Here is a 57,671-nt window from a genome sequence, read left to right on the forward strand (position 1 = left end):
ACTGAAACGATCCGCAGCACCTTCAATTTGCGTATTTAAAGTCGTAACAAGATTGTTTCCTATGTCATTAAGAATTTGTCCAGATTTTTGTGTTTCTAGCGAAAAGCTTTCTGCCACACGTTTACCTGAAGATGTCAAAACAGTTTCAGCTTTTACAGCCACATCAGCCAAGGATGATACAAGCTCTTCACCTACAATTGACATCGCAGATTGTACCTTATCTGTTTCTTCTGAAACAGCTGTTACTAAATAATCGCCACTTGAAGAAATCATTTCTGAAGCTTTTTCAGTAATGGACATAAAATTACTTACCAGTTTACCACCAGTTTCATTCAATGTACTAGCTGCTCTTTCTGTATTCGTAGATAACACAGTCACTAACTGTTCACTTGTCTGCGTTAATAAACCTGCCGTCTTTTCAGCTTCAATGGAAAGACCAGAAATCAAAACATTACGCGCATTATCAATAATATTGCCTGCTTTTTGTGCTTCTTCATTAAAGACATCCGAAACCGCCACGATATTTTCACGCAAATCACCAGCAAGCTTTACGGCCGACTTCTCAAGAGTATCCTTGACTGTATTAACGCCAATATCCAATGCTTTTTTCATTGTTTGAGTACGTTCATCGAGTATTGCCGTCTGCTCGCTAAAGGATTGTCTAATTTGATCATTATTTGTCATAACAACAAATTTTAATTCATTCGATTTTTGACCTAAAACCGTTGTTTGCGCTTCCAAAGTTTGACTGACATGATTCAATGTATGCGATAGATGCTGCTCCAACTCAGTGGCTCTCTCAGCAATCTCTAAGCTTTTACTAGTAAGATTATCATTCAATGAACCAATACGTGAATCGATCGATTCCAGTAATGACCCATTAGATTGTGATAAAGCACTTTTGAGTAACTCTGTATGGCTTTCTAAAGTATCCAAATGACTTGTGAAGGTTACTCTTAATGTTTCACTGTTGGAATTGATAGCATTTTCAACCAATGAAACTTGTTTACCCAAAGCATCGCCAAAATGAAGATCACCTTGCTTAATGATTTCCCTAATGTGATCAATACGTTCTTCCAAAACACGAGCTTGATCAACCAAAACTTCATTTAAAGCAGAACTATTAAGGGTGAGAGATTCACGCAATGCATCCGCACGAACATCAATGTTATGCGCATGAGTATCTAAAACTTCATTTGCAGTTTCAAAACTTCTTGTAATTATATTGTGAATGCGTTCAGAACGTTCATCAAGTTCTTCCAAATGATTACGCGCATGGTCATCAAACGTCATCACATTTCTAACCAGAGATTCTTCCAAATTAGAAACATGCTGAGAAATAAGATTTATTTGTTGCTTTACAGTATCTCCAACCTTATCAGATTCACCATCAAGCATTTGTGCAATTAACGCACGCCCCTCAGCCATTTGTGACTTAAAATCATCAGCACGATTTTTAATCACCGTTGCTATTGACGTATTTATATCTTCAATTTCTTCTGCCAATATTTTCTTACTATCACCGAGTGTTGTAAGAAACTCATTGCGGCCTTGCGAAAAAGTATTGGCAATATCAATTGTACGCTCTTTGAGTGTTTCATTAATCTGATGCGCACGTGATTCTAAAATGCTACCAAGTTTTTCAGTGCTTTCTTCTAATGTTTGCGCGCGTGAAATGAATGAATGAATGATTGATGTACTGCGTTCACCCAAAGTCCTATCAACATCAGCAAGTCTTTTTTCAAAAGCCTCAACCGCGGCAATCGTTGCATCATCAAAACGATCACTTAACGTATCAGCTTTTTCACCTAAATAAGTCATTCTTTCGTCAAACTCATTCAAAGATTGATTGCTACGATCTACAATAGCGTTATCAAGTTTTTTAAATTTTTCATCAAACTTAGACAAAGCACTTTCTGCGGCAGCTTGCATACGCGTTGAAATTTCTTCAGCGCGTGCTTCCGCTTCACTTGCACCACTACTAAATGTATCCGCTAATATTTGTCCATTGGTTTCAAAACGTTGCGCAGCAATATTAAAACGTTCTTCTAAATTATCAAAAAGCTGGGTATTTTGATGTTGTATCTGCTGAGCAGTTTCACTAAACTTTTTAGCGAGATCTCCACTAACGCCTTCACCTGCTTCTGACAATCGAGAAACAAGTTCTTCACCTTGACGTTTTAAAGTTTGAGACAATGTCTGGGCAACATTTTCAACATTAGAGGCAATATTTGCAGCGATTGAGCCAAATTCGTTACTTAATTGATGTTCTGTTCCGTGAATAGTCGTACGAACGCGTTCAGCATGGCTTAAAATTGATTCTCTTTCATTGCCAAGTTCAGTAATTAGACTATGAATGCGTGATTCATTTTCTGAATAAGCCCGTTCTAAATTATGCACTTCTCCCTGAATTAAAGCTTCCAATTCAACTGCACGAGAAAGAGTTCTTTCTATACCCTCGCTCATTGCAGACACTTCTTGACGAATCGTTTGCCCTAATGTCGCAAACTGTTCCTCTGTAGTTTTTTGAGGATGATTAAGACGTAAAGCTGCATCCGACATAGCGACTGCTATATTTTGTAATTCATTCGATCTTTTCGATAATTGTGCAAACCCCCAAAACATTAAAATCGGAATGGCCGTTCCTGCGGCAACAGCAAGACCTGTAGGTGTGGCAATAAAGCTTCCAAGCGCACCTAATCCGCCAGTTGAAAGAGTGTTCGCAACAAATGCACCACCTGCAACCCATAACGCGCTAAGTGCTGTAGTACTCCAATAAATGCGCGATGATGACTTACGTGACATGAGGCGGCGAGGGGCTGCTTTAAAACCAACATCATTGGCAGGTTGTGGTGGAGTTGCAAGTAAAGGATCGCGTACAGTACCACCAGATATTTCACGTTGGGGTTTTTCCCCAAAAAGCTGTTCAGCAACTGATTCGTCGACAGCTGGTCCAACTTTTGCGTTTTTAGATGTATTTGATCCGTTTTCTGCTTCTAACTCTTCAGTTGCAAGCGCAATTTGTTGAGCCAGATCATCAAGATCAATCATAGTATCATCATCTAACGATATATCATCGTTAAGTGCGTCATCAAAATTGAAATCTAAAGCTTGCTCAAGAGCTTCTTCAACTTCAGCTTCAATTTTTTCTGCCTTGATCCTGCGTGCCATATTTGCCTCTTTACTCTATACACAACGAAAGGATAGTATTCCTTTCAAAAGGTTCCCCATCTTACTCTTTAACACTTCATAAAGAAATACGTTCTGTGTCAAAGTTTAAAAAGAATTTAAATAAAGTTAACGCGTAAAATGAAAATAAAATATTATATAAATAAAAATAATAAATATCAATATGTTAGGATGTTTTCTTTTGATTAAGGTGATATTCATAACAGACAGTGATGGTAAAGAATTTATTGTAAATTGTCCATCTGGAAAAACATTAATGGAAGTCGCTTATAAAAATAACATACCCGGTATCATTGCAGAATGTGGGGGAGCATGTGCTTGTGCAACGTGTCATGTTATCATAGACGATGATTGGATTGAACACGTAGAACTACCAAATTCAATGGAAGATGATATGTTAGATTTTGCCTATGATCGCCAGGAAAATTCTCGTTTATCTTGTCAAATAAAACTTGATGAGCGTTTAAATGGTCTCATCGTTCATATTCCACCAAAACAAAACTAAATTCAAAAAATATTGAATAAGAATATAATTTTTTTATAAAATAGTCGTCTGTTTTATTTTCTCTGATAGGGTATCTCTTCAAGACGTCTTATCAAAAGATTAAAAAATCGCTTATCAAAATTTTTAGCTTCGATGCGATCAAACCTTTTTTGTGCTTCATCATGTTGTGCTAAGGCATGACCGACAATAGTTTCTATATTTTGGAGCAATTTATCACAGTTTTTTTGATAAGAGAGTTCACGAATCTTTTTTTCAATTTCTGAGGCGTGCGCACGCGCAATCACCACATGACTTTCTTCATGTCTTTTAATATCTTGCGATAAAGAATCCCAGACGACGGCCAATTCCAATGATTTTGTCCGTGAACGTTGTTTCCATCGAGGTAACTGCATGTTTGCAAGAATATCAACATGTATACGATCGATTTTACAGTAATTTCCCTCGCTTTTAAGTTTCAAATAAGTAACGAAAGAAATAGTGGTTACGCCGAGATGATGTTGCCCCGTTGATTTAAGATAAGGAGCATTTTTTGCCATAGATTTGTCAATTTGGGCAGCTGTTGTACCTGAAACAATATAATATGAAATTGTTTTGTATATTTTTGCAGCTTGTGCATTTGGAATAAAAATGCAAAAGACCCAACATCCAATAAAGAAAGCGCTTATTTTTTTATAAAACATTAATGCGCCTAATTTTTAAGAAGAATTTTAAAACCTTTACACATTTATGCTAAAAAAACAGCTCTCATTCTAGAAGAATAATAAAACGGATTAATTTCATGCAAACGATTTGGAATGTCGGTCAAAATAGAAAAATTATTATACAAGAAAAATCCATTTTAATGGGAATATTGAATATAACGCCAGATTCATTTTCTGATGGGGGCAAATTTATTGACGTAAACGATGCCTTTTCACATGGAGCAATGATGATAGAGCAAGGCGCTTCCATCATAGATATTGGAGGAGAATCAACACGGCCAAATTTTGAACCGATTTCAAGTGAAATAGAACAAAAAAGAATTTTGCCAGTTATTGAAAAATTTCATAGTTTTCAAAACATAATTCTGTCGATAGATACTTATCACTCAGAAACAGCTTATCATGCATTAAAATCGGGCTCGCATATCATTAATGATATATGGGGGTTACAAAAAGAAGAAAAAATGGCAGAAGTTATTCGAGAATTTAATGCAGGAATAATTATCATGCATAATTCTCGCGACAGAAAAAAGTATGAAGATATTATTGATGATCAAAAATATTTTTTTGAAATATCACTCAATATAGCTAAAAAAAATGGAATCAGTGATTCACAGATCGTTCTTGATCCAGGTTTTGGATTTGGTAAAAATGCCGATGACAACCTCAAACTTCTTAGTCGAGCAGAAGAATTAAAAATATTAGGGTTTCCTCTTTTAGCAGCAACATCAAGAAAACGATTTTTAGGCTCACTTTCTGATAAAAGTAATGCGCAACATAGAGATATTGCGACTGCTGCTTCATCCATAATTTTACGACAAGCAGGATTTGATATTTTTAGAGTCCATAACATTGCTACGAATAAAGAAGCATTAGCAGTTGTTGATGCCCTAAAACAATGCAAGAAAGAAAACATAAAATGAAAGCGTGGCTGGGTTTGGGTGGAAATATTGGAGATGTATGTTCGACATTTAAAAATGCACTTACATTTCTTCAAGAAACAAACGAACTTATAGTCTTAACGTCTTCACATTTATATAAAACTTCGCCGTGGGGTAGGGTGGATCAAAATGATTTTCTTAATCTTTGTTTGCTTATTGAAACGACATTAGATCCTGAAAAATTGTTAGATAAATGTTTGTATGTTGAGAAAAAATCAGGACGGCAACGTATTGAAAAGTGGGGGCCAAGAACTTTAGATATTGATATTCTTGCTTACGAAAATATTTCATATTTAAAAACAGAAAAACTCACACTTCCTCACCCTTTTTTAACTGAGCGAGCATTTGTCCTACGCCCCTTAAATGATATTGCACCTGAACTTATAATATCTGGAAAAACCATTCGACAATGGAATGCAGAAGTCGTCGATGATAATATCGAAAAATTAAACTTTGAATTTATTGTGTAAAGATCATTTTGCAAAAAAGTGAAAGCCCTTTTGAAGCATCATTTTTAAATTTATGAAAATATTGTAAATAAATAATAATTAAGGATATTTTCTGGGTGTATAAGTCCATAAACGATCACCCATTTTAAAATTACGAGTTTGTGAAGAACCAATGATTATTAATGATCGACTGGTAATATTATCTGTATTAATTTCATCAATCGTTGTTGTGTTCATTTTTTGACCGTCACGCCCAATATCCGTGGCAATATTAATAATTCTATCTTTTTCGCAATGAGATTTAAGTAAAGATATAACTTCAAATAATTGATCGGGGCGTGCTTTTGAAACCGGATTATAAAATGCTATCGCCATATCAGAATGCAGTGCTGCCAATATTCTTTTTTCAATAACCTTCCATGGTTTAAGATTATTGGACAAAGAAATAACCGAAAAATCATGCCCCAAAGGCGCTCCAAAACAAGCAGCCGCAGATTGAGCGGCAGTAACACCAGGCTCTATATTGATAGAAACATTGTCCCAATCAGACGTTTTATTGTCTTCCATACATTCCATAACAGCCGCAGCCATAGCAAATACACCTGGATCACCTGAGGAAATAAGTGCAATTTTTTTACCTGATGCTGCCAAATTAAGTGCTTGTTTTGCACGTTCCATTTCTTGCCTATTAAAGCTCTTATGCAATGTCTGATGCGTCAAAAATGGACCAACAAGATCTATGTAATAATCATATCCTAGAATATCTGTCGCCTCATAAAGTGCTTTTCTCGCAGCAAAAGTCAGATGAGCATGATCTCCTGGACCAAAACCAATAATGTCCAGTCGACCTTGTGAGGAAGAATGACAACGATAAATTAAATTATTTTCATTATATTGGTCCACATTTGTATTATCATCAATCACGCTAATCGTTAATTGAGCTGTATCAGAAAAGGGTAGAGTTCCCTTAAAAAACCAATCATGATGTCCCTTTAATTTAACTTTTTTATCAACCAAAAGTGCTGATAAAAAAGAGGCATAATGTTCTGGATTTAACAGCTTCAAATCATCAGGAGGGCAAAGAAGATTAATACCAAAATGCCGCCCAATACTAGTTGTAATGGACGCTTGAGTACCTAAATGCGTGGCAATGTGAAGCGCAAGCTCATTAGCACCTTTTTCAACTCCAAGAAGAGGAACAATAACTTTACCATCATCTGATATGCATAAAACAGGCGGTTCTTCAGTTTTATTTTTTAAAAAGGAAGCCAAACTATGAATAACGATATCAGTCGAACAAAATGCGATAACTGTGTATCCTTTTGTATAAGCTTCAGACATATGCTTATGGATCGACGAGACACTCTCACAATCTGGATAATTAATTCTTTGTGTTGTTATGATTTTTGCCTTATGTAGCAAACAACTCAGTGCTATAGCATGTGGCAAAGAACTATCAGAAAAGATATATATAACAGTTACTTGTTCAAGTTTATTCAACAATATAATAATCCTGTGACCGATTTGCTGAACCTGGTATGAGAATGAGAGAAAAATAAGGTGATTGCGAACAATCAACTTCTGATAAAATCATTATTTTTTGCTCTTTCATCGTCGCTCTTTCAATATATAAAGCGCGATCAATAAGACCACACTCCTTAATAGCATCACGAACTTTTTCTAAATTACGGCCTAATTTAATAATCGCAAAAGCATCAGTTGTATTTAAACGGTCCGAAAGTTCCCTTTGATTCAAAACGCCTGACAATACTGTAAAAGATTGATTTTTATAAGCCAATGGTGTCTGGAATATAGATGCTGCACCAAATATAGAAGAAATTCCTGGAATAATTTCCGTTTTATATTTCGTGCCTAACATGTCATAAATATACATAAATGAACTATAAAATAATGGATCGCCTTCTGCCAACACAACAACAGTTTTATTATCTTTTAAAAATCCTTCCAAATAATGAGAAGTATTATTGTAAAATTGATTTAATAATTCTTTATAATCATTTGAATAGCTTGATTTTTCTGTGGTCACGGGATAGCGAATTGGGGCAAGCTGCGCGCGATCTGTTATCCAACTTTTTGCAATATTTAACGCATTGCTTTTTTGTGTTTTTGTCTCGTGATAAGCAATAATATCAGCAGATTGTATCGCTTTCACGCCTTTAACAGTGATTAGATCTGGATCTCCAGGTCCCACACCAACACCATATAATTGCACCATCTTATTATTCATTCTTTTTCACTTGCCAATGCATTGACTGCCGCCGCGGCCATTGCACTGCCACCACGACGACCATGAACGACGATATATGGAATATCAAAAACATTATTTTCAAGTGCGATTTTTGACTCTTTTGCTCCTACAAATCCTACAGGACAACCAATAATTAATGCGGGTTTATCGAAGCCTTGTTCGATAAGGTTAAGAAGATGAAATAGGGCTGTTGGTGCATTACCAATGGCAACTATACTATTTTTTATAAAAGGTTTCCAAAATTCTACGGCCGCAGCTGATCGTGTATTATTAATTATAAGAGCATGATCACTTACGCGCTCATCATGTAAGGTACAAATAACAGAATTATTTGCGGTCAAGCGGCTTTTGGTAATGCCTTTTGCAACCATTTCTGCATCACACAATATAGCTTTACCTTGGTTTATTGCATTGCGTCCAATCGTACCAGCTTTTGCTGAAAATGCCATATCATCGACGATATCAATCATGCCACAAGCATGAATAATACGTACAGCTATTTTTTCTAAATCCGTTGGTATGTTAGAAAGTTGCGCTTCTGAACGTATTGTTGCAAAAGACTTATCATAAATTTTTTGTCCATCTGTTATATAATCATACATTTATTTATGCCTTTTATGCCTGTTTTTAAGACATACTGCTAATTGATTGATCGAGAGCCTATCGGCAATTTTTTTTCCAAATTTATGTTTTATTGTAGGATCTTTACAAAAAAGATCATAAAAGCCATCTTCTTTCGCCAAAGCCGTGTAAGGGTAGGCTTTATTGGCTACACAGGCTTTTTCACAGGCTGTCAAATGTATTTTAGGTATTTTTGTATTTTCCAGCTCATTTATAAGAATTTGGCTATCACGATGAACATTAGATACGCCACTATGACAAGCAGGCGCACCAGCACAACATATAATTTGAGCACTTGGCTCACTGTTTGACACACAAAACCCTAAATCATTAAATTCAGATTGTATTTGCTTTGCTTCATTCAACGTTAGATTTGAAAAAATTAATCCTTTTCGTGGAGTTAACCTCAACCTTGTATGTTTGTTTTGATAATCAAGAATTCTTGATAGTGCGTATATTTGATCAACAGTTAAGACACCAAGATGTGTATTTGCACCTACATAATAGAGATCAGGATTATATTGTTGAAAAATACCAATGAGAGCTTCATCCAAAGAAAAAACTTTATCTAATGGAATCGGAGCGTGAATGTTACAAGGAAAAAATTTTTTTATCTCACCGAGATAAGTTTTAAAACCCATTGTTTGTTCTATATGTTTCATGCGTGTTATTTCAGGCATTAGCGCTTGTTGCGCAATAAACGTATTTAAGCAAGATTTTACAAATTTTACAAAATCTTCAAGAGCAATACTCCCTAAAGCATTTTCGTCTTTTTTTAAAAAATCTGAACATGAAGCGAATCCAAAATTTATTTTCGTGGATGATTTGTGAAATGAAAACCAAATATCAGCTTTATGATAGTCAATGGCTGTTTTTTCGCCAGCATTTATTAAAAAAGAAAATTTAGGTGAAAGATTTTGAAACTGTTCATTTGTTTGAAGAAGGTGTAATAGTGTATTACCAAGTGGAAGAGTATCAACATGCATATCAGGATCAATTCCAGCTGTTGGAGCCAACATAACATTGCGTATATCATCACTTTTGGGTGTCAATGGTCCAAGACCTAATAAATCCAACGCATGTATAATTTTTTTATAATTTTCTTTATCAAGACCTCTTAATTGAATATTTGCGCGGTTGGTAATTTCAATTTTTTTATTGCCAAATTCTTCCGCGACTTTTGCAATTCCTTTAATTTGCTTGCTCGTGATTTGTCCAAAGGAAAGCTTAATTCTGCATAAGCCTCCATCTTTTGACATAAGCATGCGATAAAATCCGGGACATGCCCATCGTCTTTCATCAAAATAATCCGTTGATTGTCTTATCTTGTCCACAAAAAATCTCTTATAAAAGAACTCTTCATACTTGCCCTCGCATAGAGCAGAATCTAAGGATAAATCTTAAAGATAAAAGAATGGCCGATCAACGTAAATGAATAAGAATTCTTGGCTTACAATTATTGGTATCGGTGATGATGGCTGGAATGGTTTATCTTCCAACCATAAGGATATCCTATTAAGAGCAAAAACTATTTTTGGAGGAAAACGGCATATTGAGTTTTTGCCTGAAACAGTTAAAAATAATGCGCGTGAATGGCCATCTCCACTAAAAAACGCTTTTCCAAAACTTCACAATCTTAAAGGCACAGCAACGGTTATACTGGCAAGTGGTGATCCAATGTTTTTTGGTATAGGAGCCACATTACTGCGCGAATTCACTATAGATGAAATAACTATTCTACCGCATCCGTCTTCATTTTCATTAGCAGCTTCGCGGTTAGGGTGGGCATTACAGGATGTTGAATGCTTTTCTGTACATGGACGTCCAATTAGTGTTTTGCAACGCCATTTTCAAAACAATTTAAAAATCTTTATTCTTTCAGAAAATAAAGAGACACCTTCAAAAATTGCGCAATTGTTAACTGAAAAGGGATTTGGCCAAACTAAAATGACCATTTTTGAACATTTGAATGGAAAAGACGAGCATCTTTTCCACTCAACGGCGAATTCGTTTAAGTTAGAGAAAGGTGCTGATTTAAATATTATTGCGCTTGAATGTATAGCCGATAAAAATGCCGTTATTTATCCACCCACAACGCCATTACCTGATGAGTTTTTTTATCATGATGGCCAACTAACCAAACAAGATATAAGAGCCGTCGTGATGGCGCATTTGGCACCCAAATATGGTGAAGTGCTATGGGATATTGGTGCTGGGTGTGGTTCCATATCGATAGAATGGTTGCGTAATGCACGTAATACACGTGCTTACGCTATTGAAAAAAATCAAGAAAGACAAAAACTTATTTTAAAAAACGCTCAAAATTTTGGTGTACCTTTTTTAAACCTTATCGCAGGGACTGCACCAGAATCCTTGGAAGAACTTGAAAAGCCTGACGCTATTTTCATTGGTGGGGGATTAACATCGTCTATAGTAGTTGAACATTTATGGTCAAAATTAAAATCAGGTGGCCGACTCATTGCAAATGGCGTTACTCTTGAAACAGTCGCTTTGTTACAATCATATGCGAAAACATATAATGGCAGACTTATCAACATTGCCGTGTCACACTCAGAAACCTTAGGACGCTTTCAAATTATGCGACCAACGCTTGCCGTAACTCTTCTTATTGCTATCAAACCTTAAGCTCTCATGCTTTATTAACTTATTAAAAAAAACAATAAGAGTTTCTGATTGACAAATTCATGAATTTCGTTCGATATTAGGGCAACGAGTTTCTATGCGGTTTGCAATAAAGGTATAAAAATAATGGCGGAACGATCGCAACATTTACAAGATCAATTTTTAAATGCAGTACGTAAACAAAAAATTTCTTTGACTATTTTTTTGGTCAATGGTGTAAAATTAACAGGAATTGTTTCTTCTTTTGATAATTTTTGTGTTTTATTACGCCGTGATGGGCATTCACAATTGGTTTATAAACATGCGATTTCAACCATTATGCCCAGCCAAGCTGTTCAAATGTTTGAAGGTGAAGAGTCTGAGTAAACTGCCTCATGTATTTTAACACATTGAGGCAGCTTTTTATCTCGACCTTAGTTGTGTTTAAATGACAAAAGAAATCGAACGTGCAGACAAGTTAATTTCACGCGAAACAGCTGCAACGCGTGCAATTGTTATTATACCACTATTACGTGAACGCGTGAGCGAAGACCGTCGCAATATTCGCTCAGTACAATCAAAGATTGATGAAGCAATCGGACTTGCACAAGCTATTCGACTGGATGTTGTTGAACACCATAAAGTAACGATGAACACTTTGCGACCAGCCACCCTGCTAGGACCAGGAAAGGTTGAAGAATTTTCACGTATAATAGAAGATAAAGAAATTGATCTGGCAATCATTGATCGTGGATTAACACCTGTTCAACAACGCAATCTTGAAAAATTTTGGAATTGCAAAGTTATTGATCGTACGGCGTTAATTTTAGAAATTTTTGGCGATCGCGCTGCCACAAAAGAAGGCGTTTTGCAGGTAGAACTTGCTCATCTTAATTATCAAAAAGGTCGCCTTGTTCGTAGTTGGACACACCTTGAAAGACAAAGAGGTGGTGGTGGCTTTCTAGGAGGGCCGGGGGAAACACAAATTGAGTCTGACCGTCGCCAACTTCAAGACAAAATCGTTCGCATTAAACGCGAGTTAGACACAGTGGTGAAAACACGTGCGCTTCATCGAGCAAAAAGAAAAAAAACATCTCATCCTGTTATTGCTTTAGTTGGCTATACCAATGCTGGCAAATCAACACTCTTTAATCAATTAACAGGTGCGAATGTGTTGGCCAAAGACATGCTTTTTGCAACACTTGATCCAACATTAAGACGTATCACCTTACCGCATGGACAATTGGTAATTTTATCAGATACGGTGGGTTTTATTTCTAATTTGCCAACACATCTCATTGCTGCTTTTCGTGCAACACTTGAAGAAGTCATCGAAGCTGATCTTATTTTACATGTACGCGATATGTCAGATCCTGATCATTATATTCATGCTCAAGATGTACGGGATATCTTGAAAAGTCTTGGCGTTGATATTGACGATCACAATCACATTTTTGAAATATGGAATAAAACTGATTTGCTGGATGACATCAGTCGAGAGACATTGAAAGAAACAGCGCGTAATGCTGCAAATTATGCTTTTCTCGTTTCCGCTTTAAAAGGTGAGGGGCTTTTAGAACTTGAAAAAGCAATAGAAAGACAAATTTCGGGTGAAATGATACAACATAATATTCGTCTAAAGGCTGAAGATTTTGCTCTTTTAGATTGGATATATAAGAATGTTGGAAATATCGAACGGCATAATGAAGATGATGGTTCAATAGTGTTAAAATTTGTAATTACACAAGAAATTGATAAACGTTTAAATAATTTATTAGAAACGCATGGCTATCAAACAAAGAATACAGATAAATTATAAAATAAGAAAAGTTCACAATATAGAATAAATATTATATGAATAAAGACATATATTTCCTATCGTGACAATTGTTTTTAAAATAGAAACGAAAAATAATGAAATATTTACCTGATAAATTTTTAAGCGCATTAATACTTGCTATCATCATTGCAAGTTTTGCTCCTATTGCAGGAACAGCCGCGGAATGGTTTTCATTATTAACAAAGATTTTTGTCGGTCTTTTGTTTTTTCTTCATGGGGCTAAACTCTCACCGAAAGCAGCTTTTGCCGGTATTGTTCATTGGCGATTGCATCTTACTGTTTTAGCTGCAACGTTCATTCTTTTCCCAATCCTTGGGCTTCTGGCAGGTTTTGTAATTCCGGGATTTAAACAATCAACGTTTTATCTTGGTGTGCTTTATTTATGTGTGCTTCCTTCAACAGTTCAATCTTCTATTGCTTTTACATCTATTGCCGGTGGCAATGTCCCTGCGGCAATTGTTTCAGCCTCAGCATCCAATATATTTGGAATGTTTTTAACACCCTTGTTGGTTGGAATTTTATTTACTACAAGCAACCATGTTTCTGGCATGTCAACATCCGCATTTGAAAGCATTATTGTGCAACTTCTTTTGCCATTTGTATTAGGTCAAATTTTCCAACATTGGATTGGCGATTTTATTCGTCGTCACAAAGGATTAACGGGTATTGTTGACCGTGGCTCAATCATTATGGTGGTATATTTGGCGTTTAGCCAAGCTATGACAGGGCATTTATGGCGTGATACAAGTTGGCATGACCTTGCTATAATGATTATAATAGACATTATACTTCTTGTTATCGTTCTTTTAATAACATGGTATGGCTCTAAACTACTTGGCTTCAAAAAAGAAGATAGGATTACAATAACATTTTGTGGTTCTAAAAAAAGTCTTGCAAGCGGCGCGCCAATGGCCAACGCTATTTTTGCTGGAGCAGGGGGCAAGATAGGTGCAATTGTTTTACCATTAATGTTATTTCATCAAATACAACTCATGGCCTGCACAATTATTGCGCGCCATCTTGCGGAATCCAAAATAAAAAGCAATGAAAATAGACGAAAAAAAACTTGAACATTTTTATAATCTTGGTTTGAAATATGAAAAAACAGGAAATTTTGATGGTGCAGTAGAAGCCTATCAGCAGGCACTAAAAATAGATCCAAACGATCATGGTGGAATAGCCATTCGTCTTGCTTCTATGAAGAGGGGAGAAATTCCTGAAACTGCGCCGCGCGCTTATATATCCACCCTTTTTGATCAAACAGCTGAATTATTTGATTATATTCTTGTTGATCAATTGGACTATGATGTCCCTTTTTTATTACGCAAAACATTTGAAAAAATTTTGCCTGAGCATCAATTTGAAAAATTACTTGATTTGGGCTGTGGTACTGGACTTTCTGGAGAAGCATTTAGCGATAATGTTAAAGAAAAAGTCGGAGTTGATCTTTCTCAAAAAATGATTGAAATCGCTCATGAAAAAGGTGACTATAATAAATTATACGTTGGTGATGTTGTTGAATTTGTTTCTAAAAACAAAGACATACATGATTTAATTGTGGCAACAGATGTGCTTCCTTATATAGGTAAGTTAGAGTTTTTTTTCAAAGATATTTCTTATTTACTCTCTGCTGGAGGTTATTTTGGATTTTCAACAGAAAAACTTACCTTTGACACAGAAAGCGTCAAAACCTACTCCATAGGTGCATACCAACGATACGCGCATAATGAAAATTATATATTTGAGCAGCTATCAATTAACAAACTAAAATGCGTTTATTTTGATACTATTATTGTACGAAAAGAACAAGGCAAACCAGTTGAAGGACAGTTATTCATTGCTCAAAAATGCGCGGAAAGATAGAAATATTTTTCAAAAAAATCATGAAATAACTTCATATATCGAAATATTTCATAAAGTTCCATAATATATCTTATGCGATATTATCTTGTGCAATGACTGATCCCCAATAATATTTAGCCAAGACGTTTTATCATTGATTTTTTAACCAAATTTAGGATTGGGCAAATTTTCTTTCGAATATCATATGCACGCAGAACGAAACTTTAAGCCTTGATAAGCCGGTTCTACATTTTCTGGGGTATAGTCCATAACGGCATCATAATCTAATGCAATGTGCATATGTGTTAAAATTGCACGTTTAGGTTTTAGTTTTTTAATCCATTCAAGAGCTTGATCAACTGAAAAATGACTTGCATGAGGTTTATATTGCAACGCATCAATGATAAGCACATCAAGATTGAGTAAGTAATCTGGTGTTTTATCAGGAAATTCATTAACGTCGGTACAATACGCTACATTCCCGACACGAAATCCTAAAGAATTTATATCACCATGTATTTGTAAAACAGGAAGTATGTTTACAACACCTCCCTGCCCTTTAATCGTAAATTTTTGATAAGATTCAATACGGTTATGTTGTAATATTGGCGGATAATTAGAGCCTAATGGCGTTTGAAAACAATATCCAAATGCATCATTCATACGTTTAAACGTGGCATCATCAGCATAGATATTCATTAATTGTTTTTGCGCTATAACATAACTTCTTAAATCATCAATACCGTGAATATGGTCGGCATGCGCATGCGTATAAATAACTGCATCAATGTTATGAACTTGCGCATCAATCATTTGTGAGCGAAAATCTGGACCAGTATCGACAACAATAGTCGTTTTTTCACCATTTTTGTTAAAACGTTCAATTAATAGAGCTGCACGATACCGTCGATTTTTAAGGTTTTTAGGATTGCAAGCCCCCCATTCACCATTCGAACGTGGAACACCAGGAGACGAACCACAGCCAAGAATGGTGAATTCATAATAATCTTCCATCTCCTCCACCTTAATGCATTTTTGAAAACAGTGACATAGCATTTTGTGTTGTTATATTTGCCACGTCTTCGAAACTTAAATTAAGAGTTTGTGCGAGTGTCTCGGCAGTATGTTTCACAAATGACGGTTCATTTGTTTGTCCTCTAAAGGGAACAGGAGCTAAAAATGGTGCATCTGTTTCGACCAAAAGACGATCATGTGGGACTATTTTTGCAATTTCACGAATTTCTGGCGCGCTTTTAAATGTTAAAATTCCAGAAAATGAAATATATCCACCAAGCTTAACACCCGTTTTTGCTAGTTCAATACCAGATGAATAACAATGCAAAATAAATGGAAATTGACCAATTTTTGTTTGCTCAATCAGTATAGCTTGCATATCATCATCCGCATTTCGTGCATGTATCACAAGTGGTAATTGAGTTTGTCTTGCTGCAGCAATATGTTCTAAAAAACTTCGCTTTTGCTCTTCCGGAAGTGCATAATCATAATGATAGTCAAGTCCAACTTCACCGATTGCGACTACTTTGGGATGTGCAGCAATCTTTATGAGATCGACCGCTGTGATGTTTGTTTCTTCGCCTGCACTATTTGGATGTGTTCCAATAGAACAAAAAACTGACTCATATTTTTCTACAATTTTTTTTAATCGTTCAAATTTATGAACATATGTAGAAATTGTCACCATACGTCTAACGCCAACCTCATGCGCACGCTGTATAATCGCATCCAAATCAGACTCAAAAACGTCAAAGTCCAAATGACAATGTGTATCAATAAGCATAAGTCACTTCTCTTTCTCGTCCATGTAACGAGGAAAAATAGGACGAGGAGACGGTAATTTTGTACCCGGCTCAATCTTAGTTTCTGTTACATTTTTCAGCAGACGATTTTCTTTTTCAACCCCTAAAATATCAAGTAAATCCATAGCGGATTGCGGTATAAATGCTGTCAACATCAGTCCCACTCTGCGCAATGTTTCCACTGTTGTATAAAGAACTGTTGCAAAACGTTTTGGATCATTTTTTCTTAAAGCCCATGGTTCTTCATTCGCAAAATAACGATTTGCTTCTGCAACAACTGAAAAAATAGCACTTAAGGCCAAATGTGGTGCTTGATTCAACATTGATTGACGTGCACTCTTAAGGGCTTCTTCAGATTGATCAAATAATTTCACGTCTTGATTTAACATCTGATCTGGCGTTGGAACATGTCCGTCACAATTTTTTGCAATCATAGAAAGCGATCTTTGCGCTAGATTGCCTAAATCATTAGCCAAATCTGCATTTGTACGGTTAACAATTGCTTCATGACTATAACTTCCATCCTGACCAAACGGCACTTCACGCAAGAAAAAATAACGAACCCTATCAAGTCCATATTCTTCTATCATAGAAAAAGGATCAACGACATTTCCGACAGATTTTGACATTTTTTCGCCGCGATTAAGCAAAAAACCATGGGCAAAAACACGTTTTGGCAATTCAATTTTTGCTGACATAAGAAATGCAGGCCAATAAATAGCGTGAAATCGAATAATATCCTTCCCAATAATATGAGCATTTGCAGGCCAAAAATCTCTTTTTTTAGCATTTTCATCAGGAAAACCTAGTGCCGTAAGATAATTGGTCAATGCATCCACCCAAACATACATCACATGTTTAGGATCATCAGGAACTGGCACACCCCAATCAAATGTTGTTCGAGAAATAGAAATATCTCTTAAACCTGACTTAACAAAACTAATGATTTCATTGCGTCTTTCATTGGGACCAATAAATTCTGGATGTTTTTCATAATAATCTAATAAGGGTTGTTGAAATTTTGAAAGACGAAAAAAGTAACTTTCCTCTTCATTCCATTCAACTGGTGATCCAACTTCTGTTTCCCGGCGAATACCATCATCCCCAACAATTGTGTCACTTTCTTCGTAGTAAGCTTCTTGACGAACAGAATACCAACCCGAATAACGATCGAGATAAATATCACCATTTTCTTGCATTAATTTCCAAATTGCTTGGCATGCTATAATATGGCGCTGTTGCGTGGTGCGAATAAATTCGTCATTTGAACAATTCAATACTTTAAGCATATTTTGAAAAATGGAACTGTTTCTATCAGCAAGAGATTGCGGAGATATACCTTCTTTCTCTGCTGTTTGCTGCATTTTCAAACCATGCTCATCGGTACCAGAAAGAAAAAACACATCACGCCCATCTGCGCGTTGGAACCGAGCCATTGCGTCTGTAGCAATCGCATTATATGCATGACCAATATGGGGTTGTCCATTAGGATAAAAAATAGGCGTTGTTATGTAATATTTATCACGCATAAGTGGCTCGTTTGAATCGTTTATCTTACTTTAACAAAGACATAACGCCCATTCGCTTCAATGTCACGGAAAAATCGGAGTTTTATGAATGGACTTTTTTCAACTCATGAAGCTTAAAAAGCAAGTTAATAATAAATTGCTTTTTATCAAGATTAAAAGAACGCGTGCGTTTGATTTCATCTTCTAATTGCGCCCAATGATGAGCATAAAGATTGGCTTTAGCCATTTCATTGATTTCAATTAAAGCATTTGCTTTTTTAAATATATAAGAAAGGACAGCATTACAAAATTGCTCGTATTGCAACGTGGCTTCACGCGCAGCAAGAACTTGTCCTAAATGTTGCGCTTTGATGGCATCAAACTTTTCTTTGTCAAGAATTTCTTGTAAGGCATGAATAATGTCACCACTACCCATACAAAGCATTAAAGCGGCTTTGCGAACACTCCCCTGTGAGTGATCTATAATATTATGAAGCAAATCTGGAATCGAAACATCAAATCCTAAATGTTCAAGTGAAGACAATAATGCCTCATCTTTAAGAGGATGAAAACGTATGGCATGACAACGTGAGCGTATTGTTGGTAATAAACGTCCGGGGTAATGGGATATAAGTATAAATAAAGTCTTTTTAGGTGGTTCTTCTAATATTTTTAAAATAGCATTGGCAGCATTCCTATTCATATCATCAGCACTGTCAACAATAACAATTCTCCACGCACCATCATGTGATGTACGATGAAGATGATGATGAATATCACGAATATCTTCTACTGAAATGCCATTTTTAAATTTTTCTGTTTTGCTATCAAAACGGCGCGATATATGAATGAGATTGGGATAACTCCCCTGAGCCATTTGACGAAAAACGGATGAGTGCACATCGGGTTTTTGAAAATTTGTTTGCCCATTGGCAATCATATTCCATGCCAATTGAAATGCTAAAGTTGCTTTACCGACACCTTGAGGTCCTTCAAAAAGCAAGGCATGATGCAACTGATTTTTTTGAAGCATATTCGATAAAAAATTTTTAACATCATCATGACCAAAAACATGACTATTTTGTTCTGGAGGAATGACTCCATCAATATCATCATAATGCTTGGGGCTATCTATCAGCATCACGATCTATCCAATGATAAACATTCACCGCATATTTCACTAATTTGCTTTTCTATAATTTTAACATCTTGATTGGCGTCGATTAAACGACATCTATCTTTTTCTTTTTCAGCTATTTTGATAAAAGCATGACGACGTTTTTTTTGTATCATTAATGTATCTTTTTCAAAACGATCTTGTTCATGTTTTTTACCGCGGCGTCGATTAGCTCTCTCCATTCCAATATTTTCAGGAACATCTAATATAAATGTTAAATCAGGTTTATAATCACCAATCACTATATATTCTAACAAGTCTAATTGACTAATTCTAACACCTCGCTCTAAACCTTGATAAACTCGTGTTGAATCCATAAAGCGATCACATAAAACAATTTTACCCATTTTAAGGGCTGGAATAATTGTTTCTTTCAAATGATCCAAACGCGCTGTTGCAAAAAGAATCGTTTCAAACGTTGCACCATAACTTTCACCGGCACCTGACAACAAAACATGCCGCACAGCTTCTGCACCCAAAGTTCCACCTGGCTCGCGTGTAATGACAACATCAAAGCCAAGAGACTCAAGGTTATTTGCTAGGGCTTTTATTTGTGTAGACTTTCCAGCCCCCTCGCCGCCTTCAAAAGTTATGAAAAAACCTTTCACATATATTTCCTTTATCAAATATATTTACTCAACCAACCTAAAGTGAATTCATATAAAGAATCTTTAGCATGACGGATAAGTCCTGTTTTTGCTATATTATTCATCGCAAACAAAGGATGTTCAGTAAAAAGATGCTCCTTAACATAAATTTTTAAACTTCCAATCTGAGTCCCTTTTAAAACTGGTGCCCTAACTGGACCATAATACTCAATTTTAGCCTTTATTGCAGTTAAATCGTTCATTGGCACAAAAATATTAATAGGATATATTGAGAAAAGAGGCACATAAGATTGATCACCCCCAAAAACCTTAGCATATCCAATTATTTCGTTTTTCTCATAAATAAGCTTGCTCTTAAAAGAATTAAAAACCCACGCAGTTAAATTCTTAAATTCAGAAATCACATTTTTATTATTAAACATCCCTTTTACAGCTATGTAATAATGGTAGTCATCTCTTTTGACTGAGGATATAATTGAAATATCACCTTCATTAACAAAACCAAGTCTTAATTCATCTTTTAAATCTGAAGAGTCCACTATAGGATTTTTATTTCGCTGATAAATTCCACTCCAATTGAATGCAGGCTCTTGATAAATACTATAAAACTCCGGATAATGATATTCTATATATCGTGTGAGCTTTACCATATCATAAAGATTGGTTTTTTGTCCTTCTTTTGGTAAACCCGTCGCATTAACAAAGTGCGTATTGTTTAAGTGAAGTTCTTTCGCTCTTTTATTCATTAGAGCAACGAAATTATCTTCGCTGCCACTTAATCCCTCAGCCAAAACGAGTGCGGCATCATTTCCATTGGCAATTGCCATACCTCTTAATAAATTCCAAACTGTAATTTGACTGCCAAGCTTTGCAAACATTGTCGGCTTACGTGAAGGTGCCCCTCCTTTACGCCAAGAATTTTCACTTACAGAAAAAAACTGATCCTTCGTTATATTTCCTAATTTTAGTTCCCTAAAAATAAGTTCAGCTGTCATTAATTTTGTCAATGAAGCCGGCACGAATTCCTTTTGCAAATTGTGTTCGTATAGTATTCCACCTGTATCTGCATCAAGTATGAGAATTTGATGCGGAGTTTTCGATGATATTTGAGTATATCCATAAAGTGGGCATACGATTAAAAAAAATAAATTTAATGGAATAAATCGAAAATGACGCATGGATTTTCCCTTATTTAAAAGAGACTTATCATAGCATTCCTAAAAATATATAAATGGTCGATTAAAATGCTTCATTTATATAAGTAAAAGATTTGACCCATGTAATATCAGCTAAACTTTATTATGATGTGCACAATCATAATATATACAAAAAATGAAACGTTTTTTCAATTTTTATTATATTTCAATATTCATCATCTATCTAATTTTTAAAAATTTATCTTTCAATTATTATGCTTTTTTCATCAAGACCAACAGAATAACTAACTGTTTGTGGTTTGATCAATGACGTCATATTTTGTTCTTCACTCTTATTATAGTGCGAACCAATAAAAACTGTTTGTTGTGTTTCTTGAGGTTTTTGCAACAATATTGGACCGACATCTGGTAATAGTGGCATATCAGACGAAGCATCCGTCAAGAGCGCCGTTGTAGCTTTTTCTGCTTCTGTAAGTGCATTGATCTTATTTTCATCAGCCATTGCTAGCACAAAATCTGGAGAATCCTCCGCTCTTTCATAAGAGGCTAAAAGATAGGCATCATCATGACCATCTATAGGCGCTGGTCCTACATATTCAACTTTAACCTGTGCAACACCACTATCTTTATAATCAAGCATTTTTGCAGCTTTTTGGGATAAATCAATAATTCTATTCTTTACAAAAGGCCCACGATCATTGACGCGAACAATTAAAGATGAATTATTAGTTAAATTTGTTACTTTTGCGTAGCTTGGTAAAGGCATTGTTGGATGTGCAGCGGTGAGATGATTCATATCATAAATTTCACCATTTGCTGTCAATTTACCATGAAATTTTGATCCGTACCAAGAAGCTCTACCAACTTTTGCGTAAGATTCATCTTCCTTTGGATGATACCACGTTCCTTTAATTTTATATGGCTTTCCAACAAGAGCGCGCCCCCCACCCCTTTTCATAGCATTTTTTTGCTGTGTAAATGGTTTTGAAACAGGAATCGCACCGTATTCTTTAGCGGAAATATCTGATGATGAAATCGTCTCAGATTGAGTTTGATTATGTGTCGCACAAGCCGTCAATGCAAACAATGAAAATACTATAAATAAACTGAAAATTATATTTTTTATTTTCGATAATTGACATAATTTCGATTTATTCAACATGCAACCGCCTGTCTATTATTAAAGACCCTATATTTTAATGCTCTATTTTGCAAAACTATCGAGCACAGTCTATAAACCAATTTTTTAAAAATTTTTATCACATAGAGTAACATTAAGAAATATTTAATAATTTATAATGCGAAAAATCAATTTATAGCGTTAATAAATGCATTAATAATCTGATTATGTAATTTACTTTAACTGGCAAATATAAGGTTAGGAAAATCGAATAATTTAAGCTGAATGTATAAGTTTTTGAATAAATACACAAAAATCAACGTTATTAAAATTTTATAGGTTGAAAAGACAGTGCAAAAAAAACTTAAACATATAGGAATGGTGAGCGCGCAGGGATTCGAACCCTGGACCTACTGATTAAAAGTCAGTTGCTCTACCAGCTGAGCTACGCGCTCTCTTATTTGGAATGATTTTCCTACAGAAAGTGCGCGGAACATACGGGCGACTTGTCATTTGGTCAATAGATTTTTTTAAAAAATTTAAAAATAATATTTTCAGCCGACACTTAACGTATTTTTTAACATAATTATTTCATTCATGCATCGATTTTTAAAGTGAGGCGTTTTAAATAACTATAGTTATGAAAGGATTGCACTATGGATATACAGAGACAAATTGGAGAACATTTCGAAGTCATCGGTGCAGATGGCGTACATGTTGGCACTGTAGATCGTGTAGAAAGTGATAAAATAAAGCTTACCAAAAAAGATAATGGTCAGGTCGAGGGTGAGCATCGTTTCATTCCACTCAATCTCGTGGCTGATGTCGAAGATAAAAAAGTAAGACTTTCTGCTAAAGCCGATGTTGCTGTCACTATTGAATCAAAACAATAATGAAAAAAGCGCAATTTTGATTCGCTACCACAATATTTCTTTATCAATGGTAATCCCAGTGAGATCTACACTGGGGTTTTTTTCATGTTACGTTCATCATGCGCATTATTGTGAGGTTTTCATTTAAACAATGCCTGCATACAATATTTTGTATAATCTTATGACGAATTAATGATGTATTTGACCAAATATTATTGATGTTAATCCTAAACTCTGATGTTATATGCAAGCTAGGAACGGAGATCACAATGACCAATTCCTCAAATAACAAGGATGACATTACTGCGGCAATGATTGCTATTGGTGATGAACTTTTATCAGGAAGAACGAAAGATAAAAATATAGGTTTCTTAGCTGATGAATTAACCGTCATTGGAATTGATTTAAAAGAAGTACGAATCATTCCTGATGATGTCGATATTATCGTTGATACGGTAAACTCATTACGCTTAAAATACAATTATATATTTACATCTGGCGGAATAGGACCAACACACGACGACATGACAGCGCTTGCTGTGTCAAAAGCTTTTTCACGCCAATGTATTTATGATAAAAGAGCCGACGATATATTGCGCGCTTATTATAATGATCGCAATGTTGAATATACACAATCACGACGTCTGATGACACGCATGCCAGAAGGCTGCCAAATCATAGAAAATTCCATTTCTGGTGCGCCTGGTTTTAGCATTGAAAACGTCTACGTAATGGCTGGAGTGCCTAATATATTTAAAGAAATGGTTGTCAAGATTCTTCCTCAACTTAAAAAGGGAAAACCTTATCTTTTCGTTTCAATAGCTTGCCCATTTGGTGAAGGTGTCATTGCTGAGCCGCTAAGAAAGATTCAAGAAAACAACGAAAATACCATTATTGGCTCTTATCCTCATTTTGATGAAAATGGCTTTTCTTTAGATCTTATTGTTCGTTCACGTTCAAAAAAAGATTTAGAAAAAGCAGTTTATGAGGTTCGTTCAATGATTAATGAAAAATATGACAATGTATAAATCCCATATGAACTGATAATAATAAAGCGTAAAATTAAAGACTAAAAATTTAAAAATTTTAAATTTAAAAACAATTAGTCATAACAATTTTTTTTGTTTTATAAGCCAATTATAAACACTCAATTGATCTTGTTTTTTTATTAAGAGTCGGTTTAAAACACCTAGCAAATCTATTATTTTTTTAGGAGCTAAAAATGTCACTGCCAGATAAAGCTTTCCCTGTAAGTTGGGATCAGTTTCACCGAGATGCACGGGCATTAGCATGGAGAATTGCAGGGCATAAAAAAGAATGGCGTGCAATGGTTGCCATCACACGCGGTGGATTGGTTCCAGCAGCTATTATTTGTCGTGAACTCGGGATACGTATGATTGAGACTGTTTGCATTGCTTCCTATCATGATTATTTAACCCAATCAGATATGGTTGTATTAAAAGGAATCAGTGATGAATTAAAAGAAAATGGTGGTGACAATATTTTAGTCATTGATGACCTTACCGATACAGGAAAAACAGCAAAGGTTGTTCGCGAGATGATCCCTAAAGCGCATTTTGCAACGGTTTATGCAAAACCACAAGGCAGAGACTTGGTTGACACTTTTGTGACTGAAGTGAGCCAAGATACATGGATATATTTTCCGTGGGATATGGGATATAGTTTTCAAAAGCCTATAGCAGATTCAGATGCAGGCTGATGATGGCGTAAAGTACATATAGATAACTTATAAAAACAATGAAGAATTTAATAGATTTTTAAATATTTGATTATAACCTATTGGAAACCTTTTTATTTAACCAAATCGTTGAAAAAAATCTCAATAAATAACATTATGAGTGAATGTTGAAATAATGAGATATTTTAGCAACGTATATGTTGGACTTTATCCAGTCAAAGATTCAATAAAATTGTAATTTTTAGGATTTAAAAATAAAAAAATATTCAGTCTTTATATGATTGAAAACAATCAATCACTTTTTTTTAATATAAATTTCAGATAATTAACGTGCTCTATCCAATACACGTTTGCATTCTATGAGTTCAAAAAGTGTTTCTTGTAAAAGCGCTTTATCATCTTTCCCGTTTTTATTTTTAGCCTTTCCAATAGGTGCCTCTGCGTCAATTTTCATAAAACTGAAAAGACTTTTTGCAACAGGTTTTTCAGAGTCCTGCTTACTTTCATTTGTTTCTTCTTGAAGTTTTTTTTGTGCAATCGTCTCAATTGCACTAATATCCCCTTTGCCAATAGCGACAATAAAGGCAACACCATTTTCTTTTAACAAACGTTGCACACCTTTAATCGTGTAACCTTGTCCATATAATAATTGACGTATTCCTTTTAATAGATCAATATCGTTTGGTCTATAATATCTACGCCCGCCGCCCCTTTTTAAAGGTTTAATTTGGCTAAAACGTGTTTCCCAAAAACGAAGAACATGTTGTGGAAGATCTAAAATTTCGCCCACTTCGCTAATAGTACGAAATGCGTCAGGGCTTTTATCCATTCCACAACCTCTTTTATATATTATTTTAACAAAAAAATTAAACTATAAATGATGTTCACATTTATCAATGAAGATGATTATACCACAATGACACGAATATTTTATAGTCAAACTATTCTGATCTACCCTTTTTTTGCGCGATGAGAATCAAGAATCCTTTGCTTAAGAACATTAGATGCCTTAAATGTCATAACACGACGTGGAGAAATGGGAACCTCTTCTCCCGTCTTGGGATTTCTTCCAATACGCTCACCTTTATCACGAACATGAAATGTAGCAAAAGACGATAGTTTAACGGTGTCACCTTTTACAATAGACTCACACACTTCATCGATAATCATTTCAACAAGAGCCGCCGATTCCGTTCGCGATAAACCAACATTTTTGCAAATAGCATCAGCTAAATCTGCACGTGTTACCGTTTTAACCATACTAACTTCCACCTCTTAATCTATAAAAAAACTTATAAAGTTTATTTTATATTGGTCAAGCGTGTTCGTGTTACCAACGAATAAGAATTGCACCCCATGTAAATCCACCTCCCATTGCTTCTAACATAACAAGATCATTTTTTTTGATTTTGCCTGCATTGACTGCATGAGCAAGTGCTAATGGTACTGAAGCGGCTGAGGTGTTGCCATGTAAACCTACTGTAACGACAACTTTTTCATCCGCAATGCCAAGTTTTTTTGCTGAAGCATCAATGATACGTTTATTAGCTTGATGAGGGACAAACCAATCCAATTCTTGCGCAGTTAATCCAGTTGCGACAAAACAATCATCAACAACATCGGTAATCATTCCAACGGCGTATTTAAAAACTTCGCGTCCCTCCATACGCAATTTTCCAGTTGTTTGCGTTGTTGAAGGCCCACCATCAACATAAAGCTTATTGACATGTTCACCATCAGAGCGAATCTTTGAAACTAAAATACCGCGATCCTCATTTGTTCCCGTTTGATCGTCCAAAGCTTCTAAAATAACTGCACCTGCCCCATCGCCGAATAAAACACATGTTGACCGATCAGACCAATCTAAAATACGAGAAAATGTTTCAGCACCAATTACTAAAGCGCGTCGTGCCATTTTACCTTGTAAATAAAGATCTGCAGTTGTAAGAGCATAGATAAATCCTGAACAAACTGCTTGAATGTCAAATGCAAATCCATGCTTCATTCCAAGTGCTTGCTGAATTTCTACAGCAGAAGCAGGAAATGTATGATTAGGTGTTGATGTCGCTAATATGATACAATCAATATCATCAATCGTTAAATTTGCATTTTTCAATGCATTTTTAGATGCCTCAACACCTAAGGATACAGTTGTTTCCTTTTCATTTGCTATATATCTTTGTTTAATCCCTGTTCTTTGAACAATCCATTCATCCGATGTCGCCACAATATTTTCAAGGTCGCCATTTAAGACTTTTTTCTCTGGCAGAGCAGTGCCAATGCCGCATATAGCAGATCTGATCATTTAATTTATTCCTTATGCAGCAAAGTACATTTTTATTTAAATATTAAGAGCAGTATTATTTTCCTGTTTCAATAAAACAGGCTTTTTTTGATGAAAATCTCTTAAATCATGAGCGATTGTTTCTAATAATCTATTATTGACCATTTCATAACCAACACGAATTGCCGATGCAAAACCATCAGCATCCGTTCCACCATGACTTTTTATAACAACACCATTTAAACCAAGCAATACACCACCATTCACACGGCCAGGATCCATTTTTTGTTTTAATTGTCGAAATGCACCACGAGAAAAAATATATCCAAGACGTGAAAAAATAGATTTTTTCATAGCATCACGCAATATTTTTGCCATTTGACGCGCAGTTCCTTCAGCCGCTTTTAGTGCAATATTTCCTGAAAACCCCTCCGTTACAACGACATCGACCGTTCCATTACCAATGTCATTACCTTCAACAAATCCTTTATATTCGAGGCCTTCCAAATGGACTTCACGCAACATTAATCCTGCTTGTTTCACTTCATCCAACCCTTTGACCTCTTCAACACCAACATTCAAAAGACCAATGGTTGGACATTGCGTATGATAAAGTGCGCGATACATACCAGCCCCCATAACAGCAAGATCAACCAAATGATCAGCTGACGCGCCAATGGACGCACCAATATCCAAAACAATACTTTCACCGCGCAATGTTGGCCAAACACCTGCAATACCTGGTCTTTCCGCTTCTGCCATCATTCTTAAACAAAAATATGACATAGCCATAAGAGCGCCTGTATTACCAGCAGATACACAAGCATCCGCTTCGCCATTTTTAACCGCTTCAACAGCATACCACATCGATGATTTACCGCGCCCATTTCTCAAAGCTTGACTCGGCTTTTCATCCATACGCGTATAAGTTTCGGTTGGTACAAATGTTGATACAGCTGCTAATTCAGGATATTTTTTCAAAACAGGCTCAACAACTTCAGCAATACCGTAGAAAATTTGATGAATATTAGGAATTTTTTTTTGCGCAATTGCAGCACCAGCAATCGTAATGTCAGGGCCGTAATCGCCCCCCATTGCATCCACAGAAATTCTGATCACACGTCTATGTCCTATAAATTTCAGATTAAACCATCTGTTAGACAAAAAGGCCCCCAGCCGATTTGTCTCAAAACTTTGTTTGAAAATACCGTATTTACGTCATCATACAACACTTAATTTATAAACAAAAATTTATTTCAGCTTTTTCAGTGCTGCAAAAGGTGAAATTTTATCCATTTCATCGATTATTTCAATTTTATTTTTCCAGTTGAAATGCTGTTTACGAGGATAAGGGTCAATGGAAAGTTCAAAAAACTCTTCCAAAACATGGCCCACATCAATTATATCACCCGTAAAGATTTCTGGCGCATCAGGACCATCAGAATCCAAAAAAAGCTCACCACTTTCATCTACGACATCAGGCTTTACCAACCGTGAATCTTGTGGAAGAAAAATAGTTTCAACTTTTTCGTGAAGTGTACTTTCAACGGGTTCAAGACTGACAACGCAATGCTGTGTAATTTTAGCTTTAAAAAAACCTTTAACACGAACACCCCGTTTTTTCCAAGGAAGAATTTTAAGCTCACTTTCAAAAAATTTGACATCAATTAAACCGTGGTTTTGTGCCAATTTATTGCATTCGTTTTCATGGGCAGACAAATGAACATTGTACCCCTTTAAGGGAAGAGAACGTACATGAATACTATAACTCAACCCGTCGTTTTTCGTATTAAATATTTTTTTTTCCATCTTACTCTTAAATAATTCACCCAATACACTCTATCCAATAAATATTTTTATCATCTCATTATTAAAAGATTCTACTGATTTTTTAACGATGAATTCATTTTTTCAATACTAAGAATTTATTCCAATTTTAAAATGGTCATTTTACAGTCATAATTTTGTTTATTCTTTCGTTCAGATCAATCGTGATTTTTTTATAATTAAATATTTTGGATTAAGATAATAACTCAACCTATTCAATACAATCTCTTGCAAACTTGTTAAAGGTAGTTTAGGCAAGAGACAGAACAGGAGAGTTTCCTCCACCATATTAAAATGGAGATGTCATTGTTTCATATGTTCCGCGTAAATAATCAAGCTAAGTGTGCATTGCTGATTAGTTTGATGACAGCCACTGCAATGGCGATAACTGCATGTTCATCAACAGACATTCTCAATACAAGTTCAACCTATACGGAAGGCTATGTATTGGATCAAGCAGCTTTGGACTCAGTACCTGTCGGATCAAGCCGTGATCAAGTTCTTCTTGCTTTAGGGTCTCCATCATTAACAGCAATTTACGATAATGAAGTCTTTTATTATATGTCGCAAACTCGTTATCGCGGCGCACAATTTATGAAGCCTAAAATTATAGACAGAAAAATTTTAGCGATTTATTTTAATAAGGACGGACAAATTGAAAAAATATCCAATTATGGACTGCAAGACGGTAAATTATTTGATACAATATCTCAAACCACACCAACAGGTGGAAGAGATCAGTCTTTCTTATCTCAATTAATTGAAGGATCTGCAGGCACTCCAAATCTACCAACGATTGGTAGATAATTTTAAATTTTTTAATACCCATAATTTTAGCGCCATTTGGCGCTAAATTTTTTTAAATACTAGAAAATAACCAAATGATATTATAGGCTGCATAAAATAGATTTTATGTTACGTTACTCATGCTGAGCGTAGATCTTTAGCCAAACGGTCTAAAACAGCATTGACAAGACGAGGCTCTTCACCATCAAAAAAAGCTTTTGCAATATCAACATATTCATTAACAATAACAGCAACAGGAACATCCTTCCGGCTTTTTATTTCCCATAAACCCGCTCGTAATATCGCACGAAGTGTTGAATCTATGCGTGATAAAGGCCAATCTTCAGGTAAACGCTTTCTTATAAGCGGATCTAATGTTTTTTGCTCTTTGACAACTCCAGAAATTATAATACGAAACCATTGAGGATCAGCATCAAGATATTGATTGCCATCAACCTCCTGTCCCAAACGAAACGCTTCATATTCAGCCGCTGTTTCCATAACACCAGTGCCTGCCACATCCATCTGGTAAAGTGCTTGAACAGCAGCCAATCGTGCAGCACCGCGTTTATTTGCTGTACGCACGAATTTTTGTTTTACACTGGATGTATCAATCAAAATTAACTCCAAACTCTTTTTTTAAAGCAATCATGCGTAACGCCGCATGACTGGCAAATCCGCCTTTGTTTTTTTCATCTTCTTTAGCGCGCGCCCATGCCTGTTCTTCATTTTCAACAGTTAGAATACCATTTCCGATGGCCAATCGTTTGTTTATACTTAACTCCATAAGAGCACGAGATGATTCATTTGCAACAATTTCAAAGTGATATGTTTCACCACGGATCACACATCCAAGTGCAACATACCCATCATAATGATTTTCACTTTTATGTGCATATGCAATGGCTGCTGGAATCTCAAGTGCACCAGGCACCGTTATGATGTCGAAACTTGCATGAGCTTTTTGTAAAACTTTGGTTGCACCAGTAATGAGAGAATCAGATAATGCATCATAAAAACGCGCCTCAACTATTAAAATATGAGGTTTTTTATGCTTTTCTTTAGCCATGTTTCACTTCCTCTTCTCAATCAAGAATAAAGAGGCGACAAAAGAGTCGCTTATCTTTTTAATACTTTTTTTAATGATCTAAATGAGTTTGTTCAAAAGCGAAAGATCGTTTTAAATTTAAATAGTAAAAATATAAAAGAAAAAAGCGCGACGTTATATATTCTATAATGATTTATTTTATTCTTTATAACCAGATAAACGGGCTGCATAACGGGCAAGTTGGTCAATTTCAATATTGACAAAGTCGCCTTCGCAAGACGTTCCCCATGTTGTCACTTTTAGAGTATGACGAATAATTAAAATATCAAAAATATCATCACAGACTTCATTAACCGTCAAAGATGTACCATTTAGGGACACTGATCCCTTACGAGCAATGAAAGGGGAGAGTTCTTTTGGCACTTGCAAACGAAACCGCTTTGCATCTCCCTCATGTTGAGTTTCAATAATCTTTGCCAATCCATCAACATGCCCAGAGACGAGATGTCCTCCCATCTCATCACCAAGCTTTAAAGAACGTTCAAGATTTATTTTTGTGCCTTGAGTCCAATGATCAATTGTCGTCAAGCGCATGGCTTCTTCCCAAGCTTCAACAATAAAAAAAGAAAGATTTTCATCATATTTATCCGTTTCCACAACGGTTAGACATATTCCTGCGCAAGCAATAGAGGCTCCAATTTCTATCGTATCTGCATCATAATGCGTTTTGACTTGAATACGTTTTCCTTCATTTAATGAAACAACAGATTCAACCGTACCTATATCCGTGATAATTCCCGTAAACATTTTGTGTCACATCTCCATTCACTATAACAATCCTCATCAAATCGCGCTTCATTGATTTTTTTAAAATCAATCAATATGTTATCAAAATCGGGGGCTTTTATAAGCTTCCCACCCAAATTTAAGTTACTTTGAAAAAGATTAATTTTATCAACCAAGTGATCATTAAGAAAACTATAAGCCGTATATGTGCCACCTTCAATAAGAAGACTACTTATATCTAGAGAAGACAGTATACTCAGCATATCTTCTGGCATTATTTTATTATCTTTTTTTGGAAAGAAAAATAACTTTACATCCTTTTTTTTAAGTATGTTTGCGACTTTTGATGAAGATGATTCTTCGTAAGAAAATACATATGTTGGAATTTCATGTGCTGTTTTTATGATATGACTGCCTAATGGGATGCGCAAATGAGGATCAACTATAATACGAGCGGGCGAACGATTTGACAAACCAGGCAAACGACACGTTAATTCAGGATTATCAGCAATAATCGTTTTAACACCAATCATAATGGCATCATTTCTGGCTCTTAAAAGGTGATTATATGCATGACTCATATGATTACTAATTTTGACATGCCCCTTCCCTATCAACCCAATACCACCATCGGCTGAAACAGCCATTTTTAGAGTAACTTCAGGACGATGATATATTTTGCGGATCAAATATGCACTGAGAGTTTCAAATGCTTGATGAGTTTGAATATGCTTGGTTATAGAAATGCCAGCATTTTCTAAAATAGCAACACCTTGCCCATTAACACGTTTATCAGGATCCAAAAATGCAATAACAACGCGTTTAATTCCAGCATTAACAAGTGCATATGCGCATGGAGGTGTTTTTCCATAGTGAGCGCATGGCTCAAGAGTAACATAAGCAGTTCCATCTTGAGCTTGAGATCCTGCCATTTCGAGTGCCTGCAGTTCGGCATGCGGACGACCTGATGGCGCTGTTACACCATGTCCAACAATTTTTTCATTATCCTTTGAGACGATAATAGCACCGACTGAGGGATTTTGCGCCGTTAATCCGACGTTCCAATTTGCCAACCGAATGGCAGCTGCCATATAGCGCTCATCTGCTACTTTATGTGTCATTTTTATAGTTATCTATAATATTTTCACCATCAGAAATTTCATCAATCACATTGTGAAAATCACTTGCAGTACTAAAATTACGATAGACTGAAGCAAAACGAATATAAGCAATATCGTCGATACCTTTTAAAGCTTCCATAACGAAATGTCCAATTGACTCCGAAGTGACTTCTGGCTCTCCTGAGCTTTCTAACTGTCGCACAATGCCAGAAATTGCTCTTTCAATACGTTCTTGGTCAAGATCACGCTTTCTAACTGCGATCTCAACAGAACGCATAAGTTTATCACGATCAAAAGCGACACGACGTCCACTTTTTTTTACAACCGTGATTTCACGCAACTGAACACGTTCAAATGTTGTAAAACGTCCTCCACAAACTGAACAATTACGGCGTCTTCTAATAACTGAACCATCTTCTGCTGGTCGAGAATCTTTCACTTGCGTGTCTTCAGACTGGCAATACGGGCAACGCATAAGAGGCTCCTAAAATTTATGAACCTAAATAAGAATAAAGTGGAAAACGTTCTATCATCTCTTCTACTTTTTTCTTGACGCCTGCTTCAACAGCACTATTTCCCTCGTCAGAATTTGCAGTTTTCAATCCATCAAGAACCTCAGAAATCAAAGCACCTATTTCATTAAACTCATCTGTTCCAAATCCACGTGTTGTCGCAGCGGGCGTTCCCAAGCGTACACCAGATGTTACAAATGGTTTTTCAGGATCATATGGAATACCATTTTTATTACATGTAATATTTGCTCTTCCCAAAGCACTTTCGGCACGTTTTCCTGTTGCATTTTTAGGTCTCAAATCTACCAACATCAAGTGATTGTCCGTACCTCCTGATACAATATCAAGTCCATGTTTCTTTAAACTTTCAGCCAGTGTTTTTGCATTGGCGACAACATTGCTTGCATAGGTTTTAAAAGACGGTTGCAATGCTTCCTTAAAAGCAACTGCTTTTGCGGCAATAACATGCATTAAAGGTCCACCTTGTATTCCTGGAAACACCGCAGAGTTTATTTTTTTAGCAATAATTTCATCATTGGTTAAAATCATTCCCCCACGAGGACCACGCAATGATTTATGGGTTGTCGTCGTCACAACATGGGCATAAGGTACTGGTGAGGGATGAACACCGCCAGCAACCAATCCAGAAATATGAGCCATATCGACCATCAAATAAGCGCCAATTTCATCCGCAATTTCACGAAAATGCTTCCAATCCCAAAAGCGAGAGTAAGCTGTACCACCGGCAAGGATAAGTTTAGGTTTTGTTTCTTTTGCAATACGCGCTACCTCATCCATATCTATTAATTGGTCTTCTTGACGCACACCGTAAGAGACAACATTAAACCACTTGCCTGACATGTTAACAGGTGAACCATGTGTTAGATGTCCACCTGAATTAAGATCAAGTCCCATAAATGTATCACCGGGTTGTAATAGAGCAAAAAACACAGCTTGATTCATTTGGCTGCCTGAATTGGGTTGCACATTAACAAATGAAGCACCAAACAATTTTTTTGCGCGTTCTATTGCAAGTGTTTCTACGATATCTGCAAATTCACACCCACCATAATAGCGTTTACCTGGATATCCTTCAGCATATTTATTGGTCATTACAGAACCTTGCGCTTCTAATACTGCGCGCGAAACAATGTTTTCTGAAGCGATCAGCTCTATCTCATGACGTTGGCGAACGAGTTCACCACGAATAGCATCAAAAATCTCAATATCAGCTGTTTGAAGGTCATCATTGAAAAAATGCTTTTGGTTTGAGTTTACTTGGTCGCTCATGAGATGGATCCTATAAATGTAAAAAATTATAATAATGCAAATAACACAGCAAAGCTCCACAACCAAATATTTTGTGCATTATTCCACACCGTCTAAAATTTTGGTCTGTACTTATTTGTCAGTTTCATATTGACTTCGAAATATCGTATGAAATAAATTTTTCTATAAATTTGTGACAGCTTGACATTGCGATAAAATCTGCATCAAATATATATAATATTTATTTAATTTATGAAATTAACACACCATATTTTTATTATATTCTTTTATCAACAAACGAAAAAAATGAATGCTTTTTGGTACTTTTGATAATCTCTCATCTCTAATATAATAACAAAATATTTTTCTCTTGTAATTTCATATCTTTTGTCCTTAATATTATTCTTTGATGAAGCTGTTCCTCTTGTCATTAAACAAAAGAAAAAATAACGTTGTTCTAAGTGAAGGTCATTTTATGAAAACACCATTAACAGTTTTTATCGACGGTGAACATGGAACAACTGGACTAAAAATAAGACGTCTTCTTTCTAATCGTTCAGACATTAATCTTTTGACCCTTCCGCATGATGAACGTCATGATTTATCATCTCGTTTAGATAGGCTCAATACAGCAGACATTGCTATTTTATGCTTACCAGATACTGCTGCAAAAGATACAATCAATCAGTTAAGTACCAATATAACAACACGCATTATTGATAGTTCAAGTGCATTTAGAACCAATCCTCATTGGGTCTATGGTTTTGGTGAAATGACAACTGGACAAATAAAGCGGATTGCAGATGCACAATTTATATCAAATCCCGGCTGTTATCCAACGGGGGCCATTAGTCTTATTCGCCCGCTTAGAGAAGCAGGAATAATAGATGAGGATTATCCAATTTCGATCAATGCTGTTTCTGGTTATTCAGGTGGTGGCAAGCAACTTATAGAGCAAATGGAAAATGCATCAAAAGATGATGCAATCGCTGCAAACTTTTTCACTTATAGTTTAAATTTGCAACATAAGCATACTGCTGAAATCAAAAAACATGCACTTCTAAAAAACACTCCTTTATTTCTTCCAAGTGTCGGACGTTTTGCCCAAGGTATGATTGTTCATTTACCATTACACAAAACACTCTTCAAAAAATCTGTAAAAATAGAAAATTTATATGAGATATTTTTAAATCATTATGCAAATCAGAAAATTATCTCGATTTCCACACAACAAGAAGCCTTAGAAATAAATCGTCTTGATCCAGAAATGATGTTAAATACGGATAAAATGAAAATTTATATCTTCGGAAATGAAAAAGAAGGAATATTCAATTTAACTGCTGTGCTTGATAATCTTGGTAAAGGTTCATCTGGCGCTGCAGTACAAAATCTTAATCTGTTGTTGGGTGCATGAGCATTTTAAAAATTTATGGTTAAATAAAAAAACTTGAATTCCAGAATTTATAAATTATGATTATTGACTTATTTATTCGTTGGTAAAGGATATGCACCTTTAGTTGCACGCCAATGGCCAACCGCAAAACATAATATAACAAGTGCAAATGCTTGATGAATAAGCCCCCAACTTATTGGAACTTCTGTCAACAATGTGATGATACCAAAAATTGCTTGAGCAATTATCATAAGCAAAAAGATCATAGCACGACGTGCATGCGTCGTATGTGATGCAAATTTTTCAACAAATACTGCGTGAAACAAGACAGCAATTAAAAGAAAATAGGCAAAGAAGCGATGAATAAATTGTACCGTTAAACGATTTTCAAAAAAATTGCGCCAAATAGGATCATCAAGCATTAAGCCATAAGGAATAAATTGTCCATCCATAAGCGGCCAAGTGTTATAGACTTTCCCAGCATGTAGCCCCGCAACTAAAGCTCCAAGATAGATTTGAATCAACACGAAAAATACCAGCCAACCAGCAAAACTTTGTATACTTTTACTCGCTGGTTTTTCTGAATACCACACTAAACCTCGCGCTACATATGTAACAAAAACAACCACAAAACAGGCTGTTACTAGGTGAATTGCCAAACGGTATTGGCTTACACTGGTTAGATCACTTGCTCCAAGCCCTGAAGCAACCATCCACCAACCAATAGCACCTTGAACACCAATGAGTAAGGGAACCGTAATTAACTGGGGTAAAATTAATTTTTCAATCTTTTTTGTTATCCAAAAATAAACCAGACCTAACAGAGCAACGAGACCAACCAACCGTGCTAATATGCGATGCGCCCATTCCCACCAAAAGATATTTTGAAATTGATGAAGTGTCATTCCTTGATTAATAAATTTATATTGAGCAATTTGTTGATATTTCGAAAATTCTTCTTGCCACTGATCGTGCCCTATTGGAGGTATAACACCGTGTATAGGCTTCCATTCCGTTATAGAAAGTCCTGATCCAGTCATACGCGTTGCACCACCAACCATAACAATTGCAAGGCATAAAATTAAGATTCCATAAAGCCAAATACGAATGGCTCTACGATTAGCTATGATTTCAGGTGCAATATTTACAGTTTGATTGGCAAAAAGCATAATTTTAAAGAGACTCAATTTATAAATTTTCGGTCACATTTTTTATAATTCATTTTACTTAAATTGTACGATTAAAATACTAAGAAAGATGCGGCAAGCCGTCACAAGCTCTTTCTTTAAAATAACAATTTAACCACAGGCTTTTCATTTTTTTGATCAAATTCATACATCCATTGATCCGTTTCTTTTTTTGCTTTTTGTGCAATTATAATACAATCGCTTAGATTGAAAAAAGCCTCCATAGCATAAGGAGGAGGAGTTTCGATAACAAATAATATCTGATCATAAGTTTCATTTATTTTTTGAATAAGATTTGGAATATCATTAATAAAACTACTTACAAGCTCTGATTGAGCAAGGCCTTGAGGTAAAATATCCACATCGGTATCATAGTCATGATAGATAACTTCAGAAAGTTGTGCTTCCTTCGTTAAAACGTCAACAAAACCACGATGAAGACCAATTAATTTTTCTATTTCTTTTGAACATATATCAACAATTAAAATAGAGTTTTGCTCATTTTTTAAACGAAAAGCAATCTGTGCGGCTCCTTGAGCTGCCCCCTCTCCTACAAAAAGAACTTTATGCGCTTTCAATTTTGCTAAAAGGGCGAGAGTTTCATCCACTGATACGACTTTTATAGAAAAACCAGGATCGTTTTGATGATCTGATTTTTGATCACTTAGTTGACGATGAGCACGTTGATAACGTCTTTTAACATACCATTTTTCGATAAACAGAGAACCAAACCATAAACCAACAAAAAGTGCTAAAGACGAACCAAAAAGTAAATATTTATAAGTTAAAAACACTGATTGATATTTAAAATTAATTGGATTTTTCTGAACAATACGAAATTTGTTCATCGCAATTGCTGCATCCAGTTTGTATGTTTTTTTAAAATTTGAAAATAATGTATCAAGTTTTTTCTCAATATTTTCAAAAATACACTCAATTTTACGTCTATCACCTCTGATTTCTATAAACTCTTTGCGAAAATCAATTTCTATATCACTTGCGATCTGTCGCTTAGAATAAAGCCTTTCCACAGCAAGTGTTATAGCTTTACGTTGCTCCTTTTCAAGTGTCTGCTTTTCAGCTTTCATGGCTTGTATTTGTGGATTATCATCTGCAAGTTGGGTCTGCATATGTGACAATTGTTGATTCAATTGATTAAGTTTAACAGTTAATTGAGAAACAATTTTATCATCGGATATGAGTTCAAGAAAAAGTGGCGAACGATTTTCAGATAAACCATTTTCGAGGGTTTTGACCGCTGCATCGTAAAATATTTTTTTGCTTAAAACTTCAAAATATAACGCATATTGCCTATTTATTTCTGACGAATTTGGATGTGTACCAACTGCATTATCCATATCTTTTTTAAATTCATTTATAAGATCTTTGATTGCTTTATAAAGAATGGAAAGCTCTTCTGATGAATCACTTTGATGTTGAATAATATTAAAATTTTGAACTTGTTTATCAATAGCCTTAAGCCATGCTGTCAAACCATTTTCAGCTTTATCTTTTTGAAAATCAAAAAAAGACAAAACAATTCCATAATCGCTTTTTGAAAGACTGATCGAGTTGTAAAAACGCTGTTTAGTAAAAGCACTTACCTGCTCATTAAAATAAGCTACGGTATCAAGAAAAACCGCATCCGAAAGAAACAAAGCGGTAATTTTTTCATAATCTTCCTTTTTTAAAGGCATTTTGGAAATGTTTTCAACATTTATAGTTGTTGTCGCTTCAACCTGTTTAGGCTGTGACACCATATAAATCCAAACCAATGAACACCAAAGACAAGTGAAGAGCAAAACTAACAGCAAATTTTGCGGTATAAAAGATCTTATAAAACGATCATATTTTACTGTTATTGTCATTGAATATCATCTAGCACTTGTAACATAGCCTACAGATAGATGAAATGATTAACTATATCGTTAATAAAAGAAAATTTCTTTTAATTTTGAATGGCTTCACTGCTCATTCAAATGGCAGTATCAAAGGCAAGCTCTTTTGAGCCATCCATATGATAAATATCATCCCGAAATTGAGTAGCCCCCTTGCCCGTGGCCCATGCCGAAATATAAACAAAATGCAAAGGGATAGGATCTGAAATATTGATTGGCGTGTTTTGTCGTGATGCAATAACAGTTTCCATCTTTTGTCGATCCCAATTCGGAGTATTTTTTAAAATCCATGCATTTAAGTCACGGATGTTTTGTATTCTCACACAGCCCGATGAATCAAAACGCATAAGATTATTAAACAAGGTTTGTTGCGGTGTATCATGCATATAAACGGCATAGGGATTTGAAAAATTAATTTTTGTCGACGACATCGCATTAATTTTACCAGGATCTTGGCGAAACATTAGACCAACAGCTTCATCGCTATTCCAATTAACATTTTCAGGCGAAACTTCTTGACCTTTATTATTATAAAGATGAATATTATTATCCGTTAAATACGATGGTTGTTTTTGCATTAATGGAATAATATCTTTACGTATGATGGATTTTGGAACCGTCCAAAATGGATTCAATATAATCTGATTAATTTTAGAATCTAATATAGGTGTTTGACGATCAATTTTTCCTACGATTGCCGTATGACGTTGAACGACAGCAGCATTTTCAATTGCTTCGATCTGCGCAGCTGGAATATTGACCATAACAAAGCGATTTTCTCTCGAAACTACTTTAACTTTATTCGATAAGCGTTTATAATTATTTTTTAATTGCATAAGTCTTATCGAAGCATCAACATTTAAAGCCTTATACGTTGTCGTTCCAACCAAACCATCTTCAGGCAAGCCGTGACGAGCCTGAAATCGTTTAATCGCAGTCTCAACGTAAGTATCGAATGACTGTGAAGAACTTACATTGTGATCCAAGTCACCCGATACGATTAATCTTTGACGTAAAAGTGAAACAGATGGGTGAATCATACCTAATCGCATCGTTCCTTGTTGCGATGGAACGATTGGCCAACCACCATGGCTCACAATATCTTGATATTGCAAAATAGAATTGTGCGTTTCAGTCAAACATGGTTGACTGAGAACAGGAATATTTGATGACACAGATAATGCAGTATTTGTTGCAACATCGAAATCTTCTTCCCAAAGCCCTCGCCTATTATCTACAAAGAGATTCAAATTTTGTGCCCGCGCTGTTGCAGGTACCAAAACTGAAGCCATACTTATTGAAAGCAAAGATTTTAAAATAAGACGACGATTATATCGATTATTTTTGTCTATTTTCAAAGGATTGTCAGTCATAGGCATGTTCCAATTTGTCATACTGTGCATTTATAAAATCATTCAATACAAAGATAATGATAAGATATTACTATTTCACGACATTATGTCTTTATGATGCTTAAAATTTTACTTTAAACAAGCATAACGCAGCGCTCTCAATATTCCGTATTTATAATATCTTTTTGACGTTTTTTATAAAAAATAGCGACTTGAAACGCAAGAAAGCCTAAAAATAATATGCCCTGCAAAAAAGCAATAGACGGCATATAGATAAAACTTGACTGATAGACTGTGAAAACTAAAGATTCACAAAAAGCTGCAAAAATCCATAAAATAACCCCCCAAGGTGACCTTAACCAAAGGCCAATTGCAGCAACGGGATAAATAACAGCCAATGCACCACACAAAGTTTGCCACTGCATGGGCATAGTATCAATGCGCCACAGCTCTCCTGGAAAAAGACCTATCAATCTTGTCCAATACATACACCCAAAAATTAAGCAAATTAACGCCAAAAAACGAAGATAAAGACCAAAAGACAGCGATAATAAATCAATTTTATCAATTTGGCGAAGTTGATTATCCATTATAAAACCAATTCATTATTAATGGGTTGAAAATAAGTATCAACCATTTCATCGTTAATAAATGATAAATCACTGGGTGACCATTGAGGATTTTTGTCTTTATCAATTAAAGCTGCGCGAACGCCTTCGTAAAAATCATGTCCATCCAACATATGATGTGCAATACGATTTTCAATTTTTAGGCAATCATTAAGCATAAGTGATTTACACTCTTGCAAATGACGCCAAATAACTTTCAAACTTGTTGGAGATCGCAATTTAATCATATTTAAGCTCGTTTTTGCGAACTCATTTTCCTCTTGTCGTTTTTTCTCTAAAATTTGCAAACATTCGTCAAATGTTTTAACACCAAAACACTCATGTATAAGAGCACGTGTTTCAGCACTGGTTTCAAAATTTATTTCAGTACTAAAAAGCTCAAGAGCAGGTCGAGGATTACCCTCTTTAATAATTTTCTTTTTTAAAGAATCAAGATTATCATGTGAAACAGCATGTGTTCCAAGCCCTATCTGAAGGCAATCACCCGCATGACATTCTCCTCCCGTTAACGCCAAATAAATACCGTAAGATCCTTGAAGACGTGGCAAAAAATGACCTGAACCCACATCAGTAAAAAAACCGATTGCACTTTCTGGCATAGCAAAAAGAGTATTTTGTGTGACAATTCTGTGTGACCCATGGAGAGAGATACCTGCTCCCCCCCCCATACAAAGCCCATCCAATAAAGCAATATATGGCTTAGGAAATTTTGCAATATAGGCATTTAAACGATATTCATCAGAAAAATATTCATATGCAGGTTGGCCTTTTTTACCCGCAATATAAGCGTCAACCACATCTCCGCCTGAACAAAATGCCCGTCCTTCACCCTCTATTAACACACAATCAACATCATTATCGTTTTCCCAGTGACGTAGTGCTTTCTCCATCGCTTGTATCATTTGATGACTCAAAGCATTAAGAGCCTGTGGTCGTGTAAGCTGAATAATCCCTGCACGACCTTCTTTAATAAATTTTATATCTTGACCACCACCAAAATCATTTATCATGACACACTCTCCTTTTCGAATATCTTGCGATATTGAAAGTCATTTTTCTTTCAAAAATGCTATGGTCTTTTAATTTATCGTGTTCACACTATTAAGGCAAATTGTCTTTGCGCCCCAAATGAGGAAAGCATTGCATAATGGCGCCGATAAAATAAATATAAATACCACTGATGGATATGCCCCATTTTATCCAAATTGGTGCATCTAAATTATAAAAAATGGCTATGAGACCAAAAGTACACCATGCCAAAAATATAGGAAGATTAATAAATCTCAAACGCACAACACGCACTGGATGTAAAAAATAAATTGGTAAAAAGGCTAAAATTGCAGACACGACCACAATGGGAAAAGCAATCCATTCACCAGGTTTTACAACAAATAAGGTAAAAACAACCATATTCCAAACAGCAGGAAATCCTTTAAAGAAATTCTCTTTTGTTTTCATCGCTGTATCCGCATAATAAATTGCCGATGAGATAACGATAATGGCTCCAGATAAAAAAGAAAGATATGGCCCCATAAAACCGCTTTGATAAAGTGCAAAAGCTGGAATTAACACATATGTTACATAATCAATAATGTTATCAAGAAGTTCTCCAGACCAACTTGGAAGCACATATTTCACTTGTAACTTTCGCGCAATAGGTCCATCAATCCCGTCAACAAAAAGTGCCAAACCAAGCCAACCGAACATAGCGGTCCATTGTTTTTCTGAAGCCGCAACGAGCGAAAGAAAAGCTAAAAATGAACCAGACGCTGTTAAAAGATGAACGGAAAAAGCGCGAGCTTGGGGCATCGTCACCTTTTTTTTTAGCAAACGATCCGCTCTTTCTTTTATTTTTCCTGTCAATTTCTTTTTCAAATCGTATAGATCCTTATTGATATATTCAAAAATACTGATTTATCACATTAGTATTTATTTTCTATAGTGATCAGATCAAAGAACACAAGAGAAAGGCAAGTGTAGCTAAAATTATAAAAACACTCTATTATGAATCGAACGAGCACCAATGATATTTCATGTGATTATAGGCAAATGCAAAAAAACATCTCTCAAATACCGATAGCAATTGTTGGTGCTGGTCCTGCGGGAATGGTCGCTGCACTCGCATTAGCAAAAAACAATCACGCATGTGTTCTTATAGGTCAAGAACCAAATAATAATGATGGCCGGACAACTGCGCTTATGATGCCAGCCATTGAAATTTTAAAAGATTTACAGATTTGGGATAATTTAGAAACAAAAGCAACGCCACTCTCTGTGATGCGAATCATTGATGGAACAAAAAGATTGGTTCGTAGCCCAGTGGTTAATTTTCGTGCACATGAAATTAATAAGCCAGCTTTTGGCTATAACATTCAAAACAATGATCTCAATGAAGCGCTTCTAAAAAGCATTAAAAAAAATCCTTTAATCACGCAAATCTTTTCATCTGTTGTCACTTATGATCATCATGATTTGAATGTTTATATCACTTTAGAAAATGGTACTCTTTTGAAAAGCGCACTTCTTGTTGCTGCTGATGGCCGTGCCTCTCTTGCCCGTAAAGCTGCTCACATACAAACACAAGAATGGACCTATCCACAAACGGCCATAACGTTAAGCTTTTCGCACGACATCCCGCATGCCAATATCTCAACAGAATTTCACACAGAAGATGGTCCCTTCACTCAGGTTCCTTTAAAAGGCAATCATTCCAGTCTCGTATGGGTCACAAATCCAGAATATGCAAAATATCTTCTAAGTTTAAGCATTAAAGAATTATCAATAATAGTCGAAGAAAAAATGCACTCTATGATTGGAAGGATTCAAATAACAACATCACCACAAACATGGCCATTATCAGGACTTATTCCTCAACAATTTGCTGCCAAGCGCACGATTCTCGTCGGAGAATCCGCTCATGTTTTTCCTCCTATTGGCGCGCAAGGTTTAAATCTTGGTATCCGTGATGCTTTATGTTTAACACAATCCATTCAACATAATATAAGTGATCCTGGACATAAGAATGTTTTATCAAATTATAATCGTCTCAGAAAACCTGATATTTGGGCAAGAACAGGATCAGTTCACGCACTCAATTACGCGTTGCTGTCTGATTTTCTTCCGGCACAATTACTGAGGAGCACTGGACTTGAAATGCTTAAGAAAATTTCGCCTTTAAGACGTTTTTTTATGTATGAAGGCATGCATCCTGGACATGGTTTTCAAGATGCAACCAAAACACTTATAGAATTATTTAAAAACCCATCTTTTAATAATTTTACAAAAACATAACTTTAATTCAAGCAAGAAAATCATTTCTAATAAAAATTATTTTGCAGCAAACGAACTAAATAAATAATTTTAGAAATAGGTTGTCTTAATTATCTTAAACACTACCCTAATGTGTTTAAGAGTAAAAATTTCAGAATTAATGGTTAAATATTATGATAACATCAGATATTGCAAACGATAAAAGAATTATCGTAGATGGTGATCGTTTTTTACAAGTTGGCGGACTTGTTTATCGAATTAATGAAAATAATGTCGAATATTTAACAATCACTAGCCGAGGAACAGGACGGTGGATTATTCCCAAAGGCTGGCCTATTCCTGGGATGACGTTGCCTCAAGCAGCATTACGTGAAGCCTATGAAGAAGCTGGAATACGAGGCATTGTTAAAAAATCTTCACTTGGATCTTATCATTATACAAAACTCGATTTACCTCCAGGAGAAAATGGTAATTTTAAAGTCTATGTTTATGCAATCTATTATTCGCATCAAGAAAAAAAATGGCCGGAACGCGGTCAACGTATTTTTGAATGGGTTTCTCCTCAAGTTGCAGCTAAGCGTGTTGCGGAACCGCAATTAAAAGATATTTTATTAAAATATAATCCATTGTAAGAATTCTCTTAAGGTATTTAAATCATTTAAGAAGTATTTTACTATTTTTAAAAAATGGATTTGTTTTCTTTTAGATGTAAGTTATGCAACCAATTTAATGAGATATAAAAGCCAATAAACTAGAGGAATACTCTTTTTTTACAAAATAATTTATCATGATGTGATTACAAGATTTTTATTGCGAAACATAATGTTCACATATTCGTGTATGAATCACACAAAAAAGAGCATCATTTTTTTTTAAAAAAAATAAAGCTTAAATTAAGATCATCCCCATTATTCACATGATTTTTTTTAAGTTACTCTCTATATATAGATATATGTATATTTTATACTAATCGTCGCTTGACGTTGGTTATTTTTTAATCTTTTATCTCGTGCAATATTTATATAAACGAAGCAAGACTCGTTCTATGAGTATTTTTTCACGCGTTGCGTATAAATCATTAGATATAAGAACTTTCTTTTATAGGAAACTTCTGATCCATGATTTTTGTAAGTTTTTTAAAATAATCTTCTGATTAAAAAAACTTGTTAATACTATATTTAGTGTCCTCCCTTTTAATAGAGACACAGAATATAGAAAAGCGTAAAATTATTGAATTTGATTTGCTTTTTGTGAATCTCAATCAAGTTTCTTCGTTTTTATGCGGCATATTTTGCTGCATGGCATGTGTATATGAATGTTATGAGAGGGATAATTCTTAAGACCGTAAGTACAGCGTAAAAATGTAAAAAAGTCTAAAATCATACGGCATGATAAAACTAAAATATGCGATCAAACGAACACAACATATAGATTAGGATAGGTTATGAAAATCGTACGCCATTTCACTGAAGAGGGGCAGTCTCCTTACGCAAAAATTCCATTTCGCCAAGCGACAAGTGAAATTAAAAATCCTGATGGATCAATTGTATTTCGTTTGGAAAATATCAATGTGCCAGATCAATATAGTCAAGTTGCTGCCGATATTTTGGCGCAAAAATATTTTCGTAAAGCTGGTGTACCCAAAGCTTTAAAAAAGGTTGAAGAAAATAGTGTTCCCTCATGGTTATGGCGTTCTGTTGCTGATGAAAGTCTTTTAGAAAATTATTCTTTTAATGAGCGTTACGGATCTGAAATGGATGCGCGACAAGTTTTTGATCGCCTCGCAGGAACTTGGACATATTGGGGATGGAAAGGTGGATATTTTGATAGCGAAACAGATGCATTGAGTTTTCGCGATGAACTTGCCTATATGTTGGCCACACAACGTGTTGCTCCTAACAGCCCGCAATGGTTTAATACTGGTCTTCATTGGGCATATGGCATTGATGGCCCAGGACAAGGTCATTTTTATGTTGATTGGCAAACTGGCAAATTAACAAAATCAAAATCTTCCTATGAACATCCACAACCTCATGCCTGCTTTATTCAATCCGTTGCAGATGACCTTGTTAATGAAGGCGGCATCATGGATTTATGGGTCCGAGAAGCACGTTTATTTAAATATGGTTCTGGAACAGGATCTAACTTCTCACATCTTCGCGGTGAAGGCGAAAATTTATCAGGCGGCGGCAAATCATCTGGTTTAATGAGTTTTTTAAAAATTGGTGATCGTGCTGCTGGAGCCATTAAGTCAGGTGGCACAACGCGACGCGCTGCCAAAATGGTCGTAGTTGATATTGATCATCCTGACATTGAAAGTTACATCGATTGGAAAGTGCACGAAGAACAAAAAGTTGCAGCGCTTGTTACGGGCTCGAAAATTGTTAAAAAACATTTAACTGAAATTATGAAAGCATGTGTTAATTGTGAAGCTGACAATGGTGATTGTTTTGATCCCAACAAAAATCCTGCACTAAAAAGAGAAATCAAAGCAGCCAAAAAGAATCAAGTTCCAGAAAATTATGTACAAAGAGTGATTCAATTTGCTCGTCAAGGCTATAGAGATTTATCATTTTCAACTTATGATACAGATTGGGATTCTGAAGCTTATTTGACCGTATCAGGACAAAATTCAAACAATTCTGTCTCGCTAAAAGATGAATTTCTTCGCGCCGTTGAAAACAATGCGTCTTGGGATTTAATCCGTCGCACGGATGGTAAAGTTCATAAAACGTTGAAAGCTCGAGATTTATGGGATCAAATTTCTTATGCTGCTTGGGCATCGGCTGATCCTGGTCTTCATTTTAATACAACGATGAATGATTGGCACACCTCACCAGCCGGTGGCTCTATCCGCGCATCAAACCCTTGTTCTGAATATATGTTTCTTGATGATACCGCCTGCAATTTGGCTTCCATTAATTTGTTAATGTATCGCAATAAAGATGGTTCTTTTGACCTTAACGCCTATGAACATACGGTTCGTCTTTGGACGATGGTTTTAGAAATTTCTGTTATGATGGCACAATTTCCTTCAAAAGAAATTGCGCGTTTATCCTATGATTATCGCACACTTGGTCTTGGATATGCCAATATTGGTGGCTTGTTAATGACATCTGGTATTCCTTACGATTCAAACACTGGACGCGCAATATGCGGTGCGCTGACGGCTATTATGACAGGTATATCTTATGCAACATCTGCCGAAATGGCAAAAGAATTAGGGGCATTTGCGCAATATTCAGCCAATAAGGATACGATGTTACGCGTTATTCGTAATCATCGACGGGCGGCCTATGGAGAAACAAGCGGTTATGAATCTTTAGCTGTGAATCCTGTCGCCTTAATAAGCAATGATTGCCCTGATCAGGATATGATTATTCGTGCCAGAAAAGCATGGGATAAAGCCTTAGAACTCGGGGAAGTTTACGGTTTTAGAAATGCTCAATCCACGGTTATTGCTCCAACAGGAACAATTGGGCTTATTATGGATTGTGACACAACAGGAATTGAACCTGATTTTGCTTTGGTAAAGTTTAAAAAACTTGCAGGCGGTGGATATTTTAAAATTATCAACCGTGCCGTTCCTGAAGCGTTGCGTAGTTTAGGGTATAGTGAAAGTGAAATCGGAGAAATTGAAGCTTATGCAGTAGGACATGGTAATATTAATCAAGCCCCAGCAATTAATCCCTCTTCACTCAAATCAAAAGGATTTGATGATGATAAAATTGAAACGATTAATTCCGCTCTTAAAAATGCATTTGATATTAAATTTGTTTTTAATAAATGGACTTTAGGTGAAGAATTTTGCACATCGGTATTAAATTTTTCTTCAGAACAGTTAGATGATTTTTCATTTGATATGCTCAGTGCGCTTGGTTTTTCAAAAAAAGATATTGAAATGGCAAATGTCCATGTCTGTGGAGCGATGACCCTAGAAGGCGCTCCACATTTGAAAAAAGAGGATTATCCTGTATTTGATTGTGCAAACGCGTGCGGAAAAATAGGTAAACGGTATCTTTCTGTAGAAAGCCACATTCGTATGATGGCGGCCGCTCAACCCTTCATTTCAGGTGCAATTTCAAAAACAATTAATATGCCCAATGACGCTACGGTCGAAGATTGCGCCAATGCGTATATGCTATCTTGGAAACTCGCTTTAAAAGCGAATGCGCTTTACCGGGATGGTTCAAAACTTTCTCAACCTTTAAATGCGTCGCTTATTGCTGATGATGAAGATGATGATGCATTTGAAACATTTATTGAACAGCCTATGGCGGCTCGTGCAACAGCACTTACAGAAAAATTTGTTGAAAAAATAGTTGAGAAAGTTGTCCATGTTCGTGATAAACTTCCAAATAGACGTCAAGGATACACACAAAAAGCTATTGTCGGCGGACATAAAGTTTATTTAAGAACAGGTGAATTTGGCGATGGACGGTTAGGCGAAATTTTCATTGATATGCATAAGGAAGGAGCAGCTTTCCGTGCAATGATGAATAATTTTGCTATTGCCGTATCGCTTGGTTTACAATATGGTGTACCACTTGAAGAATATGTGGATGCTTTCACATTTACAAAGTTTGAACCAGCAGGAATGGTTCAAGGAAATGATGCTATTAAAAACGCAACATCTATTCTTGATTATGTATTCCGTGAATTGGCTGTTTCATATCTTGGGCGCAATGATTTAGCCCATGTGGATATATCAGACTTTTCCAATACGGCCTTAGGAAAAGGCGTTAAAGAAGGAAAAACAAATCTTATTTCCACGGGTTGGACACGCGGTTATAAACCAACAATGACCACCAGCCAACCATCAGAACAGAAAAACAGCTCTACTGTTTCAAATACAAAGGGTCATTCAAATATCACAACTTTAAAAACTGCACATAATTTATCTTCTGCCTATACTCATGACCAAGCAGCCACAGCACTTAAGCAAGATTATGAGGAAAATCATGACACAGATATCGATGATTTGTTCAGTGATGTCACGCAACAAAAGGTAAATTCTACTAAAACTGAAAGTGATTTAGATTTAAGCAAAAAGCGCAATGCTGATCGTCGTATGCAAGCACTTATGCAAGGTTATACAGGGGATATGTGTATGGAATGTCAGAATTTTACCATGGTCCGTAATGGTACATGTTTAAAATGTGATACATGTGGTGCCACAAGTGGCTGTAGTTAAACTTTAATTCTGGTCATATTGAGAAAATGGCCTCTCCTCGAGAGGTCATTTTTACGTTTATTATGTTATGTTTTTGGAGTATCTCATCATTCTATAGTTACATGATTGATTTATACTTTAATTAAGCAAAAAGATGTGGACTGTCTGAAACAACTTTTTCACGGGCTTTTTGTAAATGTTCAATAATTCTATCGATATTTGAAGATGCACCTGGTAAAACTGTATCTTTATCCTGAAATTTTAACGTTTGAGCTGAACGTTCATTGATTGATCTAATTTCCTGCATCAATAAACGTCCTGTTTCGTTTATTTTACAATCAATTTTGCTATTATGATCATCAAAAGTTTTTAAAATTTTTTTTAAAATATGTTCATTTTTTTGGCGTGTCTTATATTCCAAAATCAAAGCCAAAGAGATATGATCTAATTGTGTTTTTAAATCATCTAAAGTATGTGTCAAACGCGGTTCATCTTTTTGCGTATTTTCTCTTAAATGCGCTAATTCAAATTGCATATCGAGAAGTCGCTCGGCAAATTTATAAAGATTTTGCGCGTCTTCTTTTAAACTTTTTTTTATTTCTGATGAACTCGAATTTAACGGATTATATTCACGCATGCAGGATACCTCATTTAAAATTCTTTATCCCACTATTCTTTTTAAATTAAGAGGATTCGCGTAAATAATTCTTTAATAAGAAATTTAATTTTTCTGATTTGACATTATTTTTAAATTTAATTGGCGAATAAATTGCTTTTGATTTAACTTTCCGGAAATTGCAAGCATAATTAGAGATAGCTTTTTCATTGGTTTTGAGGATATTTCTAAAGAAACTGGATTAAGAAGATAATCATTAATTGCATCATGAGCTTCTTGGGCAAATGATGTCTCTTTAGCAAATGACAACCATCCGGGTAAATTGTCATTCCAGTTTTTTTTCAATTCTTCATTTGTAAGATTATCTCGACGCGCTTCAACCTGTATAAGTTTTTGGGTGAAAGAGCGATCATCAAATCGTACATGCCCGCCATAAAAATTATATCTTTGGATTTGCCCAATCATACCTAAAATCATTCGTGATGTTGAAACATTGCCGCGTCCATTCTCTCTTTGAAGAGTCACTATAGTCAACAATGATTCCAGTGTCATACCGTCCATTTTAAAGGAACCTGTTAAATGCCCCCCATTATCAAGAGAAAGTGCAAAATTTTTAAGATCCATCACTGATTGGTCCCCCCCATAAGCTCCTTCCATACGAAGATTGCCTGTGGCTTGACCATAGCCCATAGCCATAAAATCAGTTCGTGTTGATCCTTCGGGAAAATTTGAAACATGAACAGTAACTTTAGTAACAGCAATTGAAAAGGAAATGGGATTTTGACGAATAGAGGGACGCAATGAAATGACACCATTTTCAAGTCGGCCTAATATTTTTTTACGCCAATCCGTTAAAAATATTTGCTTAAATTGACCTTTAGAATATTGAAACCCAATATTTTGATTAAAAAGTCCTTTATTTGGAGGCAAAATAACGTTGTATAAAACAATATTTTGTGCATCAATGTTACTTCCTTCATAAAGATAATGAATAGAAGCTATATCCATCTTTTTAATTGCATAATCACGATTGGTTTCAGAAATACCAGAAAATTTTACAGCTTTAAGAGAAGTGTCTGGAGAAAGAGCACTTCCCTTTATGGTGAGTTCATCAATAAAGACATCATTTCCTTGTTGTTTTACGCCATGTAAACGAACACTGACATCCTTTCCAAAAGACTGAGAAAGACGTAGCAAAAAAGCATCTTGGTTTTTCACAACACTATGCGCATAGTGAGTTTGAAAGACCAGGCCAATAATTATAATCGTGACGCTCCACAATGTTTTGATAGCATGAATTTTATACATTTTTAAAACGCATGATTGGATCTTTTTCAAAGACAATGGAATAATTATTTTCTTAAACTAATCACCAATTGAAGAAATAAGACGTGCAGGCGTATAAAGGATAAGATTTGTTGTGCCTTTTAAAATATTACCACCATCTGCCAATATAGCTTCCGCCCCTGTCTGTTCAGTACCCTTCATAATTGTTGATGCAAGAGAACCATCTGAAGAAAGTGCCATCAGTGTAGGTGAAGATGCAAAAACATTATGTGCACCACCATCAACATCTGAAAGATCAAGAACAGCAATTCCATTACTTTGTAATAGCTCAATACTTGAACCGTCACCAACACGGGAATGGCCACCTGTCAAACGTCCAGAAACTGCTAATGCTGTATCAGAACGGGAAACTAAAACAGCGGTTGGTTGAGGCATCCGCTTTATATCTTTGAGCTGACGCTCAAAGACATCAACATCAATATCGGGCGCCGCCATTAAATAACTCGAAATGCGATCAATAGTACTTTGTTTCCCTTTAAGCGCTAAACTTCGTAATGCTTCCATAGTTACGTAATTGCCCATAGAATGAGCAACCACAGTTATTTGATCAGCATCTGTTTCGCTTAATAATGTTAATAAATCAGCCAAACCATCTCGAGCAAAATCGGCGCTATCACGATCATACACATATAATGCAAGCGAACCACCTGATGGCCAAGCATAATGTACGGTTACCGCATCTAGCGAATAATCATATGAAAATTGTGCCGCTCTAAATGTACTATCGGCAAAATTATTATTATAACCGTGAATAAAAAGAAAAATTTCACGTTTTCCACGAGGTTTCTTATCTAAGGCAACATTTAATTGTTGCTTAAATGATGATGCTCCATCATATTTTTGAAGGGAAACAGCGGCAAAATATTTTTTAAAATCCGGTCTATAACCATTTGTTTCCACCAACCCTTTTTCATGCTCTTGCGGTATACCAACATCCACGCGGTTATAATTAACTTTGGGTGAGCGCATACTCCCATAAGGCATAGAATAATTATCTTGCTCCTTTCTACTGGTTGCAACGTACACTGGAATAATAGCCTTTGGTAATGATGGCTTATCAATTGCCGCTTCACGCGCAGCAGTCATAGAAGGAGTTGCATTTTTCCCATGCCATAAAACGGCACGAGGCCCACCACAAGCGCTTAAAGCAACAGCAAAAAAAATCATTACAAGAAGTGTAAGAGTATGGTTTTTTTTCATATAAATACCTTAAATAGTACACACCAAGTCATAAATGCCTTAGCGTTTCTTGCTATTTTTACTTTTTGAAAATTATCTTTTAACGTTAAAATCTAAAACTGCGATTTTAGAATTCTTGAAAACTTTCAAAATAAAATTAAATTTAATTCATTGGTATGGCTATACGAAAATTATCAGCACTTTCCAACCTTAATGATTGATTAACAGTGCATGATTTTACAATTTTTATTGCAGAGTGATATTTAAGTCATAAACTGCACTCTATTTAATACTTTGTTTTTTTAAGAAATTAAGTATTGAATAATGCACAAAAAACAGCTCACTTATCAAATGAAACACTTAATATTTCAAACGATCCAATATATGGCTAAAACTAAGAATCACTCTTTTTTAAAAACTCTTCATCGCGCAATACGTCATATATTTAATTAATCAATAGACTCATCAAATTGTTGAAGATTTTGTGAATTTGCAAGGATGTCAATATTTTCATCATGACCTGATGTTACAGAAAAAGCCTTTTGATAAAGCTGATCTTTGTTTTTAGCGATCGCTAAATAATCACCTTCGGCTAGAATCAAAGATGTATAAGCACCAACTGTTTCACGCACTATATCGCCTGAGTCATTTGTGATAGACCAACTTGTATCAGCAAGCGCTTCACCACCTTCTTGTCGGATTAATTTCAAAGTCACCTGTGCTGCATGATGCTGCACACTTGCTTCAGTTATTTTACCAGCATCAACAGGCACATCAGTGCGTGAAATTGCATTCGCTGAACCATAGTTTGAAACAATATGATACGTCCCTGCTTTTAAACGTGTTACATCACCAGATTTTACACCAGATAAAACCAATGCATTATCATTATTCTCACTACCATCAGAATATATGGTGAAGCTTAAATTTTGTTCATTAATTTTACCTTCAGGCATTGTTGCATATAATTGCAAACCTCCGGCATTAAGAACAAAGTTTTCTGATAAAGGATCTCCTTCATTTAAGGTAATTCGCCGAATGGCATCAGCACGGCCAAAACCTACATGAACAATGTAACTCCCCGGAATAAGATTAAAATGAGCGCTCCCACCAGCAAATTCTGCAACCAAGCTCAATTTATTATCAACACCAAGAACGGGTTCGTATATTTGCCATACCAAGCCATTTTTTATATTTTCACCATCATCCGTTAGGCGTGCATTTAACAAGAGCTCCTCACCCACTTTCTGGTTTTGATTTTGAGGATTAAGAGGATCTGAAAATGGCGTCATTCCAGGAATAACGGGACTTTGCTCGGTATTTGATTGTGGAAATGTTAAATTAAGATTTTGGATCGATTCTTGTGCATAAACTGGACGACAAAAAAGCAAAAACACAAGACACATAACAAGACAAATAACAAAATTTAAGCGTTTTTGATTAAAATGTCTTTTTTGCATGTTCTATTTAACCTTTTAGGATCTTAAATATCATAAGTTTATATTGAAAAGCTTGTACCACAGCCACAAGACGATACGGCATTAGGATTATTTATTTGAAACGACTGCCCCATCAGATCATCCACAAAATCTATTTGAGAACCTTCCATAAAAGGTAAAGAAAGAGAATCTATATATATGATTGCTCCATCTTTCATAATAACTAGATCATCCTCATGCGGATTCTCACAGACGAGATCATAACGATAAGAAAATCCGGAACACCCTCCCCCCTCAACAGAGATGCGTAAGGCATTTTTATTAGATTCATTTTTTAAAATGCGTGCAATACGTGCAATCGCTGATTTCGAAACTTCAATAGACATTTTATGACATCCTTGCTTTCAACCGAATGGAAGAACAGTTATAATAATTTCGATATACGTTAAATTTAAGACGTGATAGGAAAACTTGCAATGGATATTGATAAAATTGGCTTTGGTTATACAACGCGTGCACCTTATGCAAGTGATCCCAATAAGAATGCTCGACGTCTAATTGTAGAAAAAGAAAGTTTAACACGCACCCCCTTTCAACGCGATCGTGATCGTATCATTCATTCCAACGCATTTCGTCGGTTAAAACATAAAACACAAGTTTTTATCGCACATGAAGGAGATCATTATCGTACACGCCTTACGCATACTATTGAGGTCTCACAAATTGCACGCGCCATTGCACGCGCATTAAAGCTTGATGAAGATCTTGCTGAAGCTATTGCTCTTGTTCATGACTTTGGGCATACGCCATTTGGACATGCAGGCGAAGATGCACTCAATGCCATGATGAAACCCTATGGCGGGTTTGATCATAATGTACAAGGGTTACGCATTGTAACAAAACTTGAAAATCGTTATCCAATGTTTGATGGTCTCAATTTAACTTGGGCAACCTTGGAGGGGTTAGTAAAACATAATGGTCCTTTAATAGGTAAATATACACATCATTCTACTCTTCATGATGATATAAAAATATTCAATGCAAATTTTGATTTACATTTGGATACATTTGCCAGTCTTGAAGCACAATGTGCCGCCATTGCTGATGACATTGCTTATAACGCGCATGATATTGATGATGGTTTACGTGCTCATCTTCTCACACTTCATCAACTTGAAGACGTTCCTATATTATCTGATATTTTAAATGAAATACATTCTGACCACCCCACACTTGATGATACAAAAATAGGATATGAATTGGTAAGACGGCTTATCACTTTAATGGTTGAAGATGTTATCACTCAAGCTTTAAAAAATATTACGAAATACAATTTTATAAATATCACTGATGTTTATCGTGCGACAGAACCTACTGTCGTTTTTTCGAAAGGATTATCGAAAAAAGAAAAAATTTTAAAAAAATTTCTTTTTGATAATCTTTATTTTCATCAAAAAGTTCAATCTGATCGTATAAAAGCAGAAAATATTGTAACTTCTCTTTTTCAATATTTTATGAAAGATCCTTCCGCTATGAGTGAAGAATGGCATGAAAAAGCGATGGTTGCTCAAGAAATTGATCTTGCGCGAATTATATCAGACTTTTTATCTGGCATGACGGACAATTTTGCTTTACGTCACTATCAACGTTTGTTTCATCAAGCGTCAAACCTGGCTTAAAAGACAGTTGTAATTAAACGGATTTCTATAATGAACATATTTAATATCTTCGAAAATAAAATTAAAAAATTATTACAAGACTCTGATATTAAAGATACAAATGGTGGTTTTTTAAATTTGGATCGTATCACTGTTGAAGCTCCTAGAGATTCTTCTCATGGTGATTTATCAACAAATGCTGCAATGGTTTTATCCAAATCTGTTGGCATGAATCCGCGTATGCTTGCCCAAAAAATTGTCCCATTATTAAAGAACGATCCCCAAATTCAATCCGTTACAATTGCTGGTCCGGGGTTTATTAATCTTCAACTGAATGATGAATTTTGGCGCCTGACACTTGGTGATATTCTTGATAAAGGATTAAACTATGGTCGCTCTACAATGGGTGCCAATAAAAAGGTCAATGTGGAATATGTATCTGCAAATCCAACTGGCCCAATGCATGTTGGGCATTGCAGAGGTGCGGTTATCGGAGATGTTTTAGCAAATCTACTCGCTTTTTCAGGATATGATGTTGTTAAGGAATATTATATTAACGATGCGGGAGGTCAGATTGAGGTTTTGGCACAATCTGTTTTTTTGCGGTATAAAGAAGCATTAGGTGAAAATATTGGTTCAATACCGAATGGTCTTTATCCAGGTGATTATCTTATTCAATTAGGGAAATCACTGGCAAACGAATTCGGTGACACATTAATCAATATGGCTGAGGATGAACGTTTGTCTCTTTTGAAAGACCGTTCGATTGAAGCAATGATGTCTATGATCCGTGATGATCTTGCAACTTTAAATATTCATCATGATGTCTTTTTTTCCGAACGTTCTTTGCATAAGGATAATGAAAAGCTCATCCGAAATGCAATTAATGATCTTACATTAAATGGATATGTCTATAAAGGCACTTTACCACCACCAAAGGGTCAAATGCCAGAAGATTGGGAAAATCGTGAACAAACATTGTTTCGCTCGACTGACGTGGGAGATGATCAAGATCGTCCATTAATAAAATCAGACGGATCTTACACTTATTTTGCAGCGGATGTTGCATATTTTAAAAATAAATATGATCGTCATTTTAAGGAAATGATATATATTTTAGGCGCAGATCATGGTGGATATGTCAAAAGATTGGAAGCTGTTGCAAGGGCAATTTCTGGTGGAAACGCTCAATTAACAGCAATTTTATGCCAACTCGTAAAATTATATCGCGACGGAGAACCTGTTCGTATGTCAAAACGTGCAGGTTCGTTTGTGACATTAAGAGATGTGGTTGACGAAGTTGGGCGTGATCCAGTTCGTTTTATGATGTTATATCGTAAATCTGATGCACCCCTTGATTTTGATTTTACGAAAGTCACAGAACAATCAAAGGATAATCCAGTATTTTATGTTCAATATGCGTGCGCGCGCTGTCATTCTGCTTTTCGAAAAGCCCAAGAATTATTGGATATAAAAGAGCCTTCACTTGACGCATTAAAAACAAATATCCATTTGATTTCAGATGAAAGTGAAATAGCGCTTATTAAAAAATTGGCGGAATATCCAAGAATTATTGAACTTGCCGCTCTTCATCATGAGCCGCATAGACTAGCATTTTACCTTTACGATCTGGCCTCTGCCTTGCATAGCCAATGGAATAAAGGAGTAGATAATGAGCGTTTACGTTTTATCAAGCTTAACGATACACAATTGTCATTAGCCAGATTGGGACTGATTCAGGCTGTGTCAGATGTGCTGTCATCGGGGCTTCAAATTATTGGAGCAGATGCTCCATCAGAAATGCGATAAATTAACGAATATGTAAATGCGATCATTTATATTGCTGTTTGCACGTTGATTTAAATCTATCTGTTGGGTGTCGCTTAGGATATTAGACACAGAAAATTTGCTCAACGTTTGGCACAATGCAGTGAAGGCGCAATTGCGCTAGCGAGTATGT

The 57,671-nt window shown here is 35.6% G+C and carries 53 protein-coding genes and 1 tRNA gene (1 of these 54 running past the window's edge); 18 read left to right on the forward strand and 36 right to left on the reverse strand.

What is annotated here, in order from left to right; all coding sequences use genetic code 11:
- Positions 1 to 3,171 carry the 5' portion of an apolipoprotein A-IV repeat region-like domain-containing protein gene (locus ME5_RS06950; RefSeq protein ID WP_008039692.1) on the reverse strand. The gene continues 1,782 nt to the left of window position 1, outside the view, so 3,171 of the gene's 4,953 nt are visible here — the first part of the coding sequence; its start codon is at positions 3,169 to 3,171; the stop codon falls past the left edge of the window.
- A 199-nt stretch (positions 3,172 to 3,370) separates the two neighbouring features.
- Between ME5_RS06950 and ME5_RS06955 the strand changes: the two genes are divergently transcribed.
- Positions 3,371 to 3,694 carry a 2Fe-2S iron-sulfur cluster-binding protein gene (locus ME5_RS06955; RefSeq protein ID WP_035000190.1) on the forward strand — a complete coding sequence of 108 codons (324 nt, stop codon included), beginning with the start codon at positions 3,371 to 3,373 and terminating at the stop codon, positions 3,692 to 3,694.
- Between the two features lie 53 nt (positions 3,695 to 3,747).
- Here ME5_RS06955 and ME5_RS06960 read toward each other — a convergent pair whose 3' ends face one another.
- Positions 3,748 to 4,374: a DUF922 domain-containing Zn-dependent protease gene (locus ME5_RS06960; RefSeq protein WP_008039694.1), complete on the reverse strand. Its 627-nt coding sequence runs from the start codon at positions 4,372 to 4,374 to the stop codon at positions 3,748 to 3,750.
- Between the two features lie 98 nt (positions 4,375 to 4,472).
- Between ME5_RS06960 and folP the strand changes: the two genes are divergently transcribed.
- Positions 4,473 to 5,318, forward strand: coding sequence for a dihydropteroate synthase (gene folP, locus ME5_RS06965; protein WP_008039695.1), 846 nt, complete (start codon positions 4,473 to 4,475; stop codon positions 5,316 to 5,318).
- Positions 5,315 to 5,806 (forward strand): 2-amino-4-hydroxy-6-hydroxymethyldihydropteridine diphosphokinase, encoded by a 492-nt coding sequence (gene folK / locus ME5_RS06970; RefSeq protein ID WP_008039697.1) that lies wholly within the window; start codon positions 5,315 to 5,317, stop codon positions 5,804 to 5,806. The genes folP and folK overlap by 4 nt, the downstream gene beginning before the upstream one ends.
- A 78-nt stretch (positions 5,807 to 5,884) precedes the next feature.
- On the opposite strand, the gene cobJ is transcribed toward folK, so the two are convergent.
- The 4 genes from cobJ to cobG all read right to left on the reverse strand — a co-directional run bounded on the left by cobJ (position 5,885) and on the right by cobG (position 10,009).
- A complete protein-coding gene (cobJ, locus tag ME5_RS06975; protein ID WP_245256502.1) occupies positions 5,885 to 7,126 on the reverse strand; it encodes a precorrin-3B C(17)-methyltransferase in 1,242 nt (413 codons plus the stop codon).
- Positions 7,127 to 7,277: 151 nt separating this feature from the next.
- Positions 7,278 to 8,033 carry a precorrin-2 C(20)-methyltransferase gene (locus tag ME5_RS06980; RefSeq protein ID WP_008039700.1) on the reverse strand — a complete coding sequence of 252 codons (756 nt, stop codon included), beginning with the start codon at positions 8,031 to 8,033 and terminating at the stop codon, positions 7,278 to 7,280.
- The gene (locus ME5_RS06985) at positions 8,030 to 8,656 is read right to left on the reverse strand and encodes a precorrin-8X methylmutase (RefSeq protein ID WP_008039701.1); all 627 of its coding nucleotides are present in this window, start codon (positions 8,654 to 8,656) and stop codon (positions 8,030 to 8,032) included. Before ME5_RS06985 ends, ME5_RS06980 begins: the two co-directional genes overlap by 4 nt.
- Positions 8,657 to 10,009, reverse strand: coding sequence for a precorrin-3B synthase (gene cobG, locus ME5_RS06990; protein WP_245256503.1), 1,353 nt, complete (start codon positions 10,007 to 10,009; stop codon positions 8,657 to 8,659).
- 97 nt (positions 10,010 to 10,106) lie between these two features.
- On the opposite strand from cobG, the gene ME5_RS06995 reads away from it, so the two are divergent.
- The 5 genes from ME5_RS06995 (at position 10,107) to ME5_RS07015 (ending at position 15,000) form a co-directional block, all read left to right on the forward strand.
- A complete protein-coding gene (locus tag ME5_RS06995) occupies positions 10,107 to 11,321 on the forward strand; it encodes a bifunctional cobalt-precorrin-7 (C(5))-methyltransferase/cobalt-precorrin-6B (C(15))-methyltransferase (protein WP_008039703.1) in 1,215 nt (404 codons plus the stop codon).
- A 123-nt stretch (positions 11,322 to 11,444) separates the two neighbouring features.
- Positions 11,445 to 11,684, forward strand: coding sequence for an RNA chaperone Hfq (hfq, locus tag ME5_RS07000; RefSeq protein WP_008039704.1), 240 nt, complete (start codon positions 11,445 to 11,447; stop codon positions 11,682 to 11,684).
- A 61-nt stretch (positions 11,685 to 11,745) separates the two neighbouring features.
- On the forward strand, positions 11,746 to 13,116 hold the full coding sequence (hflX, locus tag ME5_RS07005; RefSeq protein WP_008039705.1) for a GTPase HflX: 1,371 nt from the start codon (positions 11,746 to 11,748) through the stop codon (positions 13,114 to 13,116).
- Positions 13,117 to 13,211: 95 nt separating this feature from the next.
- Positions 13,212 to 14,207, forward strand: a complete 996-nt coding sequence (locus ME5_RS07010; RefSeq protein ID WP_008039706.1) for a bile acid:sodium symporter family protein — start codon at positions 13,212 to 13,214, stop codon at positions 14,205 to 14,207.
- Positions 14,182 to 15,000, forward strand: a complete 819-nt coding sequence (locus ME5_RS07015; RefSeq protein WP_008039707.1) for a methyltransferase domain-containing protein — start codon at positions 14,182 to 14,184, stop codon at positions 14,998 to 15,000. Before ME5_RS07010 ends, ME5_RS07015 begins: the two co-directional genes overlap by 26 nt.
- A gap of 180 nt (positions 15,001 to 15,180) precedes the next feature.
- Here the strand turns inward: ME5_RS07015 and ME5_RS07020 are convergent, their stop codons facing one another.
- From ME5_RS07020 to ME5_RS07055, 8 genes are all read right to left on the reverse strand, one after another.
- Entirely contained in the window at positions 15,181 to 15,993 is an 813-nt protein-coding gene (locus ME5_RS07020) for an MBL fold metallo-hydrolase (RefSeq protein WP_008039708.1), read from the reverse strand.
- A gap of 10 nt (positions 15,994 to 16,003) precedes the next feature.
- A complete protein-coding gene (locus tag ME5_RS07025; RefSeq protein WP_008039711.1) occupies positions 16,004 to 16,777 on the reverse strand; it encodes a TatD family hydrolase in 774 nt (257 codons plus the stop codon).
- 3 nt (positions 16,778 to 16,780) lie between these two features.
- Positions 16,781 to 18,325, reverse strand: coding sequence for a methionine--tRNA ligase (gene metG / locus ME5_RS07030; protein WP_008039713.1), 1,545 nt, complete (start codon positions 18,323 to 18,325; stop codon positions 16,781 to 16,783).
- Between the two features lie 82 nt (positions 18,326 to 18,407).
- A complete protein-coding gene (locus ME5_RS07035) occupies positions 18,408 to 19,445 on the reverse strand; it encodes a DNA polymerase III subunit delta' (protein ID WP_008039720.1) in 1,038 nt (345 codons plus the stop codon).
- On the reverse strand, positions 19,445 to 20,089 hold the full coding sequence (tmk, locus tag ME5_RS07040; protein ID WP_008039721.1) for a dTMP kinase: 645 nt from the start codon (positions 20,087 to 20,089) through the stop codon (positions 19,445 to 19,447). Before tmk ends, ME5_RS07035 begins: the two co-directional genes overlap by 1 nt.
- Before the next feature lie 14 nt (positions 20,090 to 20,103).
- A complete protein-coding gene (locus ME5_RS07045) occupies positions 20,104 to 21,267 on the reverse strand; it encodes a D-alanyl-D-alanine carboxypeptidase family protein (protein WP_008039723.1) in 1,164 nt (387 codons plus the stop codon).
- 217 nt (positions 21,268 to 21,484) lie between these two features.
- Positions 21,485 to 22,333: a septal ring lytic transglycosylase RlpA family protein gene (locus ME5_RS07050; protein WP_425338815.1), complete on the reverse strand. Its 849-nt coding sequence runs from the start codon at positions 22,331 to 22,333 to the stop codon at positions 21,485 to 21,487.
- Positions 22,334 to 22,745: 412 nt separating this feature from the next.
- A tRNA-Lys gene (locus ME5_RS07055) sits at positions 22,746 to 22,821 on the reverse strand.
- A 201-nt stretch (positions 22,822 to 23,022) separates the two neighbouring features.
- Between ME5_RS07055 and ME5_RS07060 the strand changes: the two genes are divergently transcribed.
- From ME5_RS07060 to gpt, 3 genes are all read left to right on the forward strand, one after another.
- Entirely contained in the window at positions 23,023 to 23,259 is a 237-nt protein-coding gene (locus ME5_RS07060) for a DUF2171 domain-containing protein (protein ID WP_008039727.1), read from the forward strand.
- A gap of 248 nt (positions 23,260 to 23,507) precedes the next feature.
- The gene (locus tag ME5_RS07065) at positions 23,508 to 24,266 is read left to right on the forward strand and encodes a competence/damage-inducible protein A (RefSeq protein WP_008039730.1); all 759 of its coding nucleotides are present in this window, start codon (positions 23,508 to 23,510) and stop codon (positions 24,264 to 24,266) included.
- A 194-nt stretch (positions 24,267 to 24,460) separates the two neighbouring features.
- Positions 24,461 to 24,958 (forward strand): xanthine phosphoribosyltransferase, encoded by a 498-nt coding sequence (gene gpt / locus ME5_RS07070; RefSeq protein ID WP_008039732.1) that lies wholly within the window; start codon positions 24,461 to 24,463, stop codon positions 24,956 to 24,958.
- A 304-nt stretch (positions 24,959 to 25,262) separates the two neighbouring features.
- Here gpt and ME5_RS07075 read toward each other — a convergent pair whose 3' ends face one another.
- From ME5_RS07075 to ME5_RS07095, 5 genes are all read right to left on the reverse strand, one after another.
- Positions 25,263 to 25,766 (reverse strand): MerR family transcriptional regulator, encoded by a 504-nt coding sequence (locus ME5_RS07075; RefSeq protein ID WP_008039736.1) that lies wholly within the window; start codon positions 25,764 to 25,766, stop codon positions 25,263 to 25,265.
- Positions 25,767 to 25,888: 122 nt separating this feature from the next.
- Positions 25,889 to 26,197 carry an integration host factor subunit alpha gene (locus tag ME5_RS07080; RefSeq protein WP_008039737.1) on the reverse strand — a complete coding sequence of 103 codons (309 nt, stop codon included), beginning with the start codon at positions 26,195 to 26,197 and terminating at the stop codon, positions 25,889 to 25,891.
- A 70-nt stretch (positions 26,198 to 26,267) separates the two neighbouring features.
- A complete protein-coding gene (locus tag ME5_RS07085; RefSeq protein ID WP_008039738.1) occupies positions 26,268 to 27,242 on the reverse strand; it encodes a beta-ketoacyl-ACP synthase III in 975 nt (324 codons plus the stop codon).
- 36 nt (positions 27,243 to 27,278) lie between these two features.
- A complete protein-coding gene (gene plsX, locus ME5_RS07090) occupies positions 27,279 to 28,340 on the reverse strand; it encodes a phosphate acyltransferase PlsX (protein WP_008039740.1) in 1,062 nt (353 codons plus the stop codon).
- A 132-nt stretch (positions 28,341 to 28,472) separates the two neighbouring features.
- Positions 28,473 to 29,030 (reverse strand): DUF177 domain-containing protein, encoded by a 558-nt coding sequence (locus ME5_RS07095; RefSeq protein ID WP_051016469.1) that lies wholly within the window; start codon positions 29,028 to 29,030, stop codon positions 28,473 to 28,475.
- A 381-nt stretch (positions 29,031 to 29,411) separates the two neighbouring features.
- Here ME5_RS07095 and ME5_RS07100 point away from each other — a divergent pair, with 381 nt between their 5' ends.
- Positions 29,412 to 29,855: an outer membrane protein assembly factor BamE gene (locus tag ME5_RS07100; protein ID WP_425338814.1), complete on the forward strand. Its 444-nt coding sequence runs from the start codon at positions 29,412 to 29,414 to the stop codon at positions 29,853 to 29,855.
- A 117-nt stretch (positions 29,856 to 29,972) separates the two neighbouring features.
- On the opposite strand, the gene nusB is transcribed toward ME5_RS07100, so the two are convergent.
- The 6 genes from nusB to glyA all read right to left on the reverse strand — a co-directional run bounded on the left by nusB (position 29,973) and on the right by glyA (position 34,591).
- Positions 29,973 to 30,452 (reverse strand): transcription antitermination factor NusB, encoded by a 480-nt coding sequence (nusB, locus tag ME5_RS07105; RefSeq protein WP_008039745.1) that lies wholly within the window; start codon positions 30,450 to 30,452, stop codon positions 29,973 to 29,975.
- Positions 30,445 to 30,903 (reverse strand): 6,7-dimethyl-8-ribityllumazine synthase, encoded by a 459-nt coding sequence (locus tag ME5_RS07110; RefSeq protein ID WP_008039748.1) that lies wholly within the window; start codon positions 30,901 to 30,903, stop codon positions 30,445 to 30,447. Before ME5_RS07110 ends, nusB begins: the two co-directional genes overlap by 8 nt.
- A gap of 177 nt (positions 30,904 to 31,080) precedes the next feature.
- On the reverse strand, positions 31,081 to 31,689 hold the full coding sequence (locus ME5_RS07115; protein ID WP_008039750.1) for a riboflavin synthase: 609 nt from the start codon (positions 31,687 to 31,689) through the stop codon (positions 31,081 to 31,083).
- Complete coding sequence (ribD, locus tag ME5_RS07120; protein ID WP_008039752.1) at positions 31,662 to 32,789, reverse strand: bifunctional diaminohydroxyphosphoribosylaminopyrimidine deaminase/5-amino-6-(5-phosphoribosylamino)uracil reductase RibD; 1,128 nt, start codon at positions 32,787 to 32,789, stop codon at positions 31,662 to 31,664. The genes ME5_RS07115 and ribD overlap by 28 nt, the downstream gene beginning before the upstream one ends.
- A complete protein-coding gene (nrdR, locus tag ME5_RS07125; protein ID WP_008039758.1) occupies positions 32,779 to 33,264 on the reverse strand; it encodes a transcriptional regulator NrdR in 486 nt (161 codons plus the stop codon). The genes ribD and nrdR overlap by 11 nt, the downstream gene beginning before the upstream one ends.
- Positions 33,265 to 33,280: 16 nt before the next feature.
- Positions 33,281 to 34,591 (reverse strand): serine hydroxymethyltransferase, encoded by a 1,311-nt coding sequence (gene glyA, locus ME5_RS07130; protein WP_008039759.1) that lies wholly within the window; start codon positions 34,589 to 34,591, stop codon positions 33,281 to 33,283.
- A 454-nt stretch (positions 34,592 to 35,045) separates the two neighbouring features.
- On the opposite strand from glyA, the gene argC reads away from it, so the two are divergent.
- Complete coding sequence (argC, locus tag ME5_RS07135) at positions 35,046 to 35,984, forward strand: N-acetyl-gamma-glutamyl-phosphate reductase (RefSeq protein WP_008039760.1); 939 nt, start codon at positions 35,046 to 35,048, stop codon at positions 35,982 to 35,984.
- 68 nt (positions 35,985 to 36,052) lie between these two features.
- Here the strand turns inward: argC and ME5_RS07140 are convergent, their stop codons facing one another.
- The 6 genes from ME5_RS07140 to pcsA form a co-directional block, all read right to left on the reverse strand.
- Positions 36,053 to 37,132 (reverse strand): COX15/CtaA family protein, encoded by a 1,080-nt coding sequence (locus ME5_RS07140; protein ID WP_008039761.1) that lies wholly within the window; start codon positions 37,130 to 37,132, stop codon positions 36,053 to 36,055.
- A 116-nt stretch (positions 37,133 to 37,248) separates the two neighbouring features.
- On the reverse strand, positions 37,249 to 38,910 hold the full coding sequence (locus ME5_RS07145; RefSeq protein ID WP_008039762.1) for a hypothetical protein: 1,662 nt from the start codon (positions 38,908 to 38,910) through the stop codon (positions 37,249 to 37,251).
- A 215-nt stretch (positions 38,911 to 39,125) separates the two neighbouring features.
- Positions 39,126 to 40,427 (reverse strand): L,D-transpeptidase family protein, encoded by a 1,302-nt coding sequence (locus ME5_RS07150; protein WP_425338829.1) that lies wholly within the window; start codon positions 40,425 to 40,427, stop codon positions 39,126 to 39,128.
- A 131-nt stretch (positions 40,428 to 40,558) separates the two neighbouring features.
- Positions 40,559 to 40,990, reverse strand: coding sequence for a DUF6163 family protein (locus ME5_RS07155; protein WP_008039764.1), 432 nt, complete (start codon positions 40,988 to 40,990; stop codon positions 40,559 to 40,561).
- The gene (locus ME5_RS07160; protein WP_008039765.1) at positions 40,990 to 42,039 is read right to left on the reverse strand and encodes an enoyl-CoA hydratase/isomerase family protein; all 1,050 of its coding nucleotides are present in this window, start codon (positions 42,037 to 42,039) and stop codon (positions 40,990 to 40,992) included. The genes ME5_RS07155 and ME5_RS07160 overlap by 1 nt, the downstream gene beginning before the upstream one ends.
- Positions 42,040 to 42,130: 91 nt before the next feature.
- Complete coding sequence (gene pcsA / locus ME5_RS07165; protein ID WP_008039766.1) at positions 42,131 to 42,904, reverse strand: phosphatidylcholine synthase; 774 nt, start codon at positions 42,902 to 42,904, stop codon at positions 42,131 to 42,133.
- A 174-nt stretch (positions 42,905 to 43,078) separates the two neighbouring features.
- Between pcsA and ME5_RS07170 the strand changes: the two genes are divergently transcribed.
- The 3 genes from ME5_RS07170 (at position 43,079) to ME5_RS07180 (ending at position 49,493) form a co-directional block, all read left to right on the forward strand.
- A complete protein-coding gene (locus ME5_RS07170) occupies positions 43,079 to 44,320 on the forward strand; it encodes a UbiH/UbiF family hydroxylase (protein WP_245256504.1) in 1,242 nt (413 codons plus the stop codon).
- Between the two features lie 152 nt (positions 44,321 to 44,472).
- Positions 44,473 to 44,931 (forward strand): NUDIX hydrolase, encoded by a 459-nt coding sequence (locus ME5_RS07175; protein ID WP_008039768.1) that lies wholly within the window; start codon positions 44,473 to 44,475, stop codon positions 44,929 to 44,931.
- Between the two features lie 812 nt (positions 44,932 to 45,743).
- Positions 45,744 to 49,493 carry a vitamin B12-dependent ribonucleotide reductase gene (locus ME5_RS07180; RefSeq protein WP_008039769.1) on the forward strand — a complete coding sequence of 1,250 codons (3,750 nt, stop codon included), beginning with the start codon at positions 45,744 to 45,746 and terminating at the stop codon, positions 49,491 to 49,493.
- 121 nt (positions 49,494 to 49,614) lie between these two features.
- Here the strand turns inward: ME5_RS07180 and ME5_RS07185 are convergent, their stop codons facing one another.
- From ME5_RS07185 to ME5_RS07205, 5 genes are all read right to left on the reverse strand, one after another.
- Positions 49,615 to 50,109: a hypothetical protein gene (locus ME5_RS07185; protein ID WP_008039771.1), complete on the reverse strand. Its 495-nt coding sequence runs from the start codon at positions 50,107 to 50,109 to the stop codon at positions 49,615 to 49,617.
- 84 nt (positions 50,110 to 50,193) lie between these two features.
- On the reverse strand, positions 50,194 to 51,306 hold the full coding sequence (locus ME5_RS07190; protein WP_245256505.1) for a hypothetical protein: 1,113 nt from the start codon (positions 51,304 to 51,306) through the stop codon (positions 50,194 to 50,196).
- Positions 51,307 to 51,453: 147 nt separating this feature from the next.
- A complete protein-coding gene (locus ME5_RS07195; protein WP_008039774.1) occupies positions 51,454 to 52,635 on the reverse strand; it encodes an alpha/beta hydrolase in 1,182 nt (393 codons plus the stop codon).
- Between the two features lie 428 nt (positions 52,636 to 53,063).
- Positions 53,064 to 54,074: a collagen binding domain-containing protein gene (locus ME5_RS07200; RefSeq protein WP_008039776.1), complete on the reverse strand. Its 1,011-nt coding sequence runs from the start codon at positions 54,072 to 54,074 to the stop codon at positions 53,064 to 53,066.
- A gap of 38 nt (positions 54,075 to 54,112) precedes the next feature.
- Positions 54,113 to 54,439 (reverse strand): HesB/IscA family protein, encoded by a 327-nt coding sequence (locus ME5_RS07205; protein ID WP_008039777.1) that lies wholly within the window; start codon positions 54,437 to 54,439, stop codon positions 54,113 to 54,115.
- A gap of 90 nt (positions 54,440 to 54,529) precedes the next feature.
- Here ME5_RS07205 and ME5_RS07210 point away from each other — a divergent pair, with 90 nt between their 5' ends.
- A complete protein-coding gene (locus tag ME5_RS07210; protein WP_008039779.1) occupies positions 54,530 to 55,732 on the forward strand; it encodes a deoxyguanosinetriphosphate triphosphohydrolase in 1,203 nt (400 codons plus the stop codon).
- Between the two features lie 30 nt (positions 55,733 to 55,762).
- Positions 55,763 to 57,520, forward strand: a complete 1,758-nt coding sequence (argS, locus tag ME5_RS07215; protein WP_008039780.1) for an arginine--tRNA ligase — start codon at positions 55,763 to 55,765, stop codon at positions 57,518 to 57,520.
- Positions 57,521 to 57,671: the final 151 nt, after the last annotated feature.

Origin of the sequence: Bartonella tamiae Th239, assembly GCF_000278275.1 — a bacterium.
GTDB lineage: Bacteria > Pseudomonadota > Alphaproteobacteria > Rhizobiales > Rhizobiaceae > Bartonella > Bartonella tamiae.

What these genes read in the sequence shown, in the direction of transcription:
- ME5_RS06960 (WP_008039694.1), bottom strand. Translation starts at nt 4,374, where the DNA reads ATGTTTTATAAAAAAATAAGCGCTTTCTTTATTGGATGTTGGGTCTTT.
- folP (WP_008039695.1), top strand. Translation starts at nt 4,473, where the DNA reads ATGCAAACGATTTGGAATGTCGGTCAAAATAGAAAAATTATTATACAA.
- folK (WP_008039697.1), top strand. Translation starts at nt 5,315, where the DNA reads ATGAAAGCGTGGCTGGGTTTGGGTGGAAATATTGGAGATGTATGTTCG.
- cobJ (WP_245256502.1), bottom strand. Translation starts at nt 7,126, where the DNA reads ATGTCTGAAGCTTATACAAAAGGATACACAGTTATCGCATTTTGTTCG.
- ME5_RS06980 (WP_008039700.1), bottom strand. Translation starts at nt 8,033, where the DNA reads ATGAATAATAAGATGGTGCAATTATATGGTGTTGGTGTGGGACCTGGA.
- ME5_RS06985 (WP_008039701.1), bottom strand. Translation starts at nt 8,656, where the DNA reads ATGTATGATTATATAACAGATGGACAAAAAATTTATGATAAGTCTTTT.
- ME5_RS06995 (WP_008039703.1), top strand. Translation starts at nt 10,107, where the DNA reads ATGAATAAGAATTCTTGGCTTACAATTATTGGTATCGGTGATGATGGC.
- hfq (WP_008039704.1), top strand. Translation starts at nt 11,445, where the DNA reads ATGGCGGAACGATCGCAACATTTACAAGATCAATTTTTAAATGCAGTA.
- hflX (WP_008039705.1), top strand. Translation starts at nt 11,746, where the DNA reads ATGACAAAAGAAATCGAACGTGCAGACAAGTTAATTTCACGCGAAACA.
- ME5_RS07010 (WP_008039706.1), top strand. Translation starts at nt 13,212, where the DNA reads ATGAAATATTTACCTGATAAATTTTTAAGCGCATTAATACTTGCTATC.
- ME5_RS07015 (WP_008039707.1), top strand. Translation starts at nt 14,182, where the DNA reads ATGAAAATAGACGAAAAAAAACTTGAACATTTTTATAATCTTGGTTTG.
- ME5_RS07020 (WP_008039708.1), bottom strand. Translation starts at nt 15,993, where the DNA reads ATGGAAGATTATTATGAATTCACCATTCTTGGCTGTGGTTCGTCTCCT.
- ME5_RS07025 (WP_008039711.1), bottom strand. Translation starts at nt 16,777, where the DNA reads ATGCTTATTGATACACATTGTCATTTGGACTTTGACGTTTTTGAGTCT.
- metG (WP_008039713.1), bottom strand. Translation starts at nt 18,325, where the DNA reads ATGCGTGATAAATATTACATAACAACGCCTATTTTTTATCCTAATGGA.
- ME5_RS07035 (WP_008039720.1), bottom strand. Translation starts at nt 19,445, where the DNA reads ATGCTGATAGATAGCCCCAAGCATTATGATGATATTGATGGAGTCATT.
- ME5_RS07045 (WP_008039723.1), bottom strand. Translation starts at nt 21,267, where the DNA reads ATGCGTCATTTTCGATTTATTCCATTAAATTTATTTTTTTTAATCGTA.
- ME5_RS07060 (WP_008039727.1), top strand. Translation starts at nt 23,023, where the DNA reads ATGGATATACAGAGACAAATTGGAGAACATTTCGAAGTCATCGGTGCA.
- ME5_RS07065 (WP_008039730.1), top strand. Translation starts at nt 23,508, where the DNA reads ATGACCAATTCCTCAAATAACAAGGATGACATTACTGCGGCAATGATT.
- gpt (WP_008039732.1), top strand. Translation starts at nt 24,461, where the DNA reads ATGTCACTGCCAGATAAAGCTTTCCCTGTAAGTTGGGATCAGTTTCAC.
- ME5_RS07075 (WP_008039736.1), bottom strand. Translation starts at nt 25,766, where the DNA reads ATGGATAAAAGCCCTGACGCATTTCGTACTATTAGCGAAGTGGGCGAA.
- ME5_RS07080 (WP_008039737.1), bottom strand. Translation starts at nt 26,197, where the DNA reads ATGGTTAAAACGGTAACACGTGCAGATTTAGCTGATGCTATTTGCAAA.
- ME5_RS07085 (WP_008039738.1), bottom strand. Translation starts at nt 27,242, where the DNA reads ATGATCAGATCTGCTATATGCGGCATTGGCACTGCTCTGCCAGAGAAA.
- ME5_RS07095 (WP_051016469.1), bottom strand. Translation starts at nt 29,030, where the DNA reads ATGGAAAAAAAAATATTTAATACGAAAAACGACGGGTTGAGTTATAGT.
- ME5_RS07100 (WP_425338814.1), top strand. Translation starts at nt 29,412, where the DNA reads ATGACAGCCACTGCAATGGCGATAACTGCATGTTCATCAACAGACATT.
- ME5_RS07110 (WP_008039748.1), bottom strand. Translation starts at nt 30,903, where the DNA reads ATGGCTAAAGAAAAGCATAAAAAACCTCATATTTTAATAGTTGAGGCG.
- ME5_RS07115 (WP_008039750.1), bottom strand. Translation starts at nt 31,689, where the DNA reads ATGTTTACGGGAATTATCACGGATATAGGTACGGTTGAATCTGTTGTT.
- ribD (WP_008039752.1), bottom strand. Translation starts at nt 32,789, where the DNA reads ATGACACATAAAGTAGCAGATGAGCGCTATATGGCAGCTGCCATTCGG.
- nrdR (WP_008039758.1), bottom strand. Translation starts at nt 33,264, where the DNA reads ATGCGTTGCCCGTATTGCCAGTCTGAAGACACGCAAGTGAAAGATTCT.
- glyA (WP_008039759.1), bottom strand. Translation starts at nt 34,591, where the DNA reads ATGAGCGACCAAGTAAACTCAAACCAAAAGCATTTTTTCAATGATGAC.
- argC (WP_008039760.1), top strand. Translation starts at nt 35,046, where the DNA reads ATGAAAACACCATTAACAGTTTTTATCGACGGTGAACATGGAACAACT.
- ME5_RS07140 (WP_008039761.1), bottom strand. Translation starts at nt 37,132, where the DNA reads ATGCTTTTTGCCAATCAAACTGTAAATATTGCACCTGAAATCATAGCT.
- ME5_RS07145 (WP_008039762.1), bottom strand. Translation starts at nt 38,910, where the DNA reads ATGGTGTCACAGCCTAAACAGGTTGAAGCGACAACAACTATAAATGTT.
- ME5_RS07150 (WP_425338829.1), bottom strand. Translation starts at nt 40,427, where the DNA reads ATGCCTATGACTGACAATCCTTTGAAAATAGACAAAAATAATCGATAT.
- ME5_RS07155 (WP_008039764.1), bottom strand. Translation starts at nt 40,990, where the DNA reads ATGGATAATCAACTTCGCCAAATTGATAAAATTGATTTATTATCGCTG.
- ME5_RS07160 (WP_008039765.1), bottom strand. Translation starts at nt 42,039, where the DNA reads ATGATAAATGATTTTGGTGGTGGTCAAGATATAAAATTTATTAAAGAA.
- ME5_RS07170 (WP_245256504.1), top strand. Translation starts at nt 43,079, where the DNA reads ATGCAAAAAAACATCTCTCAAATACCGATAGCAATTGTTGGTGCTGGT.
- ME5_RS07175 (WP_008039768.1), top strand. Translation starts at nt 44,473, where the DNA reads ATGATAACATCAGATATTGCAAACGATAAAAGAATTATCGTAGATGGT.
- ME5_RS07180 (WP_008039769.1), top strand. Translation starts at nt 45,744, where the DNA reads ATGAAAATCGTACGCCATTTCACTGAAGAGGGGCAGTCTCCTTACGCA.
- ME5_RS07185 (WP_008039771.1), bottom strand. Translation starts at nt 50,109, where the DNA reads ATGCGTGAATATAATCCGTTAAATTCGAGTTCATCAGAAATAAAAAAA.
- ME5_RS07195 (WP_008039774.1), bottom strand. Translation starts at nt 52,635, where the DNA reads ATGAAAAAAAACCATACTCTTACACTTCTTGTAATGATTTTTTTTGCT.
- ME5_RS07200 (WP_008039776.1), bottom strand. Translation starts at nt 54,074, where the DNA reads ATGCAAAAAAGACATTTTAATCAAAAACGCTTAAATTTTGTTATTTGT.
- ME5_RS07205 (WP_008039777.1), bottom strand. Translation starts at nt 54,439, where the DNA reads ATGTCTATTGAAGTTTCGAAATCAGCGATTGCACGTATTGCACGCATT.
- ME5_RS07210 (WP_008039779.1), top strand. Translation starts at nt 54,530, where the DNA reads ATGGATATTGATAAAATTGGCTTTGGTTATACAACGCGTGCACCTTAT.
- argS (WP_008039780.1), top strand. Translation starts at nt 55,763, where the DNA reads ATGAACATATTTAATATCTTCGAAAATAAAATTAAAAAATTATTACAA.